Annotated in this window: 52 protein-coding genes and 1 riboswitch (2 of these 53 only partly in view); of the genes, 21 read left to right on the top strand and 31 right to left on the bottom strand. The window is 69.1% G+C overall.

Annotated features, from left to right (window positions below; translation table 11 throughout):
- From ACDP63_RS01160 to coaBC, 11 genes are all read right to left on the bottom strand, one after another.
- Window positions 1–312 carry the beginning of a cytochrome b/b6 domain-containing protein gene (locus tag ACDP63_RS01160; protein WP_024842626.1) on the bottom strand. Its footprint begins 345 nt before the window's first position, so 312 of the gene's 657 nt are visible here — the first part of the coding sequence; its start codon is at window positions 310–312; its stop codon lies beyond the left edge, outside the window.
- On the bottom strand, window positions 305–1,948 hold the full coding sequence (locus tag ACDP63_RS01155) for a tetrathionate reductase family octaheme c-type cytochrome (protein ID WP_409927633.1): 1,644 nt from the start codon (window positions 1,946–1,948) through the stop codon (window positions 305–307). Before ACDP63_RS01155 ends, ACDP63_RS01160 begins: the two co-directional genes overlap by 8 nt.
- 156 nt (window positions 1,949–2,104) lie before the next feature.
- Window positions 2,105–3,316 (bottom strand): cysteine desulfurase, encoded by a 1,212-nt coding sequence (locus ACDP63_RS01150; protein ID WP_028709806.1) that lies wholly within the window; start codon window positions 3,314–3,316, stop codon window positions 2,105–2,107.
- Entirely contained in the window at window positions 3,313–3,900 is a 588-nt protein-coding gene (locus ACDP63_RS01145) for a YIP1 family protein (protein WP_409927632.1), read from the bottom strand. The genes ACDP63_RS01150 and ACDP63_RS01145 overlap by 4 nt, the downstream gene beginning before the upstream one ends.
- Window positions 3,897–4,385, bottom strand: a complete 489-nt coding sequence (locus ACDP63_RS01140; RefSeq protein ID WP_024842622.1) for a hypothetical protein — start codon at window positions 4,383–4,385, stop codon at window positions 3,897–3,899. Before ACDP63_RS01140 ends, ACDP63_RS01145 begins: the two co-directional genes overlap by 4 nt.
- Entirely contained in the window at window positions 4,382–5,743 is a 1,362-nt protein-coding gene (locus ACDP63_RS01135) for a SufB/SufD family protein (protein ID WP_024842621.1), read from the bottom strand. The genes ACDP63_RS01140 and ACDP63_RS01135 overlap by 4 nt, the downstream gene beginning before the upstream one ends.
- On the bottom strand, window positions 5,743–6,498 hold the full coding sequence (gene sufC / locus ACDP63_RS01130; RefSeq protein ID WP_024842620.1) for a Fe-S cluster assembly ATPase SufC: 756 nt from the start codon (window positions 6,496–6,498) through the stop codon (window positions 5,743–5,745). Before sufC ends, ACDP63_RS01135 begins: the two co-directional genes overlap by 1 nt.
- A gap of 9 nt (window positions 6,499–6,507) precedes the next feature.
- Window positions 6,508–6,819: a heavy metal-binding domain-containing protein gene (locus ACDP63_RS01125; protein WP_024842619.1), complete on the bottom strand. Its 312-nt coding sequence runs from the start codon at window positions 6,817–6,819 to the stop codon at window positions 6,508–6,510.
- A complete protein-coding gene (gene sufB / locus ACDP63_RS01120; RefSeq protein WP_024842618.1) occupies window positions 6,816–8,342 on the bottom strand; it encodes a Fe-S cluster assembly protein SufB in 1,527 nt (508 codons plus the stop codon). The genes ACDP63_RS01125 and sufB overlap by 4 nt, the downstream gene beginning before the upstream one ends.
- A 1-nt stretch (window position 8,343) precedes the next feature.
- The gene (locus tag ACDP63_RS01115) at window positions 8,344–9,411 is read right to left on the bottom strand and encodes a cysteine desulfurase family protein (protein WP_024842617.1); all 1,068 of its coding nucleotides are present in this window, start codon (window positions 9,409–9,411) and stop codon (window positions 8,344–8,346) included.
- Complete coding sequence (gene coaBC / locus ACDP63_RS01110) at window positions 9,408–10,679, bottom strand: bifunctional phosphopantothenoylcysteine decarboxylase/phosphopantothenate--cysteine ligase CoaBC (RefSeq protein WP_024842616.1); 1,272 nt, start codon at window positions 10,677–10,679, stop codon at window positions 9,408–9,410. Before coaBC ends, ACDP63_RS01115 begins: the two co-directional genes overlap by 4 nt.
- 146 nt (window positions 10,680–10,825) lie before the next feature.
- Between coaBC and ACDP63_RS01105 the strand changes: the two genes are divergently transcribed.
- Entirely contained in the window at window positions 10,826–12,340 is a 1,515-nt protein-coding gene (locus ACDP63_RS01105) for a YifB family Mg chelatase-like AAA ATPase (RefSeq protein WP_024842615.1), read from the top strand.
- A gap of 112 nt (window positions 12,341–12,452) precedes the next feature.
- On the opposite strand, the gene gshB is transcribed toward ACDP63_RS01105, so the two are convergent.
- From gshB to ACDP63_RS01090, 3 genes are all read right to left on the bottom strand, one after another.
- A complete protein-coding gene (gshB, locus tag ACDP63_RS01100; protein ID WP_024842614.1) occupies window positions 12,453–13,403 on the bottom strand; it encodes a glutathione synthase in 951 nt (316 codons plus the stop codon).
- Window positions 13,404–13,542: 139 nt separating this feature from the next.
- Entirely contained in the window at window positions 13,543–14,295 is a 753-nt protein-coding gene (locus tag ACDP63_RS01095; RefSeq protein ID WP_024842613.1) for an RlmE family RNA methyltransferase, read from the bottom strand.
- Window positions 14,296–14,297: 2 nt separating this feature from the next.
- On the bottom strand, window positions 14,298–15,422 hold the full coding sequence (locus tag ACDP63_RS01090; protein ID WP_024842612.1) for a Ppx/GppA phosphatase family protein: 1,125 nt from the start codon (window positions 15,420–15,422) through the stop codon (window positions 14,298–14,300).
- A gap of 107 nt (window positions 15,423–15,529) precedes the next feature.
- On the opposite strand from ACDP63_RS01090, the gene ACDP63_RS01085 reads away from it, so the two are divergent.
- From ACDP63_RS01085 to ACDP63_RS01060, 6 genes are all read left to right on the top strand, one after another.
- A complete protein-coding gene (locus ACDP63_RS01085; RefSeq protein WP_155987163.1) occupies window positions 15,530–15,706 on the top strand; it encodes a hypothetical protein in 177 nt (58 codons plus the stop codon).
- Window positions 15,706–16,887: a vWA domain-containing protein gene (locus ACDP63_RS01080; protein ID WP_024842611.1), complete on the top strand. Its 1,182-nt coding sequence runs from the start codon at window positions 15,706–15,708 to the stop codon at window positions 16,885–16,887. The genes ACDP63_RS01085 and ACDP63_RS01080 overlap by 1 nt, the downstream gene beginning before the upstream one ends.
- Window positions 16,888–16,914: 27 nt before the next feature.
- On the top strand, window positions 16,915–17,601 hold the full coding sequence (locus tag ACDP63_RS01075; RefSeq protein WP_024842610.1) for a M48 family metallopeptidase: 687 nt from the start codon (window positions 16,915–16,917) through the stop codon (window positions 17,599–17,601).
- A 53-nt stretch (window positions 17,602–17,654) separates the two neighbouring features.
- A complete protein-coding gene (locus tag ACDP63_RS01070) occupies window positions 17,655–18,854 on the top strand; it encodes a hypothetical protein (protein ID WP_028709810.1) in 1,200 nt (399 codons plus the stop codon).
- Window positions 18,851–20,206 (top strand): cytochrome P450, encoded by a 1,356-nt coding sequence (locus tag ACDP63_RS01065; RefSeq protein WP_024842609.1) that lies wholly within the window; start codon window positions 18,851–18,853, stop codon window positions 20,204–20,206. The genes ACDP63_RS01070 and ACDP63_RS01065 overlap by 4 nt, the downstream gene beginning before the upstream one ends.
- Window positions 20,207–20,440: 234 nt before the next feature.
- Window positions 20,441–21,802 carry an aminotransferase gene (locus ACDP63_RS01060; protein ID WP_036747047.1) on the top strand — a complete coding sequence of 454 codons (1,362 nt, stop codon included), beginning with the start codon at window positions 20,441–20,443 and terminating at the stop codon, window positions 21,800–21,802.
- A gap of 15 nt (window positions 21,803–21,817) precedes the next feature.
- Here the strand turns inward: ACDP63_RS01060 and ACDP63_RS01055 are convergent, their stop codons facing one another.
- The gene (locus ACDP63_RS01055; RefSeq protein ID WP_024842607.1) at window positions 21,818–22,087 is read right to left on the bottom strand and encodes a DUF3572 domain-containing protein; all 270 of its coding nucleotides are present in this window, start codon (window positions 22,085–22,087) and stop codon (window positions 21,818–21,820) included.
- Window positions 22,088–22,201: 114 nt separating this feature from the next.
- Here ACDP63_RS01055 and ACDP63_RS01050 point away from each other — a divergent pair, with 114 nt between their 5' ends.
- The 3 genes from ACDP63_RS01050 to ACDP63_RS01040 all read left to right on the top strand — a co-directional run bounded on the left by ACDP63_RS01050 (window position 22,202) and on the right by ACDP63_RS01040 (window position 24,835).
- Window positions 22,202–23,590 carry a diguanylate cyclase gene (locus ACDP63_RS01050; protein WP_024842606.1) on the top strand — a complete coding sequence of 463 codons (1,389 nt, stop codon included), beginning with the start codon at window positions 22,202–22,204 and terminating at the stop codon, window positions 23,588–23,590.
- 103 nt (window positions 23,591–23,693) lie between these two features.
- Complete coding sequence (locus ACDP63_RS01045; RefSeq protein WP_024842605.1) at window positions 23,694–24,113, top strand: DUF983 domain-containing protein; 420 nt, start codon at window positions 23,694–23,696, stop codon at window positions 24,111–24,113.
- A gap of 5 nt (window positions 24,114–24,118) precedes the next feature.
- Complete coding sequence (locus ACDP63_RS01040) at window positions 24,119–24,835, top strand: DNA mismatch repair protein MutT (protein WP_036747043.1); 717 nt, start codon at window positions 24,119–24,121, stop codon at window positions 24,833–24,835.
- 31 nt (window positions 24,836–24,866) lie between these two features.
- Here the strand turns inward: ACDP63_RS01040 and ACDP63_RS01035 are convergent, their stop codons facing one another.
- The 7 genes from ACDP63_RS01035 to ACDP63_RS01005 all read right to left on the bottom strand — a co-directional run bounded on the left by ACDP63_RS01035 (window position 24,867) and on the right by ACDP63_RS01005 (window position 30,700).
- Window positions 24,867–25,637: an enoyl-CoA hydratase-related protein gene (locus ACDP63_RS01035; protein WP_024842603.1), complete on the bottom strand. Its 771-nt coding sequence runs from the start codon at window positions 25,635–25,637 to the stop codon at window positions 24,867–24,869.
- 69 nt (window positions 25,638–25,706) lie between these two features.
- Window positions 25,707–26,159 (bottom strand): cytochrome c-type biogenesis protein, encoded by a 453-nt coding sequence (locus ACDP63_RS01030; protein ID WP_024842602.1) that lies wholly within the window; start codon window positions 26,157–26,159, stop codon window positions 25,707–25,709.
- A gap of 3 nt (window positions 26,160–26,162) precedes the next feature.
- Window positions 26,163–28,124 (bottom strand): heme lyase CcmF/NrfE family subunit, encoded by a 1,962-nt coding sequence (locus ACDP63_RS01025; protein ID WP_024842601.1) that lies wholly within the window; start codon window positions 28,122–28,124, stop codon window positions 26,163–26,165.
- 89 nt (window positions 28,125–28,213) lie between these two features.
- The gene (locus ACDP63_RS01020; protein ID WP_024842600.1) at window positions 28,214–28,747 is read right to left on the bottom strand and encodes a holin family protein; all 534 of its coding nucleotides are present in this window, start codon (window positions 28,745–28,747) and stop codon (window positions 28,214–28,216) included.
- Window positions 28,738–29,349, bottom strand: a complete 612-nt coding sequence (locus ACDP63_RS01015) for a holin-associated N-acetylmuramidase (RefSeq protein ID WP_024842599.1) — start codon at window positions 29,347–29,349, stop codon at window positions 28,738–28,740. Before ACDP63_RS01015 ends, ACDP63_RS01020 begins: the two co-directional genes overlap by 10 nt.
- Before the next feature lie 76 nt (window positions 29,350–29,425).
- Window positions 29,426–29,869 (bottom strand): cytochrome c maturation protein CcmE, encoded by a 444-nt coding sequence (gene ccmE, locus ACDP63_RS01010; protein ID WP_024842598.1) that lies wholly within the window; start codon window positions 29,867–29,869, stop codon window positions 29,426–29,428.
- 18 nt (window positions 29,870–29,887) lie between these two features.
- Window positions 29,888–30,700, bottom strand: a complete 813-nt coding sequence (locus ACDP63_RS01005) for a glutamate racemase (RefSeq protein ID WP_024842597.1) — start codon at window positions 30,698–30,700, stop codon at window positions 29,888–29,890.
- Between the two features lie 484 nt (window positions 30,701–31,184).
- On the opposite strand from ACDP63_RS01005, the gene ACDP63_RS01000 reads away from it, so the two are divergent.
- Together ACDP63_RS01000 and purL are read left to right on the top strand one after the other, a co-directional pair.
- Window positions 31,185–32,105: a LysR family transcriptional regulator gene (locus ACDP63_RS01000; protein ID WP_024842596.1), complete on the top strand. Its 921-nt coding sequence runs from the start codon at window positions 31,185–31,187 to the stop codon at window positions 32,103–32,105.
- Between the two features lie 322 nt (window positions 32,106–32,427).
- Entirely contained in the window at window positions 32,428–34,599 is a 2,172-nt protein-coding gene (purL, locus tag ACDP63_RS00995) for a phosphoribosylformylglycinamidine synthase subunit PurL (RefSeq protein WP_024842595.1), read from the top strand.
- 111 nt (window positions 34,600–34,710) lie between these two features.
- Here purL and ACDP63_RS00990 read toward each other — a convergent pair whose 3' ends face one another.
- Entirely contained in the window at window positions 34,711–35,622 is a 912-nt protein-coding gene (locus ACDP63_RS00990) for a Gfo/Idh/MocA family protein (RefSeq protein ID WP_024842594.1), read from the bottom strand.
- Window positions 35,623–36,099: 477 nt separating this feature from the next.
- Window positions 36,100–37,488: an L-cystine transporter gene (locus ACDP63_RS00985; protein ID WP_024842593.1), complete on the bottom strand. Its 1,389-nt coding sequence runs from the start codon at window positions 37,486–37,488 to the stop codon at window positions 36,100–36,102.
- Between the two features lie 292 nt (window positions 37,489–37,780).
- Between ACDP63_RS00985 and ACDP63_RS00980 the strand changes: the two genes are divergently transcribed.
- The 5 genes from ACDP63_RS00980 (at window position 37,781) to ACDP63_RS00960 (ending at window position 41,949) form a co-directional block, all read left to right on the top strand.
- On the top strand, window positions 37,781–38,449 hold the full coding sequence (locus ACDP63_RS00980) for an ankyrin repeat domain-containing protein (protein ID WP_024842592.1): 669 nt from the start codon (window positions 37,781–37,783) through the stop codon (window positions 38,447–38,449).
- Between the two features lie 10 nt (window positions 38,450–38,459).
- Window positions 38,460–38,933 (top strand): nucleoside deaminase, encoded by a 474-nt coding sequence (locus ACDP63_RS00975; protein WP_024842591.1) that lies wholly within the window; start codon window positions 38,460–38,462, stop codon window positions 38,931–38,933.
- Window positions 38,930–40,138 (top strand): MFS transporter, encoded by a 1,209-nt coding sequence (locus ACDP63_RS00970; protein WP_036764595.1) that lies wholly within the window; start codon window positions 38,930–38,932, stop codon window positions 40,136–40,138. The genes ACDP63_RS00975 and ACDP63_RS00970 overlap by 4 nt, the downstream gene beginning before the upstream one ends.
- A 27-nt stretch (window positions 40,139–40,165) precedes the next feature.
- The gene (locus tag ACDP63_RS00965; RefSeq protein WP_024842590.1) at window positions 40,166–40,591 is read left to right on the top strand and encodes a GlcG/HbpS family heme-binding protein; all 426 of its coding nucleotides are present in this window, start codon (window positions 40,166–40,168) and stop codon (window positions 40,589–40,591) included.
- Window positions 40,592–40,710: 119 nt separating this feature from the next.
- A complete protein-coding gene (locus ACDP63_RS00960; protein ID WP_024842589.1) occupies window positions 40,711–41,949 on the top strand; it encodes an Hsp70 family protein in 1,239 nt (412 codons plus the stop codon).
- Here ACDP63_RS00960 and ACDP63_RS00955 read toward each other — a convergent pair.
- The 3 genes from ACDP63_RS00955 to ACDP63_RS00945 form a co-directional block, all read right to left on the bottom strand.
- On the bottom strand, window positions 41,946–44,084 hold the full coding sequence (locus ACDP63_RS00955) for a DEAD/DEAH box helicase (protein WP_123130280.1): 2,139 nt from the start codon (window positions 44,082–44,084) through the stop codon (window positions 41,946–41,948). The genes ACDP63_RS00960 and ACDP63_RS00955 overlap by 4 nt on opposite strands.
- A 145-nt stretch (window positions 44,085–44,229) precedes the next feature.
- On the bottom strand, window positions 44,230–44,790 hold the full coding sequence (locus tag ACDP63_RS00950) for a DinB family protein (RefSeq protein WP_218152298.1): 561 nt from the start codon (window positions 44,788–44,790) through the stop codon (window positions 44,230–44,232).
- Window positions 44,791–44,841: 51 nt separating this feature from the next.
- Window positions 44,842–45,738, bottom strand: a complete 897-nt coding sequence (locus tag ACDP63_RS00945) for a LysR family transcriptional regulator (RefSeq protein ID WP_051419428.1) — start codon at window positions 45,736–45,738, stop codon at window positions 44,842–44,844.
- 167 nt (window positions 45,739–45,905) lie between these two features.
- Between ACDP63_RS00945 and ACDP63_RS00940 the strand changes: the two genes are divergently transcribed.
- Window positions 45,906–47,225 (top strand): C4-dicarboxylate transporter DctA, encoded by a 1,320-nt coding sequence (locus ACDP63_RS00940; protein ID WP_028709814.1) that lies wholly within the window; start codon window positions 45,906–45,908, stop codon window positions 47,223–47,225.
- A gap of 106 nt (window positions 47,226–47,331) precedes the next feature.
- Here the strand turns inward: ACDP63_RS00940 and ACDP63_RS00935 are convergent, their stop codons facing one another.
- A complete protein-coding gene (locus ACDP63_RS00935; protein WP_024842584.1) occupies window positions 47,332–48,234 on the bottom strand; it encodes a LysR family transcriptional regulator in 903 nt (300 codons plus the stop codon).
- Between the two features lie 102 nt (window positions 48,235–48,336).
- Here ACDP63_RS00935 and ACDP63_RS00930 point away from each other — a divergent pair, with 102 nt between their 5' ends.
- Both ACDP63_RS00930 and ACDP63_RS00925 read left to right on the top strand, forming a co-directional pair.
- Window positions 48,337–49,356 (top strand): YeiH family protein, encoded by a 1,020-nt coding sequence (locus ACDP63_RS00930; RefSeq protein ID WP_024842583.1) that lies wholly within the window; start codon window positions 48,337–48,339, stop codon window positions 49,354–49,356.
- A 67-nt stretch (window positions 49,357–49,423) separates the two neighbouring features.
- The gene (locus tag ACDP63_RS00925) at window positions 49,424–50,254 is read left to right on the top strand and encodes a DUF6635 family protein (RefSeq protein ID WP_024842582.1); all 831 of its coding nucleotides are present in this window, start codon (window positions 49,424–49,426) and stop codon (window positions 50,252–50,254) included.
- On the opposite strand, the gene ACDP63_RS00920 is transcribed toward ACDP63_RS00925, so the two are convergent.
- The 3 genes from ACDP63_RS00920 to ACDP63_RS00910 all read right to left on the bottom strand — a co-directional run bounded on the left by ACDP63_RS00920 (window position 50,244) and on the right by ACDP63_RS00910 (window position 54,417).
- A complete protein-coding gene (locus tag ACDP63_RS00920; RefSeq protein WP_028709816.1) occupies window positions 50,244–51,332 on the bottom strand; it encodes an alpha-hydroxy acid oxidase in 1,089 nt (362 codons plus the stop codon). The two genes, ACDP63_RS00925 and ACDP63_RS00920, sit on opposite strands and share 11 nt — an antisense overlap.
- Window positions 51,329–52,012: a Fe2+-dependent dioxygenase gene (locus tag ACDP63_RS00915; protein ID WP_024842580.1), complete on the bottom strand. Its 684-nt coding sequence runs from the start codon at window positions 52,010–52,012 to the stop codon at window positions 51,329–51,331. Before ACDP63_RS00915 ends, ACDP63_RS00920 begins: the two co-directional genes overlap by 4 nt.
- 149 nt (window positions 52,013–52,161) lie before the next feature.
- A complete protein-coding gene (locus ACDP63_RS00910) occupies window positions 52,162–54,417 on the bottom strand; it encodes a TonB-dependent receptor (RefSeq protein WP_409927631.1) in 2,256 nt (751 codons plus the stop codon).
- A gap of 373 nt (window positions 54,418–54,790) precedes the next feature.
- A riboswitch (cobalamin riboswitch) is annotated at window positions 54,791–54,982 on the top strand.
- 91 nt (window positions 54,983–55,073) lie between these two features.
- Here ACDP63_RS00910 and nrdH point away from each other — a divergent pair.
- Window positions 55,074–55,117 carry the 5' portion of a glutaredoxin-like protein NrdH gene (gene nrdH / locus ACDP63_RS00905; RefSeq protein ID WP_024842578.1) on the top strand. Its footprint extends 178 nt past the window's final position, so only the first 44 of its 222 coding nucleotides appear in the window; its start codon is at window positions 55,074–55,076; its stop codon lies beyond the right edge, outside the window.

Below are 55,117 nucleotides of genomic sequence, written 5' to 3'. Positions count from 1 at the left end.
GCGATAGGGGTGCTCCTCGCCGCGGAACACGCCCCAGGCATAGAAGCGCGCGACCTGCCACAGCCCGGCCCGGCGCGGGGCGAACTGCCGCCACGCCCCGGTGGTCAGCAGCCAGAAGGCGGTGAAGACCCAGAGCAGCATCAGCGCCACCGCGACGACGGAATGGATCGTCACCGCCAGGCCGAAGGTCAGGATCCCGTGCAGCCCCATGATCCGCAGCCCGGTGAACAGCAGGACCAGGATCGAGGCCGCCTGGCTCCAGTGCCACAGCCGGTTGAAGCGGGTATAGACCAGAACCTTGCGCTCAGCCATGATGCGCCCCCTTTCCCTTCCTGCCCAGCAGGCGCATGAGGCCATGCCCGGCCACCCCCGCCACCACCATCGCCAGCAGGGCCAGCCCGATGATCCCGCCCGGCGGCAGCTTGGTGCCGGGTATATAGACGCCGGCAATTCCGGCCATGCGCCCTTCCGGCCGGTGGCAGGCGCCGCATTTCAGCGCATCCTCGGCCGGCGCGACCATATGGGTGATCGGCCAATACATGCGCGTGTCGACGAAATCGAACTTCCCTGAATAATCGGTGCCCATGTAACGCGCCGCCGCCTGCAGGGCCTTGGCCCAGTCGAAATTCGTCCAGAAGGCGGTATCGGTCTGCGGGCCATAGACCTGGCTGTGCAGAAGCACGTTGCGCTCGGTATCGAAGGCCTGGCGGCCGGCCATCCGCTTGAAGGGCCAGATCCGCGCATCCGGATCGCCGGCCGAACCTTCCAGCCGGTTGATCTCGACCGGCAGCGACGGATCGAAGACCGTCTCGGCGGTGGTGTATTCCACGGTGCCGTTGAACCAGCCATAGAAGGGCACCACGTTCTCGGCCCACTCGAAATTGCCCTTGGTGGACAGGTAGGTGTGCAGGTGCTGGCCGTCGGACTGGGTGAACGCCTCCTCGGCGAAGGGCTTGCCGTCCTTGAGCTTGCCGGCGGTGGACCAGTCCGACAGCGTCTTGGTCGCCACGCCGCCGCGGGCAAAGGACGGGATGTGGCAGGTCTGGCAGGCAACGCGGTCGGTATGGTCGTCGAGCTTCATCCCCGTGGGAGTCACCGGATGCGGCCGGTTGCCGTGGCAGCTTTCGCAGGTCGCGGCATCGCGCGGCTGGCCCAGCAGATGCGTGTCAACGATGTCCTTGGCCTCGACGGCATAGCGCGAGCCGGCGACGCGGTGGTCCTCGGTGACATGGCAGGTCTGGCAGGTGAAATTGCCGCCCTGGGGCGACATATGCACATCGGTCGCCAGGTCCGGCCGGATCAGTGCCGAGGACAGGTCGCCATGCTTCACGTTGTCGCCGCCGCCGCCGTAGAAATGGCAGTTGCCGCAATTGTCGCGTCCGGGCGCGCCCACCGATTGCGCCACCCGCGCCAGATCGACCGGCCTGGCATCGGCGCCGGTGATGGTCTTGGCCCCGGCGGGCACCGGCTCCAGCGGCGGGAGGCCCGCCATGTTGTCGAGCTTGGCATATTGGCCCGAGCGGTCGTGGCAGGCCAGGCAATCGACCCGCGCCGGGTCCGAGGGCGGCGGCTGGCGCACGTCGGTCCAGCCATAGCCGGCGTGGCAGGATGTGCAGCGCGCCTCGTTCGAGCCGACATTGCCACAAAACGAATTGATGACGCTGGATTTTCCCAGCTTCTGCCCGGTTTCGGCATGGGTATAATCCCATGTCCAGTGCAGCGTATGCATGACCTGGTTGCCGGCCTCGGTATGGCAGGACAGGCAGGCCTGGGTGACTTCCGGCCCCGATGAGAAGGGCCCCTTCAGCGCCGGAAATTTCGAATGGTCGGCGGTGCTGCCGCTGCCCGGAATGGCAGGCGCCTCCTGCGCCTGCGCCGGCGCGGCCATCGCGGCCGCGACCCAAAAGGCCCATGCGAGCAAACGCATGGCCCGGTATGTCGGTGGCATTTGCCCTCTTCCTCCCAAGGAACGGCCGGTTCGCTACGGCCGAAGAGAGCGCGCTTCCTGGATGCAGATTAGCAATGCCGGCCAGGCGCCGCCAGAATCGGGCGCCGCCGCAAATTGACGCATGTCTTCGCAGAAGCGAATATTACGCCGAAGGGGTCAGGCGAACAGTTCCCGGCAGAAGGACAGCCCGTCGATCAGCGCATCGACCTCGGCGCGGGTGTTGTACATGGCGAAGCTGGCGCGCGCAGTGGCGCTGAGGCCAAAGAAGTCCAGCAGGGGCATGGCGCAATGGGTTCCCGCCCGCACGGCGATGCCGCGCTTGTCGAGGATGGTCGAGATGTCATGGGCATGCGCACCCTGCATGGTCATGGAAAAGATCGCGCCCTTGTCCGCCGCGTCGCCCTGCACCGACAGCCAGTTCAGGCTGCGCAGCCGGTCGCGGGCATAGTCGCGCAGGTCGCGCTCATGCGCGGCGATGTTCTCCATGCCCAGGTCCATCAGGTATTCCAGCGCGGCGCCCAGGCCGATCTGGTTGGCGATGCCGGGAGTGCCGGCTTCGAAGCGCAGCGGCGGGTCGGCATAATCGACGCTGTCGCGGGTGACGGTGCGGATCATGTCGCCGCCGCCCATGAAGGGCCGCATCTCGGCCTGCCGTTCGGCCCGGATCCAGATCGCGCCCGAGCCCGAGGGGCCATAGAGCTTGTGCCCGGTGATGCAGTAGAAATCGACGCCGAGCGCCGACAGGTCCACCGGCATATGCACGGCGGCCTGGCTGCCATCGGCCAGCACCGGCACCGAGGTGCCGCGGGCGATGGCGCCGACATCGACCACGGTGCCGGTCACGTTCGACATATGGGTGACGGCGATCAGCTTCGTTTTCGGTCCCACCGCCGCCAGCACCTTTTCGGGCGGCAAGGAGCCGTCGGGCTCGGGCTCGACCCATTTCAGCCGGACGCCCTGGCGCTCGCGCAGGAAATGCCAAGGCACGATATTGGCGTGATGCTCCAGCACCGACAGCACGATCTCGTCACCGGCCTCAAGCCGCGGCGCAGCCCAGCCATAGGAGACGAGGTTGATCCCCTCGGTCGCGCCCGAGGTGAAAATGACCTCATCCTCGCGCGGGGCGTTCAGGAAACGCGCGATGATGGCGCGCACGCGCTCGTAATTCTCGGTCGCGAGGTTGGACAGGAAATGCAAGCCGCGATGGACATTGGCATATTCCGCCTCATAGGCGCGGGTGATGGCGTCGATCACCACGCGCGGTTTCTGCGCCGAGGCGCCATTGTCCAGATAGACCAGCGGCCGGCCGTTCACCTGCCGGGACAGGATTGGGAAATCGGCGCGGACCTTTTCGACGTCGAAGCTCATGGTGTCACCTCGGGGACGATGCCGAATGCCGCCGCGATCAGCGACAGCACGAAGCCAAGCAGGAAAATGCTGCCGATCAGGCCCAGAACCACCTTGCCGGTATTGGTGAACCCGTGCAACGCCTTGGTCATGGTCACGGCAAGATAGAGGAAAAGGCCAAAGGCCAGCATGGAGAGCAGCGTGGCCGAGGCCGGAAACAGCGCCATCATCACCACCTGGACCGCCTGCAAGCCGACCAGCATCAAGTCGACCCAGCCGACGATCAGCAGCGCATCGGGGAAGGTGCCGTGGCCGCCGAACAGCCGGCCGATCTGCGCCACGAACAGCGCCGACAGCACCATGGCGCCGAACTGGATACCGGCCAGCGTCATCGGCTCGGACAACATGCGCGAGACGGGATTGTCCACCTCGACCGGGAACAGCAGCAGCGACAGCCCGGCGAGCAGCGTGGACAGCGTCACCGCCAGCAGCAGCACCATCCAGCGCGCCGCCATCGGCAGGTCCAGCCCGCGCAGCACCCCGACGGCCGCATCGGGATCGCGCAGGGTCAGGACCATCAGATCGCCAAGATCGCCCAGTTTCATCTGTTCCCCGCCAATGCCCGCAATCCCGCGCCCCATATCACGAGAAAGCCAAGCCCCGCCACCGCCCGCGTCACGCCAAGCGCCGGGCCGGGACCGACCAGGCCGGCGGTCAGCCCCGCCAGCAGCATCGCCGGAGCCACCGCCAGCAGGGCCCAGAACAGCGCCAGCCGCGAATCCTGCGGCGCGACCGACCAGGGCGTCAGCCGCGACAGGGCCGAGACCAGCGCCGCCAGCCCATAGGCCAGCAGCGGCATCATGAACATCACCGCCAGCAGCGCCCCGCCCATGCGCGCGGCCAGGGGCACCTCGGGCATGAACTGCGCATCCCGCGCATGGCCCGGAGCCTGCGCGACCAGAAAGACCAGCATCGCCGCCATCAGCACGACGATCAGCGCCCGGTCGGGCATGCCGCGCAGGGACTGCACCACCCTGCCCGGCGCCCACCAGCTTTCCAGGATGCGCGGGACGATGCCGGTCCGGCTCATGCCCTGCCCGGAACGGCCTTGCCCGGCTTGCCCGCGCGCGCCGTCAGCCAGTCTTCCAGCCGGCCCAGGATGTCGTCGCGCAGCCGCTGATCCTCGATCTCGTCCAGCGCATCGGCCAGGAAGGACAGCACCAAGAGCACGATGGCGCGTTCCTTGGGCACCCCGCGCGAGCGCAGGTAGAACAGCGCCGTCTCGTCCAGCGCCCCGGTGGTCGAGCCATGCGAGCATTTCACGTCGTCGGCATAGATCTCCAGCTCGGGCTTGGCGAGGAACTGGCTGCCCTCGTCCAGCAAAAGCCCCTGGCTGATCTGGTAGCCGTCGGTCTTTTGCGCGCCGGGCTTGACCAGGATCTTGCCCTGGAAGATGCCCTCGGCCCCGTTCTTCAGCACCTTCTTGAACACCTGGCGGCTTTCGCAGCGCTCGGCGGCATGGGTGACAAAGACGGTGTCGTCGTGGTGGAAGCGGCCGATGTCGCCGTCGCCCAGCACCGCCGCGGCGATATGGGCCACGGCATCGTCGCCGGCGATCTCGATCACCGCCTCGTTGCGCATCATCGTGCCGTTGACCGACAGCGTGAAGGACTTGAACAGCGCCTCGGCGGCGACGCGGGCGAAGATATGGCCCAGCCCCAGCTTGGGATCGTTGGCGCGCTTGGCGCTGATATGGTGGAAGCGGGCGCCGCGGCCCAGCTCGGCCTCGATCACCACATTCGAACGCGCGCCGATCGAGCCGGATTCCAGCAGCGTCAGCTCGGCCCCTTCCTCCAGCTTCACGACGTGATGCAGATGGACATCGGCATCGGCCGCCGAGCGGCGATAGGTGATATGCACCGGCCGCTCGACCTTGCCGGTGACGCGGATCAGCACGCCCTCGGCCGCGGCCAGCGTGTTCAGCGCGGCGAAGGGCCGCTTGACCGGCACCTGCCCGGCGGCTTCCAGCCGGCCGTAAAGCCCGGCCGCCCAGTGATCCGCCCCGGCATCGGCGGCGGCGAGGCTTTCGATCTCGACCCCCTCGGCCTCCAGCGCATCCGAGGCGGCGGCGTCGAAGCGCCCGTCCACGAAGACCAGGTTCAGCCGGTCGATGCCGGTGAACAGGGTGCTTTCATCCGCCGCCGGTTCGACAGGCTGCGGCCGGGCGGCGTTGAAGGGCGCCGGATCGGTATAGCGCCAGTATTCGTCGCGCGCGCCGGGCAGGCCCATGGCCCCCAGCCGCTGCGCCGCATCCTCGCGCGCGGCGCGGGTAAAGCCGCCGCGCGGCAGGTCCAGCGCATCCAGGCGCGCCGCAAGCGCGGCATCGCCGGGACGGGCCTTGCCCTCGACCGCAGGAACCTGCGCGGCAAGAACAGCCGTATCCGCCATCATCCGACCTCCGCCAGCAGATCGCCGTAGCCGTTCTGCTCGACCTCCAGCGCCAGCTCGGGGCCGCCGGTGCGCACGATGCGGCCGTCGGCCATGATATGCACCACGTCCGGTTTGATATGGTCCAGAAGCCGCTGGTAATGCGTGATGACCAGGAAGGCGCGGTCGGGCGAGCGCAGCGCGTTCACCCCCTCGGCCACCAGCCGCATCGCATCCACGTCGAGGCCGGAATCGGTCTCATCCAGGATGCACATGCGCGGCTCGAGCATGGCCATCTGCAGGATCTCGTTGCGCTTCTTCTCGCCGCCCGAGAAACCCACGTTGACCGGACGCTTCAGCATCTCGGCATCGATCTTCAGCGTCGCGGCCTTCTGGCGGATCAGCTTGAGGAAATCGGCCGAGGAAAGCTCCTCCTCGCCGCGCGCCTTGCGCTGCGCGTTCACCGCGGTGCGCAGGAAGGTCATGTTGCCGACGCCGGGGATCTCGACCGGATACTGGAAGGCCAGGAACAGGCCGGCGGCCGCGCGTTCCTCGGGCTCCATCTCCAGCAGGCCCTCGCCGTCCAGCGTCGCCTCGCCCTCGGTCACCTCATAGCCGTCGCGGCCCGAGAGCACATAGGACAGCGTCGATTTGCCCGAACCGTTCGGCCCCATGATGGCGTGGACCTCGCCAGCCGGGACGGTCAGATCGACGCCTTTGAGGATCTGCTTGTCCTCGTCCTCAAGCTTGACGTGCAGATTCTTGATTTCCAGCATGGTTCGTTCCTATTCGACGCTTACGGCGGTGCCCGAGGCGGACACCATCAGCATGTTGTTGATGACTTCATAGTCCAGATCGACGCCGACCACGGCATTGCCGCCCATCTGGCGGGCGCGGTCCTGCATCTCGGACAGGGCGGTTTCGCGGGCCGAGGCCAGCGCGGATTCATAGGCGCCCGAGCGGCCGCCCACGATGTCGCGAATCCCGGCGAAGATGTCGCGAAAGATGTTGGCGCCGATGATGGTCTCGCCCGTCACCACGCCGTGATAGGCGGTGATGCGGCGACCCTCGATGCCGGGGGTGGTGGTGACGATCATCCGACCGAGCCCTCCAGGCTGATGGCGACCAGCGACTGCGCCTCCATGGCGAACTCCATCGGCAGCGCCTGCAAGACCTCGCGGCAGAAGCCGTTCACCACCAGGGCAACCGCCTCCTCCTCGTCCATGCCGCGCTGGCGGCAATAGAACAGCTGGTCGTCGTCCACCTTGCTGGTGGTCGCCTCATGCTCGACGCGGGACGAGGTGTTCTTGACCTCGATATAGGGCACGGTATGGGCGCCGCATTTGTCGCCGATCAGCAGGCTGTCGCATTGCGTGTAGTTGCGGCTGTTCTTGGCGCGCGGATGCATCGACACCAGGCCGCGATAGGTATTCTGCGCCTGCCCGGCGGAAATTCCTTTGGAAACAATGCGTGAGCGGGTGTTCTTGCCAAGATGGATCATCTTGGTCCCGGTATCCGCCTGCTGGTGGTTGTTGGCGATGGCGATGGAATAGAACTCGCCCTGGCTTTCGTCGCCGCGCAGGATGCAGGACGGGTATTTCCAGGTGATGGCCGAGCCGGTCTCGACCTGGGTCCACATCACCTTGGCCCGCGCCTCGCGGCAATCGGCGCGCTTGGTGACGAAATTGTAGATGCCGCCCTTGCCTTCCTCGTCGCCGGGGAACCAGTTCTGCACGGTCGAATACTTGACCTCGGCATCCTCCAGCACGACGATCTCGACCACCGCCGCATGCAGCTGCGCCACGTCGCGCTTGGGCGCGGTGCAGCCCTCCAGGTAGCTGACGTAGGAACCCTTGTCGGCGATGATCAGCGTGCGCTCGAACTGGCCGGTATTCTCGGCATTGATGCGGAAATAGGTGGACAGTTCCATCGGGCAGCGCACCCCCGGCGGCACATAGACGAAGCTGCCGTCCGAGAAGACCGCCGAGTTCAGCGTGGCGAAGAAATTGTCCGATTGCGGCACCACCGAGCCCAGGTATTTCCGCACCAGCTCGGGATGCTCGCGGATCGCCTCGCTGATCGAGCAGAAGATGACGCCGGCCTTGGCCAGCTCGTCCTTGAAGGTGGTGCCGACGCTGACGCTGTCGAAGACCGCATCGACCGCGACCTTGCGGCCTTCGGCCGGCGCGCCCTCGGCGCCCTCGACGCCGGCCAGGATCATCTGCTCCTTCAGCGGGATGCCCAGCTTTTCATAGGTGGCCAGCAGCTTGGGATCGACCTCGTCCAGCGACTTGGGCTTTTCGGCCATGCTTTTCGGGCGGGCGTAGTAATACTGGTCCTGATAGTCGATCACGGGATAGTTCAGCATCGCCCATTTCGGCTCGGTCATGGTCTGCCAGCGGCGGAAGGCCTGCAGCCGCCACTCGGTCATCCATTCCGGTTCCTCGTTCTTCTTCGAGATCAGCCGGACGATGTCCTCGTTTATGCCCTTGGGGGCATATTCCATCTCGATCTCGGTATCCCAGCCGTATTTGTACGACCCCATGCTCTGGACGGTCTCGACGGTCTCGCGGTCTACGCCCTCGCGGATTTCGATTGCCTCGCCGATCTCTACAGTCATCTCAAACCTTTCCTGCGGTCGCCCGCCCATCATTCCTTTGCCGCCAGCGGCCATGCGCCGCAAGCCAGGCATCCGCAAAACGCATCACGTCCCGAGGCTCCGTCGCCGGGCCGATCGAGACGCGGATCGCATCGCCCGCCCATTCCTCCGCGATACCCATGGCCGTCAGAACCGAACTTGGCCGGACCTTGCCCGAAGAACAGGCCGAGCCTGCCGAGACGGCAAATCCGGCCAGGTCCATCTGCATCACCTGCGTCTCTCCGCGCCATCCCGGCGTCAGGATCGACAATGTATTGGGCAGGCGGCGGGCCTCGCGCCCCGGAAATGTAACCATTTCTGTCTGGGATTCCAGTGTAGCCATCAGGGAATCGCGCAGTTGCGACACTTTTTCCCCGATTCCTTGATCCAGATCATTCTGCGCCGCTTTTGCGGCGGCCGCAAAGCCCATGATGCCGATCAGATTCTCGGTCCCGGCGCGGCGGCCCTGTTCCTGCCCGCCGCCCTTGATGCGCGCCTCGACCTCGGTGCCGCGCCGAACCACCAGCGCGCCGATGCCGCGCGGACCGCCCAGCTTGTGGGCGCTGACGAAGCCGGCCTCGATTCCCAGCCAGTTGAAGGCGAAGGGGATCTTGCCGAAGGCCTGGGTCAGGTCGCTGACCGCCAGGCCCTGCGGCAGATCCTGGATCACGCCGGTCTCGGCATTGGCCAGTTGCAGCGTTGCGCGGCCCGGATCGGGAACCGAGACCCGCCCCGCCGGATCCGTTTGCAGCGCGGCCTCGCACCAGGCCAGCACGGCGGCATGCTCGACCGGCGAACAGGCCAGGCCCCGCCCCTGGAGCGCCAGCGCCGCCGCCTCGGTCGCGCCCGAGGTGAAGATCACGTCTGCCCCCTCGGCGCCAAGCGCCACGGCAATCTCCTCGCGCGCGCGCTCCAGCGCGGATTTCGCCGCCCGCCCCTCGGCATGGACCGAGGAGGGGTTGCCGACGATCTCGGTCGCCGCCAGCATCGCCTCGCGCGCCTCGGGGCGCAGCGGCGCGGTCGCGTTCCAGTCCAGATAGACCCGGCTCATGCGCGATCCTCCACCCGGCCCTCGCCGCCGTTCAGCGCCTCGGCGATGCGGCCGGCCAGCCGTCGCGCCACCTCGTCCTTGGTCAGCCGCGGCCAGCTTTCCGCCCCTTCCTCGGAAATCAGCGTGACCGCATTCTCGGTCCCGCCCATGATCCCGGTTTCGGGGTTCACGTCATTGGCGACGATCCAGTCGCAGCCCTTGCGCTTGCGCTTGCGGGCGGCATTGTCCAGCACGTCGTCGGTTTCGGCGGCAAAGCCCACCACCAGCGCCGGCCGGCCATGCTCCAGCCGGCTGATCCAGGCCAGAATATCCGGGTTCTCGGCGAATTGCAGTTGCGGCAGCTTGCCCGAGCCGTCCTTCTTGATCTTGCCCGGCCGGGCATTGGCGACATGCCAATCGGCGACGGCCGCGGCCATGACCGCGGCATCGGCCGGCAGGGCGGCCTCGACCGCCTCGCGCATCTCGCGCGCGGTCTGGACGGCGATCACCTCGACGCCCTGGGGCGGCGGCACCTCGGCCGGGCCGGTGACGAAGCTGACCCGCGCGCCCAGGTCGCGCAAGGCCGCGGCGATGGCCGCGCCCTGCGCCCCGCTGGAGCGGTTGGCGATATAGCGCACCGGATCGATGGGCTCATGCGTGGGGCCCGAGGTCACGACCACATGCCGCCCCGCCAGCACGCGGGCAGGCAGCGAGACCACCGCCTCGGGCGGCAGGCGCAGCGGCCGGTCGCGCCCCAGCGCCGCACGGATCGCCTCCAGGATCGCCTCGGGCTCGGCCATGCGGCCAGGGCCGTATTCGCCGCAGGCCATGTCGCCCTCGTCCGGGCCGATGAAACGGATGCCGTCGTTTTCCAGCGTCTCCAGGCTGCGTTGCGTCGCCGGGTGCTGCCACATGCGCACGTTCATCGCCGGCGCCGCCAGCACCGGCTTGTCGGTGGCCAAGAGCAGGGTCGAGGCCAGGTCGTCCGCCATCCCCGCCGCCATCCGCGCCAGCAGATTCGCCGTGGCCGGGGCGACCACCACCAGGTCGGCGGCGCGCGACAGCTGGATATGGCCCATCTCCGATTCGCGGGTCAGGTCGAACAGCTCGGTATGGCAGGGCGCCTCGGCCAGCGCCGAAAGGGTCAGCGGCGTCACGAACTCGGCCCCCGCCTGGGTCAGCACCGGCACGACCGCGCCGCCCTCGCGCCGGATCATGCGGACCAGCTCGGGTATCTTGAACGCGGCGATACCCCCGCCGACGATCAGCAATATGCGGCTGCCTTGCATGGTCGCTTCCCCTGTACCCCGTTTGTGCCCCGTGTCGTCCGCCCTGCACATAGGCGCAAGCGCGGCCCGGAACAAGCAAGCCAATCCCGTTAACCATTCTTTAAGCCCTGAAGGTTAAGCCTGCGGCCGTGCAGGGGAGAGTGCCGATGGCGGCGATTGCCTATACCGTGGCCTTCGACGGGGTCGAGGCGCGGCTGGTCGAGGTGCAATGCTCGGTCTCGCCGGGCCTGCCGGGATTCGGCATCGTCGGCCTGCCCGACAAATCGGTCAGCGAGGCGCGCGAGCGGGTGAAAGCCGCCTTCGGCGCGCTCTCCATCGCCATGCCCTCGCGGCGGGTGACGGTGAACCTGTCGCCCGCCGACCTGCCCAAGGAAGGGTCGCATTTCGATCTGCCCATCGCGCTTGCGGTGCTGGCGGCGCTGGAGATCGTCCCGGCCGAGTCGCTGGAACGGATGGTGGCGCTGGGGGAACTGGCGCTGGACGGCCGGCTTTCCCCGGTCGCGGGCGCCCTGCCCGCCGCCATGGCCGCGGCCGAGGACGGCCGGGCGCTGCTGGTGCCGCGCGCCTGCGGGGCCGAGGCGGCCTGGGTCGGCACCGTGCCGGTCCTGGCGCCGCAGAGCCTGCGCGAGGTGGTCGATCACCTGACCGACCGCGCGCCCCTGCCCCGCGCCGCGCCGGGCGAGTTGGCGGAACCCGTGTTCGGGGCCGACCTTGCCGAGGTCAAGGGCCAGGAACGCGCCCGCCGGGCGCTGGAGATTGCCGCCGCCGGCCGCCACCACCTGCTGATGATCGGCCCGCCCGGCGCCAGCAAGTCGATGCTGGCCACCCGCCTGCCCGGCATCCTGCCGCCGCTGAGCCCGCAGGAGGCGCTGGAGACCTCGGTGATCCATTCCGTCGCCGGGCTGCTGGCCGAGGGCGGCATCTCGCGCACCGCCCCTTTTCGCCAGCCGCATCACACCGCCTCGATGGCAGCGATGGTGGGCGGCGGGCGCAATGCCCGGCCCGGACAGGCGAGCCTTGCGCATAACGGCGTGCTGTTCCTGGACGAGCTGCCCGAGTTCGAGCGCCGGGTCATCGACGCCCTGCGCGAGCCGATCGAGACCGGCGAGATCCACGTCTCGCGCGCCAATGCCCATATCCGCTATCCGGCGCGTTTCCTGCTGGTCGCGGCCGCCAATCCCTGCCGCTGCGGCGAGATCGCGGATGCCGCGCGCGCCTGTTCCAAGGCGCCGCGCTGCGGGGCGGATTACCTGGGCCGCATCTCGGGGCCGATGATGGACCGCTTCGACCTGCGCATCGAGGTGCCGCAGGTCGCCATCGAGGATCTGGGCCTGCCTGCCACCGGCGAAAGCTCGGCCAGCGTGGCCGCGCGTGTCGCCGCCGCCCGCGCGCTGCAAACGGCCCGCTTTGCCGATCACCCGGCGGCGCGGGTGAACGCCGACGCCTCGGGCCGGCTGCTGGAGGAGATCGCGCCGCTCGACGGCGAATGCCGGTCGCTGCTGGCGCTGGCAGCCGAGCGGCTGGGGCTGACCCCGCGCGGCTATCACCGCATCCTGCGCAGCGCCCGCACCATCGCCGACCTGGACGCCTCGCCCGCGATCCGCCAGCCGCACCTGGCCGAGGCGCTGTCCTATCGCCTGCCCTTCGGTCGCCCGGATTGAGGGCCTGGCGAAGGCAGCGCGACCCCGTCGGGGTTCCTGCCACTCGCCCCTGCGCCGGTTTTCGCGGCGGCGGGGGCGAATCAGCCGCGATGCCCGGTCAGGCGGGCGGGGGTCAGCCCCGCTCGGCCAGCCGCCGCTCGATGGCCTCCCAGATCAGCGCCGCGGCGTTGATGCCGTCGAAACGCTCAAGCTCCTGGATGCCGGTGGGCGAGGTCACGTTGATCTCGGTCAGCCAGCCGTCGATCACGTCGATGCCGGTGAAGATCAGACCCTTTTCGCGCAGCACCGGGCCGATCCGGGCGCAGATCTCGTATTCGCGCTCGGTCAGGCCGATCTTTTCCGGGCGGCCGCCGACATGCATATTCGACCGCGCCTCGCCCTGGGCCGGGACGCGGTTGATCGCGCCGACCGGCTCGCCATCGACCAGGATGATGCGCTTGTCGCCCCGGACCACGGCGGGCAGGTATTTCTGCGCGATGATCGGCTCGCGGCTGTTGGCCAGGAAGGTCTCGACCAGCGAGGACAGGTTCGGATCGTCCGGCCGCATGTGGAAGATGCCGACCCCGCCATTGCCATAGAGCGGCTTGAGGATGAAATCGCCGTGCCGCTCGCGGAAGGCGCGGATCTGCGCCAGCTCGCGGGTGATCAGCGTCGGCGGCGTCAGCTCGGGGAAGTCCAACACCAGAAGCTTCTCGGGGCTGTTGCGCACCCAGAAGGGATCGTTGACGACATAGGTCGAGGGATGCACCCGGTCCAGCAGATGCGTGGTGGTGATATAGCCCATGTCGAAGGGCGGATCCTGGCGCAGCCAGACCACGTCGAACCCGGACAGATCGACATCGGCCCAATCGCCGAAGCTGACATGGTTGCCCTGTTCGCGCCGCAGGCTGATCGGCCGGCCGCGGGCCATCACCCGCCCCTCGCAATAGCTCAGCCGGTCGGCTGTGTACTGGAACAGCCGGTGGCCGCGGGCCTCGGCCTCCAGCCCCAGCCGGAAGGTGCTGTCCCCGTCGATCGAGACATGCTCGACCGGGTCCATCTGAAGGGCCACGTAAAGACTCATGCTATCATTCCCAGCCAGTTTCGCCCGAAGTTCTGGCAAGCACGGGCGGGGTTTGCAAGCGGCAGCGGCCCGGCCCCTTCGCAACCGGGCCGGCACCCAGGCGCTTGCGTCCGGCGCGGGGCCGGCCTGGGGCGCGACTTCAGCCCTGGTCGGCCTCATCCGCCTCCCTGCCGCGGAAACCCTGCGCCACCACGAATTTCTCGGAGGAATCCGAGCGGCTGGCCGGCGGTTTCACATTCGCCACCTTGCGGAAATTGCGCTTGAGCATGGCCTGCATCTCGTTCTCGGCGCCGCCGGCCAGCACCTTGGCGACGAAGGTGCCGCCCGGCTCCAGCACGTCGAAGGCCAGCTGCGCCGCCGCCTCGACCAGCGCCACGATGCGCAAATGATCGGTGCCCTTGTGCCCCGACGAGGCCGCGGCCATGTCCGACATCACCACGTCGGCGCGCCCGCCCAGCCAGGCCTTGACCTGTTCGTCGGCGCCATCCGACAGGAAATCGAGCTGGTGGATCTCGGCCCCCGGAATCGGATCGACCTCTTGCAGGTCCACGCCCAGCACCCGACCGACCTTCTTGCCGGGCTTGTCGCCAAGCGCATTGACGCGCGCGACCGCCACCTGGCACCAGCCGCCCGGCGCGCAGCCCAGATCGACCACCCGCGCGCCCGGCACCAGAAAGCGATACTTGTCGTCCAGCTCCAGGATCTTGTAGGCGGCGCGGCCGCGATAGCCCTCGCGCTTGGCGCGCGCGACATAGGGGTCGTTCAGTTGCCGCTCCAGCCACAGCGTGCTGGACAGCTTGCGCCCCTTGGCCGACTTTACCCGCACCCGCAGGTCGCGCTGGCCGCGGCCCGAGCTTTTCCGTTCCGATCCCGGCTTCTTGCCTTCGCCCATCTTCAAGCCACCCCGTTCATTCCGTCCGGGGCCAGCACCCCGTCCCTGACCATCTGCACATAAAGCAACCCCTCGCGCAGGCCGCGATCCGCGACCGACAGCCGCGTCGTCGGCCAGACCCGCATCAGCGTCTGCAGGATCGCCGCGCCCGACATGATCAGCGCATGGCGCTCGCGTCCGATGCGGGGATCGGCGCGCCGCCCCTCGGGCCCCAGCGCCAGGTAATCACGGATCACCCGGTCGATCTGGGCCGTGGTCATGGTCAGCCCGTCCACCTTGGTCCGATCATAGCGGCGCAGGCCCAGATGGCTGGCCGCCACCGTGGTCACGGTGCCCGAGGTGCCGATGATCTGGAATCCTTCCCGCATGGTCTGGGCCAGGGAATAGGGTGTGAAATCCGCCAGCATCTCCTCGAAATGCCAGGACATCAGCGCGAATCGGCCCTGATCGTCCTCGACATCCTCGAACTGGTCGCGCAGCGTGGCGACGCCCAGCGGCACGCTGATCCAGTCCACCACCCGCGCCCCGCCCGGCTGCGGGTCGGCAAAACCGTTGCCCAGCCGCATAATCGCGCGCGACCGCTCCTTGGGCTCGACATCCTCGAGGTCGATCCAGACCAGCTCGGTCGAGCCGCCGCCGATATCGACGACCAGCAATTGCTCGGTGCGCTGGCTGACCAGCGGCGCGCAGGAGATCACCGCCAGCCGCGCCTCTTCCTCGGCGTCGATGATCTCGACCGGCAGCCCGGTCTCGCGCCGGATCATGCGCAGGAAATCGCGGCTGTTCCTGGCCCGCCGGCAGGCCTCGGTCGCGACCAGGCGCATGCGCGTGACCTTGTGCGCCTCGAGCTTGCGCCGGCACACCTGCAAGGCATGCACCGTCCGCGCCATCGAGGGACGCGACAGCCTGCCTGATGCCTCGAGGCCGTGGCCCAGCTGGACCGGCTTCGAGAAACTGTCGACCACCTGGAACTGGCTGCCCGCGGGACGGGCAATCAGCATCCGGCAGCTGTTGGTGCCAAGATCCAAGGCCGCATAGAGCGGCCCGTCCTCGGCCGGGCGGGTGGCGAAAGGCTCGACCGTTTTTCTCGGGAACGCGTCCGCACCCGCAGGACGCCTGGGCGCCATGGTCACGCCCTCCGATAACAAGTTGGTCCGAAAGTAACCCGCGCCCGCCACGCCTTCAAGGGGGGCGATCAAAGGCGCGCCTCTCGACAGGGGCGCGGGGGCGGGCTATGCCCTGCCCCATGATCGTGATCGCCGCATTCCTGATTGGCGCAGCGATCGGCTGGATGCGCGCCGCGAAAGCCGGCGGCAGCCGCGCCGACAAGCTGCAATATGCCGCCGCCCATGCCCTGGCGCTGACCGTGCTGGGGGTGTTCCTGACCATATTGCTCAGCCGGATGGGCTGATGTTCCGGCCCTTCCTCGACAGTCTGCGCCGCCATGGGGTGCCGGCCAGCCTGCGGGAATACCTGGACCTGCTGGCGGGGCTGCAGGCCGGGCTGTCGGACTGGACGCCCGAGGGCTTCTATCACCTCGCCCGCGCCACCCTGGTCAAGAACGAGGCGCATATCGACCGGTTCGACCGCGCCTTCGCCGAAGCCTTCTCGGGCCTTGACGAGATCCCCATCGAGGCGCTGGTGAACGAGGTCTCGATCCCGCGCGACTGGCTGGAAAAGCTGGCCGAGAAGCTGCTGACGCCCGAGGAGCGCGCCGCGGTCGAGGGCGCCGGCAGTTTCGAGGAGCTGATGAAGCGCCTGCGCGAGCGGCTGGCCGAGCAACAGGGCCGCCACCAAGGCGGCAACAAATGGATCGGCACCGCCGGCACCTCGCCCTTCGGCGCCTATGGCTACAACCCCGAAGGGGTGCGGATCGGGCAAGCCGAAAGCCGCCACCGCCGCGCCGTCAAGGTCTGGGACAAGCGCGAGTTCCGCGACTTCGACGATTCGGTCGAGCTTGGCACCCGCAACATCAAGGTGGCGCTGAAGCGGCTGCGGCAATGGGCCCGCCACGGCGCGCTGGAGGAGCTGGACCTGCCCGGCACCATCCGCGCCAGCGCCGAGCACGGCTATATCGACGTGCAGACCCGGCCCGAGCGGCACAATGCCGTCAAGGTGCTGCTGTTCCTGGACGCGGGCGGCAGCATGGACGACCATTCCCGGCTGGTGGACGAGCTGTTCTCGGCCGCCCGCGCCGAGTTCAAGCACTTGGAGCATTTCTATTTCCACAATTGCGTCTACGAGGCGCTGTGGAAGGACAATCGCCGCCGCTGGACCGAGACGACGCCGACCTGGGAGGTCATCAACCGCTTCGGCCGCGACTACAAACTGATCTTCGTCGGCGACGCCTCGATGTCGCCCTATGAGATCGCCGTGCCCGGCGGCGCCAACGAGCACTGGAACCCCGAATCGGGCGAGACCTGGCTCAAGCGCCTGCGCGAGACCTGGCCGGATCACGTCTGGCTGAACCCGGTGCCGCGCGCGCATTGGGGCCATACCCGCTCGATCGCCATGATCCGCGAGATCTTCGAGGACCGCATGCAGCCCCTGACGCTGGAGGGGCTGACCCAGGCCATGCGCCTCCTTGGCTAGGCGCCGCGCCATGCCCATATTGCGCATATGCTGAAGCTCACGCCGATCCTGCTGATCCTGCTTTATACCGCCGCGATGTGGTTCTTTTCCGCATGGCGGCTCAAGGCCGAGCTGAACGCCAAGTCCACGCCGCTGCGCCATCCCCGGCTGCTGCCGATGCTGGAGCGGCTGGGCCGGGCCATGGACCTGCCCGAAGTGCGGGCGCATGTCTACGAGGTCGGCCATGTGAACGGGCTGGCCGCGCCCGACGGCCGCATCTTCCTGACCCGCGGCTTCCTCGACCGGCTGGACCGCGGCGAAGTGACCGAGGCCGAGCTGGCATCGGTCATCGCGCATGAGCTGGGCCATGTCGCCCATGGCCATACCCGGCGCCGCATGGTGGATTTCGCCGGGCAGAACGTGGTGCGCATGGTGCTGGCAGGGGTGCTGGGCCGTTTCCTGCCCGGCATCGGCGTCTGGATCGCCAATATCGCCGCCAGCGCCATTGCCGCCCGCCTGTCGCGCCAAGACGAATTCGAGGCCGACGCCTTCGCCAGCGCGCTGATGGTCAAGGCCGGGCTGGGCACCGAGCCGCAGAAAAGCCTGTTTCGCAAGCTCGACCGGCTGGCGGGCGCGGGCCGGGCGGGCGCGCCGGCCTGGCTGATGTCGCATCCGCCGGCCGAGGCCCGCATCGCCGCTATCGAGAGGCTCGAGGCGCGCTGGGGATTAGCCTAACTTGTCTGCGCGCGCGGATCGCGTATGCTGCGCGGGCAAACAGCTGATTTTCCATGACCCGCCCTTTTCGCCGCCGCATCCTTTACATCCCGGGCTATGACCCGATCCCGCCCCGCCGCTATCGCGAGCTTTACCGGCGCGAGGGGGCGGAACAGGCGCGCATCTCGGGCTATCATCTGGGCTTCGGCCCGCGCCGCGACCGCACGGGCTTCGGCTGGGGCGTCGCCGGCGATTTCGCCGGCCGGCAGGCCGAGGCCGAGTTCGAGGTGCTGGTCTGGGCCGACATCGTGCAGGGTTCGATGGGCCAAGGCATTCTCGCGACCTATGGCCAGCTTGTCCGCACCGCCTGGGCCTATGTCGGCTCGGGCGCGCTGATGCGGCTGATGCGGCTGCGCCGCGGGCCGGTGATCGCGGCGCTTTACCCGGTGGTCGTGCTGCTGGCGCAGCTGCTGGCCTCGGCGCTGGCCGGGGCGCTCATCGGCTGGGCGCTGGGGCGGATCACCGGCCTGGGCTGGTGGCTGGGCGGGCCGGTCATGCTGGCGCTGACCTGGGCCGGGCTGCATGCGTGGCGGCGCCTCGACGGCAGGATCTTCGCCTGGTACCTGATGCACGACTACGCCTTTACCGCCCAGGACCGCGGCGCCTATCCCCCGGCGCTCGAGGCGCGGCTGGCGCGTTTCGCCGAACGCATCGCCGAGGTGCTGGCCGGCGACTGGGACGAGGTGCTGGTGGTCGGCCACAGCTCCGGCGCCTATCTGGGCATCTCGGTGCTGGCCGACCTGATCCGCTCGGGCCGGGTGCCGGCGCAGGGGCCGCGGCTTTCCTACCTGTCGCTGGGCCATGTCGTGCCGATGGCGTCGTTCCTGCCGCGCGCGAACCGGCTGCGCGCCGACCTGCGCTTTCTGGCGGCTCGGGACGAGCTTGACTGGATCGACGTCACCGCGCCGGGCGATGCCTGCTGCTTCGGCCTGTGCGATCCGGTCGCGGTCTCGGGGGTCGAGCCGCCCGGCCGCCGCCATCCGCTGGTGCTGTCGGCGGCCTTCACCCAAACGCTTTCCCCGCAAAAGCGGCGCGCACTGCGCGGGCGCTGGTTCCGGCTGCATTTCCAGTATCTCTGCGCCTTCGACCGGCCGGGCGATTACGACTATTTCGCCATTACCGCCGGGCCGCTGACGCTGGGCCGGCGTTTCGCCGGGCGCGCGCATTCGCCGGGCCGCATTGCCCGGCCCGTCAATCGCCGGGTAGCGACATGATCCCACCCAAGCCACCGGCGCGGCCGGGAAAACCCTCGGTCTGGCGCTTCCTTCGCGATTTCCGCCGCGACATCCTGTCGGCGCAGTCCGACCGGCTCTACCGCGCCTGGATGGCCGAGTTCCGCAGCCCCTTCATCCACAGCTTCACCTGCAACGACCCGGTGCTGGTCGAGCTGATCCTGCGAAAGCGCCCGATGGATTTCCCAAAATCGCCGCGCATGGCGGCGGGTTTGCAGCCATTGCTCGGGAATTCCAGTTTCATCTCGAACGGCGAGACCTGGCTGCACCAGCGCCGCATCATCGATCCCGCCTTCGAGGGCGGCCGCCTGCGCGAGGCCTTCCCGGCGATGTGGGACGCGGCCCAGGCCGGCGTCGCGCGCCTGGCGCCGCTGGCCGACGGGACCGAGATCGACATCGAGCCGCTGACCAGCCACATCGCCGCCGACGTCATCTTCCGCACCCTGTTCTCGATCCCCATCGAGGACGCGACCGCCGCCCAGGTCTTCCAGGCCTTCCGCGACCATCAGGATGCCCAGCCGATGGTGAACCTGGGCGGGCTGATGGCCCTGCCCCGCTGGGCCCGGCTGCACACCCGCCGGGTGCGCGAGACGGCGCGCCGCATCCGCGGTCTGATCCGCCAGCTCGTCGCGGCCCGCGCCGCCGAGATCGCCGCCGGCAGCGCGCCGCAAGATCTCGCCACCAAGATCATGACCACGCCCGACCCGCAGACCGGCCGCAGCTTCACCGAGGCCGAGATGATCGACGAGGTCGCGACCTTCTTCCTGGCCGGGCACGAGACCGGCGCCTCGGCCTTGGCCTGGACGCTCTACCTGCTCGCCGAAAGCCCGGAATGGCAGGACCGGCTGGCGCGGGAGGCGCGGCAGAACCTCGCCCCGGATTTCGCCGCCATGCGCAATCTGCCGCTGGCCCGCGCCGTCTTCCGCGAGGCGCTGCGGCTCTACCCGCCCGTCGCCATGACCGTGCGGCAATGCCGCCGCCCCGAGACCCTGCGCGACCGCAAGGCGCCCAGGGGCGCGCAACTGGTGCTGTCGCCCTGGCACCTGCAGCGGCACGAGCGGCTCTGGGACAATCCCGACCATTTCGACCCGTCGCGCTGGGAAACCGAGAACGGCAAGGCCCGCCAGCGCGACGCCTTCATCCCCTTCTCGGCCGGACCGCGCGCCTGCCCCGGCGCCGGCTTCGCCATGGTCGAGGGGCCGCTGATCCTCGCCACCCTCCTGCGCGCCTATCGTCTGGAACCCGGCCGCGACCGCCCGGTGCCGATCATGCGGCTGACGCTGCGCGGCAAAGACGGCATCCGCCTGTGTCTTTTCCCAAGGCAAACGGGCTGACTCGCACCCGCCGTATCCAAAAAGCGCCGATGCCAGGGCATTTCTTCGTTCTCCCAATACCCATGCAACGCCGGCAACCGGCACGAATTTCGGCCAGCCCGTGCCGGCATTTCCACCGTCCGCCCCGGCAATTCGCCCGGCCGCGCCGCGGCGCCCCGGCACTTGGCGCAGCCCCCATTGAACCGTCCCCGGTGCCCGGCTAGCCTGCCTCCAAAGCAGATGGAGGCTGACGTCATGAACCAACCGCAAAGCTGGGAAGCCCGCGCCGAGACCTATTCGCTCTACGGCTTCACCGACATGCCTTCGGTCCATCAGCGAGGCACCGTCGTCGTGACCCATGGCGAGGGCCCCTATATCGTCGATGTGCATGGCCGCCGCTATCTGGACGCCAATTCCGGGCTGTGGAACATGGTCGCCGGCTTCGACCACAGGGGCCTGATCGAGGCTGCCAAGGCGCAATACGACCGCTTTCCCGGCTATCACGCCTTTTTCGGCCGCATGTCCGACCAGACCGTGATGCTGTCGGAAAAGCTGATCGAGGTCTCGCCCTTCGAATCGGGCCGGGTCTTCTATACCAATTCCGGCTCCGAGGCGAACGACACCATGGTCAAGATGCTGTGGTTCCTGCATGCCGCCGAGGGCAAGCCGCAAAAGCGCAAGATCCTGACGCGCTGGAACGCCTATCACGGCGTGACCGCGGTTTCCGCCTCGATGACCGGCAAGCCCTACAACTCGGTCTTCGGCCTGCCGCTGCCCGGCTTCATCCACCTGACCTGCCCGCATTACTGGCGCTATGGCGAGGAGGGCGAGACCGAGGAACAATTCGTCGCCCGCCTGGCCCGCGAATTGGAGGACACCATCACCCGCGAGGGCGCCGACACCATCGCCGGCTTCTTCGCCGAGCCGGTGATGGGCGCGGGGGGCGTGATCCCGCCGGCCCAGGGCTATTTCCAGGCCATCCTGCCGATCTTGCGCAAGCACGACATTCCGATGATCTCGGACGAGGTGATCTGCGGCTTCGGGCGCACCGGCAGCACCTGGGGCTGCCTGACCTATGACTTCATGCCCGATGCCATCATCTCGTCCAAGAACCTGACGGCGGGCTTCTTCCCCATGGGCGCGGTGATCCTCGGCCCCGACCTCGCGAAACGGGTCGAGGCCGCCGTCGAGGCGATCGAGGAGTTTCCGCACGGCTTCACCGCCTCGGGCCATCCGGTCGGCTGCGCCATCGCGCTGAAGGCCATCGACGTGGTGATGAACGAGGGGCTGGCCGAGAACGTGCGCCGCCTCGCCCCCCGCTTCGAGGCGGGGCTGCAGCGCATCGCCGACCGCCCGAACATCGGAGAATACCGCGGCATCGGCTTCATGTGGGCGCTGGAGGCGGTCAAGGACAAGCCGACCAAGACCCCCTTCGACGGCAATCTCTCGGTCAGCGAGCGCATCGCCAATACCTGCACCGACCTGGGGCTGATCTGCCGGCCGCTGGGCCAGTCCATCGTGCTCTGCCCGCCCTTCATCCTGACCGAGGCGCAGATGGACGAGATGTTCGAGAAGCTGGAAAAGGCGCTCGACAAGGTCTTCGCCGAGGTCGCCTGAGGCGGCGGGCGGCCCCTACCAGGGGTCGCCCCCGCCCAGCACGGCGCGCGCCAGCTGCACCCGCTGCGGCGCGATCTGCGCGGCCTGCGCGAAATCCAGCACGCGCTGGTCGTGCTCCAGCAGGAAATCCAGCACGAAGACGGCGAATTCCGGCCGCGCCGCCATGGCGCGCAGCCCCGCCACGTCGCTGCCCGATTGCGCCAGCAGCGCCCCTACCAGTTCCGCATCCCCGGCAATATGGACAAAGCCCGCATCGGCAATGTCGCGCGCCTCGTTTCGTGTCATGCCATTCTCGCTTTCGTGAAGCCCGCCGCGAATTTCCTCGCAGCCGGAAAGGATTTGTTAACCATTCCCGCGCAAGATGCGGCTCTGGGCTCGGGGTGTAAAGCAGGCGTAACCATGGCGGGGCGTATTCTTGTCGTTGACGGCGTGCCGACGAATCGCATCACCATGAAGGTGCGATTGGCTTCGGCCTGCTACGAGGTCTCGACCGCCAGCTCGGCGGCCGAGGCGTTGCGCATCGCCCGGCTGATCCATCCGCAGATCGTGCTGGTCGGCGCCGGCCTGCCCGACATGGACGGGGCCGCGCTGTGCGGCGCGCTGCGCACCCAGCCCTGGGCCGCCGACCTGCCGGTGCTGGTCCAGGCCAGCGGCGCGGATCGGGTGGCCGCGCTGCGGGCGGGCGCGGCGGCGCTGATCGACGCGGGCAGCGACGAGTTGACGCTGCTGGCGCGCATCCGCGGGCTGATGCGGCATGAATATGGCGCGCTGGATCATCCCGCCCCCGGCATGGCCGAGGCGGCGGCCGGCTTTGCCGCGGACAACCGTCCGCGCGCGGTCTTCGTCGCCGACCGGCCCGCCACGGCGCTGGGCTGGCGGCACGCCCTGCGCGACCGGGTGGATTTCGCCATCGCGGTCCGCGAACCCGAGCATGCGCTGGCCGAGGCCGCATCGAGCCGGGTCGCCGATCTTTACCTGATCGCCGCCGACATCCAGCAGCCGGGCGACGGGCTGCGGCTGCTGTCGGAACTGCGCTCGCGCCCGCGTTCGCGCGAGGCGGCGGTCGTGGTGACGCTGCGCCCTGAACGGGCCGAGATGATGCCGGTGGCGCTGGACTTGGGCGCGGGCGATGTGCTGCCCTGGGATCTGGCCCGCCCCGATGCCGCGCCCGAAACGGCGATGCGCCTGTCGGCCCAGCTGGCCCGCAAGCACGAGGCCGACCGCCGCCGGCACGAGACCCAGCGCAACATGCGCTGGGCGATGACCGATCCGCTGACCGGGCTGCACAACCGCCGCTTCGCCCTGCCCCGCCTTGCCGAGCTTGCCACAGAGGCGCAGGAGCGCCAGGGCGACCTGGCAGTCATGCTGCTGGACCTGGACCGCTTCAAGCAGGTGAATGACATCCACGGCCATCCGGCCGGGGATGCCGTGTTGGCCGAGATCGCCGCCCGCCTGGCCGCCACCCTGCCCGAGGGCGCGCTGCTGGCCCGTTTCGGCGGCGAGGAGTTCCTGGCCGTGCTGCCCGATTGCCCGGCCCGCGCCGCCCGCCGCGTCGCCGAGGATCTGCGCCGCGCGGTAATGGCCGCGCCGGTCGCCCTGCCGCAGGGCTGCCAGGATGCCGAATTGGGCGTCACCATCTCGGTCGGCGTGGCCACCGGCCATGGCGCACCGCATCTGCTGCCACTCGACCCCCAGGCGCTGCTGGCCAGCGCCGACCGCGCGCTGCTCAACGCCAAGTCCTCGGGCCGGAATCGTATCGTCATGGCGGCCTCGGGGCTTGCAGCCTGATTGTCGCTGCGTCACTTTGCCACGGCGGCCTCGGACTCAAGGCGCGCTTTTCATTGTGGAGTGCATCCCCTAGATAAAGGCGGAACAGGAAAGGAACGCGCCCATGCCCCATGCCTATTCCGACACCGCCCTGCCCGAACGTCCCGTCAAGCCGGCCATGCTGCGCGGCGCGCTTGGCCGCTGCCCCTCCTGCGGGCAGGGGCGGCTGTTTCGGGGCTATCTGTCGGTCAGCCCCACCTGCCCGCATTGCCACGAGGAACTGCACCATCAGCGTGCCGACGACGGCCCGGCCTATCTGACCATCCTGCTGGTCTCGCATCTGGGCGCGCCGCTCTTGCTGGCGATCTACATGATGTATCGCCCCTCGGCCATGGCCATGCTGATCGGCTTCGGCCTGGGCGCGGTGGTGCTGTCGCTGCTGCTGCTGCCCCGGATCAAGGGCGGGATGATCGGCTTCCAATGGGCGCGCCGCATGCATGGCTTCGGCGCCGAGCCCGCCGCGATCGAGGCCGCCGCGTCGTGAGCAGTCTGGCCGGGACCGCCCCCGCAAGCCGCGATGCCGCCGAGCAGCCGATCCGCGATGCCGCCACCGTCATCGTGCTGGACCGCAACGCCCAGGGCGGGCCTTCGGTGCTGATGGGGCAACGGGGGGCTTCTGCGGTGTTCATGCCCTCGAAATACGTCTTTCCGGGCGGCGCGGTGGATGCCGGCGACGCCCAGGTGCGCCTGGCCGGCGACCTGCCGGCCCGAACCTCGGCCCTGCTGGCCGCCGAACCGCGCGCCGAATCGCAGGTCACGCCCCTGGCGCTGGCCGCCGCCGCCCTGCGCGAACTGGCCGAGGAAACCGGCCTTTTGACCGGCCCCCCCGGCCCCGCGCCCGAGGGCTGGGATCATTACGCCGGGGCCGGGCTGGCGCCCGACGCTTCGGCGCTGATCTACCTGTTCCGCGCCATCACCCCACCCGGCCGGACCCGGCGCTTCGACGCGCGCTTCCTGTTGCTGGACGCCGAGCGGTTGCATGGGGATCGCCACGATTTCAGCGCCGCCTGCGACGAGCTTTCGCATCTGCATTGGGTGCCATTGACCGAGGCGCGGGCGCTGGACCTGCCCTTCATCACCGAGGTGGTGCTGGCCGAGGTCGCAAGCCTGCTGGCCACGGCCGGCGACGGGCCGCTGGCCCCGCCGCCGACGGTGCCCTTCTTCGACAACATGCTGTCGGTGCCGCGCTTCATGCGCATCGGCTAGGTCGGTTCCGCCCCCGATTCAGCGCCCCGGATCAGCGCCCCTTGAACCGCGGCGCGCGCTTTTGCAGGAAGGCCGCGACCCCTTCGGCGAAATCCTCGGTCCGGGCCATTTCGCCTTGCAGCCGCGCCTCCAGCCGCAACTGCCCGGCCATGTCGTTGCCGCCCGAGGCGCGCAACGCCTGCCGGATCGCCAGGAAGGCCGCCGTCGGTCCCTGGGCCAGGGTTTGCGCGCGCGCCGCCACAGCCGTTTCGAAATCCGCGTCCGGCACCGCCTCCCAGATCAGTCCCCATTCCGCCGCCTGGGTCGCGGGAATGCGGTCGGCGAACAGCATCATCCCCATGGCGCGCGGCACCCCGACCGAGCGCGGCACGATGAATGTCCCGCCCGCATCGGGGATCAGGCCGATCCGGCTGAACGCCTGCACGAAGCTGGCGCTTTCCGCCGCGATGACCACGTCGGCGGCCAGCGCCAGGTTGGCCCCCGCCCCCGCCGCGATGCCGTTCACCGCGGCGATCACCGGCACCGGCGCATCCGAGATGGCGGCCAGCATCGGCTCGTATTCCTCGCGCAGGATGGTCTCCACGTCGAACCCGCCGGTGGCATCGGCCAGATCCTGGCCCGAGCAGAAGCCGCGCCCGTTCCCGGTCAGCACCACGCAGCGCGTGCCCGGCGGCAGGCCGGTCAGCGCCGCGACGATCTCGGCCCGCATGGCGCGGTTGAGCGCGTTGACCACGTCGGGCCGGTTCAGCGCCAGCCTTGCAATGCCGTCCTGATGCGTGAATTCGATGGTCTGAAAGCTCATCCCTGCCCCTCTCCCCGGTTTCGGCCATCCTGCCGGGGTGCGGCGGGGCGGAAAAGCCCCGACCCTGCGTCAGTCGCGCAGGATCTGCTCCAGCCGGGCCTTTTCCTCGTCGCTGAGCTTTTCCGGCCCTTCCTCGGCCAGGTTGCGCGAGCGGATGAAGCGCCAGCCCACCAGCAGCGCCAGCAGCGCCATCACCGGCCCGGCCAGGTAGAGCAGCCAGTTCGCCCCGCGCGCTGGCGGCTCGAACAGGACATATTCGCCGAAACGGTCGGCGATGGCCTGCACCGCCTGGGCATCGCTGTCGCCGGCGACCAGGCGCTCGCGCAGGTAAAGCCGCAGGTCGCGGCTGATGGCGGCATTCGATTCGTCGATGGTCTCGCCCTGGCAGATCGGGCAGCGCAGGGTCTTGGAGATCTCGCGCGCCCGCGCCTCCAGCGCCGGGTCGGACAGCACCTCGTCGGGCTGGACGGCCAGGGCGGGCAGCGCAAGCAGCAGCGACAGGCACAGGATCAGGGCGCGCATGGGCTACTCCGCCGGCTGGGGCGCGACGCGGGCATGGCGGGCGCCGGCGGCGACGCGATAGCGCCGGTCCGACAGGCTGATGAAGCCGCCAAGCGCCATCAGCGCCGAGCCGAGCCAGATCCAGCTGGCGAAAGGCTTGATATAGACCCGCACCGCCCAGCCGCCGCCCTGCTGCTGATCGCCGATGACCAGGTAAAGGTCGCGGAACAGCCCGTTTTGGATCGCCGCCTCGGTCGTGGGCATGGATTGCACCGGGTAGACCCGCTTCTCGGGATGCAGCAGCGCGACCTGCCGCCCGTCGCGATCGACCGTCATCGCGGCGATGATCGAATTGTAGTTGGGGCCCGGACGCTCCTCGACGCTTTCCAGGGTGATGTCATAGCCGGCGACGGTGAAGGTCTCGCCGATGCGGGCCACGCGGATGTCCTCGACCTGCCAGGCCATCAGCAGGCTGATGCCGATGAAGGTGACGCCCAGCCCGGCATGGGCCACGGCCTTGCCCCAATCGGCCCGCGGCAGCCGGCGCAGGCGCGCAAGGCCGGAATTGCCGGTGCGCAGCCACAGATCCACCGCCGCACCCGCAACCAGCCAGGCGCCTAGGCCTGCGCCGATCACCGCCAGCGCCGAATGGCCGGTCGAGACGGCAAAGACCAGCGCCATCACCGCCCCGGCAAAGACCAGCGCCCCGCGCAGCGGGTAAAGCGCGCGCTTCAGCCGGCCGCGCTTCCACGGCAGGATCGCGCCCACGGGCAGGATGATCGCCAGCGCCACCATGAAGGGCGTGAAGGCCTGCTCGAAGAAGGGCGCGCCCACCGACAGCCGGCGGTCCCACAGCATCTCGGCCACCAGCGGCCAGACCGTGCCGACAAAGACCACCAGGGCCGAAACCGCCAGCAGGATGTTGTTCAGAACCAGCGCCCCCTCGCGCGAGACCGGGGCGAAGGCGCCCCGCGCCTGCATCGAGGCGGCGCGGACGGTGTAAAGCAGCAGGGCGCCGCCGACGAAAAAGGCCAGGATCGCCAGGATGAACAAGCCGCGCTGCGGATCGCTGGCAAAGCTGTGGACCGAGGTGATGACGCCCGAGCGCACGATGAAGGTGCCGATCAGCGAAAAGCCGAAGGCCATGATCGCCAGCAGGATGGTCCAGCTTTTCAGCACCTCGCGCTTTTCCACCACGATGGCGGAATGCAGAAGCGCGGCGGCGATCAGCCAGGGCATGAAGCTGGCGTTCTCCACCGGATCCCAGAACCAGAAGCCACCCCAGCCCAGCTCGTAATAGGCCCACCAGGAACCCAGCGCGATGCCGATGGTCAGGAAGACCCAGGCCGCCAGCGTCCAGGGCCGGACCCAGCGCGCCCAGGCGGCATCGACCCGCCCCTCGATCAGCGCGGCCACGGCAAAGCTGAAGGCCATGCTGAGCCCGACATAGCCGAGGTAAAGGAAGGGCGGATGGAAGGCGAGGCCGGGATCCTGCAACAGCGGGTTCAGGTCGCGCCCGTCAAAGGGCGGGCTCGCCATGCGCAGGAAGGGGTTCGAGGTGAACAGGATGAAGGCCAGGAAGGCCGCGCCGATCGACGCCTGCACCGCCAGCACCCGCGCCCGCAGCTTGGGCGGCAGGTTGGCGTCGAAGACCGCGGCCATGGCGCCGAACAGCGCCACGATCAGCACCCACAGCAGCATCGAGCCCTCGTGGTTGCCCCAGACGCCGCTGATCTTGTAGATCATCGGCTTGGCGGTATGCGAGTTCTGATAGACCAGCGCGACCGAGAAATCCGAGGTCACGAAGGCCATGGTCAGCGCCGCGAAGGAAATGCCGACCAGCCCGAACTGCGCCAGGGCGGCTGGGCGGGCGGAATCGATCCAGCCGCTCCAGCCCTTGCTGGCGCCGACCATCGGCACGACCATCTGGAACAGCGCCACGGCAAAGGCCAGGATCAGCGCGAAATGGCCAAGTTCAGCGATCATGGGCTTCCTCCGGGATGGCTGCGCCGCAGGATAACCGCGGTGCGGGCGGCAAACCAGCCCCCCGCACCTGCCAGATTGTCACAGCATCGCTAGCGCGCCGCGCCGGCCGCGGCCCAGTCCCGCAGGGCGGCATTGTCCTCGAAGGGCCCGGATGCGGCGATCTGCGCCGGGAATACGGCGGGCGCGGCATCGGCCGCCGCCTTACGCGCTGCGACGGGCAGCACGGGCCGGCTGCGAAAGTAATGCGCCTCGCGCGCGCCGAAATAGAAGCTGATGATGGCGCCAAGAAGCCACCAGAGCGGTTCGGGCACCAGGTTCAGGTTCTCCATCCGCAGGCCGAATCCTTCCGGGTCGGCCATGGCATAGGTGAACAGCCCCACCGTCCCCAGCGTCATCATCGGCCGCGGCAGCCGGTTCAGCCCGTTCATCATCGCGTCGAACCAGCCGCGCGGCTGGGCGGCGAACTCGCCGGAAAGCTGGGCGATGGCGCGGGCATAGGCCTCTTCGTCCAGTTCCATGCGCCGCGTCGCGTTCTCGCGGAACACCTCGGCCACGCCGGTCGCGGCATTGGCCATGGTGGTGACGGCGCCGCTGGCGCCCAGGAAGCGGTCCATCAGCCCCATTTCGCCACCCTCGCCCGATGCTCGGCCGCCGTCAGGTGGTATTTGGCCGAGATGAACTCCTCGGCCCGCAGGATCCAGCCGCCCTTGCCCCCCGATTTGGTGCGGGCATATTTGCGGCTGGCCGGGCGCGCATCGCCCAATGCATAGTAATAGTTCCGCCGCGCGATCCCGTAGGCGTCAGCGAAATAGCCCGGCGCCGCCGCATCGGCCTGCTGCGCGGCCTGGATGGTGCGCGGTCCCACCACGCCGTCGTCCGTGGCCGCAAAGCCCATGCGCGTGACCAGCCGTTGCAGGATCTTCACCGCATTGGCGCCGGCATTGACATACATGTCGAAGGCCGAGGCCTGCACCGAGGCCGGCAGTTCCGCCAGGCGCGGGCGGCGGAAATAGTGCTCGACGAAGATGCGCTCGGCATCGGCGCGGGTCAGCGCCTTGACGTCCGCCACGTCCACCCGCCCGTCGCCGGTCTTGTCGATCCCCAGCCGCTGCAGGGTCGCCAGCGTGACGCCGAATTTCGTCGCCCCGCCCGGATCGTCGGGGTCGTTGACGTAGCCCCCCTCACGCGCGACGATCTCGGCCGCGATCTGCGTTACTGTCTTCATGTCCAGCCCCCAATCCTGAAGCGGACCAAGGCTGGAGAAATCCGGTTAACCAGGGGTTAACCGGGCGCGCGTTGCGTCAGGAGTTCGGCTCTTGGTAGACGCCCTGCTCCTTCAGCGAATCCATGACCTCGCGCGGCATGTAGTTCTCGTCATGCTTGGCCAGGATTTCCGAGGCGACGAAGGTCTCGCCCTCCATGCGCCCGGTGCCGATCATGCCCTGGCCCTCCGAGAACAGGTCGGGCAGCACGCCGGTAAAGCGCACCGGGACGGTGGCGCCGCCGTCGGTCACGCGAAAGGTCACCGTCTCGCTGGCGCCGCGCACCAGGCTGCCGTCCTCGACCAGGCCGCCCAGGCGGAAGACCTCGCCGGCCTCGGGCGGGTTCTCGGCCATCTGGCTGGGCGAGCGGTAGAGGTTGATGCCGTCGCGAAACCCGTAGCCGATCAGCCCGACGGCCAGCACAAGGGCCACGGCGGCGGCGACAAGGATCTGGATACGGCGCCTTTTCTTCAATGATTTCATATTTCAGGCTCTCCTTCTTCAGGCGCTTTCAAACCTGATCGGATGGCGGAGGAATTGCGTGGCCTTGCCCGAGACCCGCTCGGGATCGCCGGTGGTCAGGAAGCGCGAGCGGCTGCCCGCGCCCAGCATTTCGGGATGGCGCTCAAGATAGTCCTCCAGGCTTTCGGCGACCAGGTCGGGCTGGGAATAGACCTTGACCCCCGGCCCCAGCGCCTTCTGGAAAGCGGCCTGGACCAGCGGGTAATGCGTGCAGCCCAGGATCGCCGCCTCGGGATGCGGCATGCGGCGCTTGAGCGCCTCGACATGGCTGGTCACCAGCGCCTCGGCCAGGATCTCGTCGCCCATCTCGATGGCATCGACGACCCCGCCGCAGGGCTGGGCCTCGACATCGACGCCGATGGCGCGAAAGGCCAGCTCGCGTTGGAAGGCGCGGCTTGCCACGGTGGCGGGCGTGGCGAACAGCGCCACATGCTTCACCGCCACCTCGCGCGGGGGCGAATTGTCGCCCCAGCCGCGCTCGGTCAGCGCCTCGATCATCGGCACAAAGACCCCCAACACGCGCTTGTCCGCGGGCAGCCAGGTCTCCTGCATGCGCTTGAGCGCGGCGGCCGAGGCGGTGTTGCAGGCCAGGATCACCAGGTCGCAGCCCTCGGCCCACAGCCGCTCGACCCCGGCGCAGGTCAGGCCGAAGATGTCCTCGGCATCGCGCACGCCATAGGGGGTATGGGCATTGTCGCCCAGATAGACCAGCGGCAGGTCGGGCATCCGGGCGGCGATGGCGGCCAGAACCGTCAGCCCGCCCAGACCCGAATCGAATACGCCCACCGCCATGACTAGCCTCCTGTTCGCGATTGGCCTTTTCTAGGATGCGCCGCGCCGGAATGCCATGATTTATGTCACCCGGCCGCCGGGACCGGAACACGGCTGCGCGACGCGCCCAGGCTCGCGCCAGCACGGTTTTCGCGGTCGAGCCCCCGCCGGCGGCGCACGAGGGCGGCGACGGCCGGGCGCCATGCGGCAGAAGGTCGCGCGGCGCAGGCCCCGCGCCCGGCCGGGCCGGTCGGCCGCCCCCCCGCATGACCGACCGGCCGCGTTCAAAAGCGCGTGACGTTTCGCCGGTCCGAATCGGCACCATGGACGGGATTTGCACAGGCTTGGCCTGCCCCTGCTCGGCAGGTGGTCATCCGCTGCGCATTGTGGGTAAGCAACACTGCCGGAGAAAGGGTTTTCTTGGCGTTTTGCAGGCTTGTTCCGCTAACCTTCTGTGATAAGGGTTGCACGGATTGCATGGCTGATGCCGCAAGAAAGCACTGTTATGGACTGGGATAAGTTAAGAATATTTCACGCCGTCGCCGACGCGGGCAGCCTGACCCACGCGGGCGATGTCTTGCACCTGTCCCAGTCCGCCGTCAGCCGCCAGATCCGCGCGCTGGAAGACTCGCTGGGCACCACCCTTTTCCACCGCCATGCCCGCGGGCTGATCCTGACCGAGCAGGGGGAGCTGCTGTTCGAGGCGACCTCGTCCATGGTGCGCAAGCTCGACACCACCGCCGCCCGCATCCGCGACAGCGAGGAAAGCGTCTTCGGCGAGCTCAAGGTCACGACCACCACCGGCTTCGGCACCATGTGGCTGGTGCCGCGGCTGGCCAAGCTTTACGAACGCTACCCCGACCTCAAGATCGACCTGATGCTGGAAGAGCGCGTGCTGGATCTGCCCATGCGCGAGGCCGACGTCGCCATCCGCATGAAGGAACCCAACCAGCAGGATCTGATCCGCCGCCGGCTGCTCAACATCCGCATGAGGCTTTATGCCACGCCGGAATACCTGGCCAAGGCCGGCGTGCCCGAGACGCTGGAGGATCTGGGGCCGCACCGGCTGATCTGCCAGAACCCGCAGACGCCGCAGGTCAGTTCCGGCGCGGTGCTGTCGCAGATGCTGCTGGCGCGCAACATCAGCTCGACCCTGATGGTGAACAACTATTTCGGCGTGCTGCAAGGCGTGCTGAACCATGTCGGCATCGGTGTCCTGCCCGATTACCTGTCGTCGGATTTCCCCAACCTGACCCGTGTGTTGCCGGACATCCAGTCGGGCGAGGTGCCGGTCTTCCTGGCTTTCCCCGAGGAATTGCGCGCCTCGCGCCGCGTCGCCGCCTTCCGCGATTTCGTGCTGGAGGAGATCCAGTCCCTGCGCCGCCAGCAAACCGAGGAACAGGCCACCGACCCGTCCGCGGGATGAGCGCCGAACGGGCAGATGCCGCGCGGCTTTGCCCGAGGCATTCGCAGAATGCATATCGGGCATGTGCTGCAATGCGGAATTGATCCTTGAACCGCTCGCCGACTGCACATATTTCCGATCTCGAAGGCGATGGTTTGAGGAAACTCTCATCACCTTCAACCTCCCTGTTGGACTTGAGCCGGGCTTCATGCCCGGCTTTTTTTTGCGCCGCCACTTTTTTGCCCCAGGCATCGCGGTTTTTCCCGGCCCTGCGCGCGGGGGCCTTTCCTAACCCTTCGCCGCCGCTTAAAAGGCCGCAAAACCGGGGGAAAGGCGCCAGGACATGAACGAACCGCAGATCACCGAGGAACTGATCGCCGCGCACGGGCTCAAGCCCGACGAATACCAGCGCATCCTCGAGATCATCGGGCGCGAACCCACCTTCACCGAGTTGGGCATCTTCTCGGCGATGTGGAACGAGCATTGCTCCTACAAGTCGTCCAAGAAATGGCTGCGCACCCTGCCGACCAACGGCCCGCAGGTGATCTGCGGTCCGGGCGAAAACGCCGGCGTCGTGGATATCGGCGACGGCCAGGCCGTGGTCTTCAAGATGGAGAGCCACAACCATCCCAGCTATATCGAGCCGCATCAGGGCGCCGCGACCGGCGTCGGCGGCATCCTGCGCGACGTCTTCACCATGGGCGCCCGCCCCATCGCCGCCATGGACGCGCTGTCCTTCGGCCGGCCCGAGCATCCCAAGACCGCGCATCTGGTCAAGGGCGTGGTCGAGGGGATCGGCGCCTATGGCAATGCCTTCGGCGTGCCGAACGTCGGCGGCGAGCTGCGCTTCCACCGCAGCTATGACGGCAACTGCCTGGTGAATGCCTTTGCCGCGGGCCTCGCGGACAGCGACAAGATCTTCTATTCCGCCGCCTCGGGCGTCGGCATGCCGGTGGTCTACCTTGGCGCCAAGACCGGCCGCGACGGCGTCGGCGGCGCCACCATGGCCTCGGCCGAGTTCGACGACACCATCGAGGAAAAGCGCCCGACCGTGCAGGTCGGCGACCCCTTTACCGAGAAATGCCTGCTGGAAGCCTGCCTGGAGCTGATGCAGACCGACAGCGTCATTTCCATTCAGGACATGGGCGCGGCGGGCCTGACCTGCTCGGCGGTCGAGATGGGCGACAAGGGCGGGCTCGGGATCAAGCTGGTGCTCGATGCCGTGCCGCAGCGCGAAACCAACATGACCGCCTATGAGATGATGCTGTCGGAGTCGCAGGAACGCATGCTCATGGTGCTGAAGCCCGAGAAGGAGGCCGAGGCGCGGGCGATCTTCGAGAAATGGGATCTGGATTTCGCCATCGTCGGCGAGACCATCGCCGAGGACCGTTTCCTGATCATGCACGGCAACGAGGTCAAGGCGGACCTGCCGCTGTCGAAACTCTCCTCCAGCGCGCCGGAATATGACCGTCCCTGGGTGGAAACGCCCGTCGCGGCCGAGATGCCTGCCCTGCCCGCCATCGCTCCGATCGCGGCGCTGAAGGTGCTGATCGGCAGCCCGAACTATGCCCACAAGGGCTGGGTGTGGGAGCAATACGACACCCAGGTCGGCGCCGACACCATCCGCCGCCCCGGCCTGGGCGCCGGCGTGGTACGCGTGCATGGCACGAAGAAGGCGCTGGCCTTCACCAGCGACGTGACGCCGCGCTATGTCCGGGCGAACCCCTATGAGGGCGGCAAGCAGGCGGTGGCCGAGGCCTATCGCAACCTGACCGCCTGCGGCGCCCTGCCGCTGGCCACCACCGACAACCTGAACTTCGGCAACCCGGAAAAGCCCGAGATCATGGGCCAGTTCGTCGGCGCCATCAAGGGCATCGGCGAGGCCTGCGCGGCGCTCGACTTCCCCATCGTCTCGGGCAACGTCTCGCTTTACAACGAAACCGACGGCAAGGGGATCCTGCCCACCCCCACCATCGGCGGCGTCGGGCTGATCGCCGATCTGGGCGATCTGATCGCCGGCCTTCCGGCCGAGGGCGACCTGGCGCTGGTCATCGGCGAGACGCGCGGCCACCTGGGCCAGTCGGCGCTGGCCGCCGAGGCCTTCGGCATCGAGGCGGGCGACGCGCCGCATGTGGACCTGGCCGCCGAGCGCCGCAATGGCGAATTCCTGCGCGCCCATGGCGCGCTGGTCCGGGCCGCGACCGACCTGTCCGACGGCGGGCTGGCGCTGGCGGCCTTCGAACTGGCCGAGGCGGCGGGCCTGGGCGTGACGCTGGACAGCGCCGGGATCGCGCAGCTTTTCGGCGAGGATCAGGCCCGCTACCTGGTCGCCTGCACCGCCGAGAACGCGGCCAAGCTGGCCGAGGCGGCCGCGGCGGCCGGTGTGCCGCTGGCGACGGTCGGCGGCTTCGGCGGCGAGACGGTGATCCTTGGCGGCGACGCCGCACCCCTGGCCGAGCTGTCGCAGCTTTATCGCACCGCCTTCGAGAAAAGCCTGGACCTGGAACTCGCCTGACCCGGAAAGCGGCCCTTGGCCGCTGCCTCCGGCGGGGGTATTTGGAAAACGGAAAGAACGGCAGCGGCCCAGGTCGCGGGACCGGCCGCGTCGCCATCCCGGTGCCGGAGCTTAGAAGACGAAGGGCGCGACGGTCCGGCGGCTTCCTCTTGTGAAGGCATCGGCAACGAGGATCATGGGCGAGAGGTCCACCTCGGAGGCGCCCTTGCGCAGGAGCCCGGCCATGCGCGCGTAAAGCGCCGGGTATTCGCCCGTGATGCTGGCCTTGCCCGTCGCCGGTCGGCCGTCGATCTCCAGCAGGTTGCCGCCCCTGCGCAGCGCCAGCCGGCCGGCATCGGTGGCGAACTCCATATCCCAGGTTTCGGGGCCCTGCTGGCGGAGGTCGAAATCGGCCGTGATGCGATGCGACAGGCTCAGCCGTGCGGCGATGGGGGCTTGGCGGTTCTCCGGGAAGTCCAGTTCCGCCGCGATGACATGCACCGGCACGGGCAGGATCTCGGTCAGGATCGAAAGCGCGTTGATGCCTGGGTCGAAGACGCCCATGCCGCCGGCCTCGAAGATCCAGTCTTGGCCGGGATGCCAGAGCCGCACATCCTCGCGCCAGGTGATCCGGCCCTCGCGGATGCGGCGGCCGGCCAGCCACGCCCTGGCCGCCGCCACCGCATGGGCCATGCGCGAATGCCAGGTCGCAAAAAGCGTCACCCCCCGCGCCTGCGCCAGGTCGCGCAGGACATGCACCTCGGCCAGGGTCGCGCCGGGGGGCTTTTCCAGCATCAGGTGGCGGCCGGCGCGCAGCACCGCCTGCGCGATCTCGAAGCGGGGCACGGGCGGCAGGCACAGGCTGACCGCACCGATGTCGGGACGGGCCTCCAGCATGTCCTCGATGCGCGGAAAGGCTTCGATACCCTCGACCCGGCCATGGCGACTGACCGTCGCGGCCAGCTCCCAATCCGGGCTCGAGGCCAGCGCCGGAACATGCTGGTCCAGCGCGATCTTTCCGATGCCGGCAAGCGCGATCTTCATCGGTAACTGTCCTTTCCTCACCTCGACCGCCATGGCGGCGAGCTTGCGATACGTCATCGCGGCCGGGCGGAAGCCGTTCCCGCTGGCCGAGAGCGCCGGCACCGCCAGCGGCAGGCCGAGCATGGGGCCTCGATCCCCGGCACCTCGCCCGGCCGGGCGCGCATGCCGTCCCGTGCCGATCAGGTCGAGCCGGGCGAGTATCACGCGCGACTTCCTGCCCTGGTGCGAATTGCCGCTGCACCGGGCGGCTGGAGAGATGGATTTCGTCCTGGCCCGCATCCTGCCGATGTCGGACGAGACCTACGGGCCAGCCACCACGCTGGACGCCCCGCCCGGCGACGCCAACCGAACTGGCCGGGCAGGAATGGAACTTGCAGGGCCGCATTCGGCTGAACCGGCGACAGCGCGCGCCGTCGCATGGGTATTTTGGAAACGGAGAAAGCCGGCGCCGCGTCTGCGGGCGGCGCCGGGGCGTTGTCATGCGCTTTGCAGGCCGCGCTCGTCCCGGCTTTGCAGGACGGCCTTGTCGGTCTGGCCGAGGATCTGCGAGGTGACGGTGCCCGCCGTCATCGAGCCCGAGACGTTGAGCGCCGTGCGCCCCATGTCGATCAGCGGCTCGACCGAGATCAGCAGCGCCACAAGCGTCACCGGCAGGCCCATGGCCGGCAGCACGATCAGCGCCGCCATGGTCGCGCCCCCGCCCACACCCGCGACCCCGGCCGAGGACAGGGTGACGATGGCCAGCAGCGTCATGATCCAGGCCGGGTCCAGCGGGTCGATGCCGACCGTCGGCGCCACCATCACCGCCAGCATCGCCGGATAAAGCCCGGCGCAGCCGTTCTGGCCGATGGTCGCCCCGAAGGAGGCCGAAAAGGAGGCGATGGTCTGCGGCACGCCGAGGCGGCGGGTCTGGATCTCGACATTGAGCGGGATGGTCGCGGCGCTGGAACGGCTGGAAAAGGCGAAGGTCAGCGCCGGGACGATCTTGCGGTAGAAGGTCAGCGGGTTCACGCCGGTCAGGCTGAGCAGCACGGCATGCACGACGAACATGATCGCCAGGCCCAGATAGGAGGCGACGACGAACTTGCCCAGGTTCAGGATGTCGGCCGCGTTCGAGGTCGCCGCCATCTTGGTCATCAGCGCCATGACGCCATAGGGGGTCAGCGCCATGATCAGCCGCACCAATTGGCTGATCCAGGCTTGCAGGATGTCGATCAGGTTCAGCAGGCTGCGGCCCTTTTCCGGGTCGCGGCGCAGCAGGCGGATGGCGGCGACGCCCAGGAAGGCGGCAAAGACCACCACCGCGATGATCGAGGTCGGGTTGGCCCCGGTCAGGTCGGCGAAGGGGTTCCTGGGGATGAAGGACAACAGCAGCTGCGGCACCGTCAGGTCGGCGACGCGGGGCGCGTAGCTGGTCTCCAGCATGGTCAGCCTTGCGGTCTCGGCCGCGCCCTGGGCCAGCCCTTCGGCGGTCAGGCCGAAGGCCAGCGACATGACCACGCCCACCAAGGCCGCGATGGTCGTGGTGCCAAGCAGCGTGCCCAGCGTCAGCACCGAGATGCGGCCAAGCGCCGAGGCGTCGTGCAGCCGCGCCACCGCGCTGAGGATCGCCGCGAAGACCAGCGGCATCACCACCATCTGCAACAGCTGCACATAGCCGTTGCCGGCCACGTTGATCCAGTCGATGGTGGTTTGCAGCGCCGGCGTGCCGGTGCCATGGACGAGTTGCAGCCCGATCCCGAACAGCGTGCCCAGGACCAGGGCGATGAAGACCCGCACCGACAGCGACAGCTGACCGCCTTGCAGGCGGACCAGTGCGACGATCAGCGCGGCAAAGATCACGAGGTTGATGAGGACGGATGCCATCGCGCGTCTCCGGCAATTTCAGATTGACCTATCAAGCCATAATGCACGTCCGGCGTATAGCCCAGGGGTCGCCCGGCTTTGCGGGCCTTCGCCGATAAAGGCCGTACAGAGGCGTGCTGCAAACCTCTTGACCGCGGTTTCGGTGGCTATATTCCATGTAATATTGAAACAGTGTTTGGATATCAGAGATTATTTTCGCTGCGTCGCCGCGATACCTTGGCGAAACCGATCCCTGCGGCCGCCGCTTGATCAGCCGCCGGCGCCGGGTCCAATCGCAACAGCAAGGCAGGCCATGCACAAGCTTCTGGCGATCCTGTTCGCCTTCGCCCTGGGCGCCGCCAGCCCCTTGCCCGTCCAGGCACAGACCATGCAAGAGACCGCCCTGTTCGCCGCCGCGACCGATGGCGATGCCGCGGCCATCCGCGACCTTCTGGCCCGCGGCGTGGCCGTGGACCCGCGCGACGCAAAGGGGCGCACGCCGCTGCTGGTGGCGACCCATGCCAACCGGGTCGAGGCCGCGAGGGCGCTGATCGAGGCCGGCGCCGACGTGAACGCCAGGGATGCCATCGGGGACAGCCCCTATCTCTATGCCGGGGCGCGCGGGCATCTGGAGATCCTGGAGCTGACGCTGGCCCATGGCGCCGATCTCTCCAGCACCAACCGCTTCGGCGGCACGGCGCTGATACCGGCGGCCGAGCGTGGCCATGTCGAGACCGTCCGCCGGCTGATCCAGGCCGGGGTCGAGATCGATCATGTCAACCGGCTGGGCTGGACCGCATTGCTGGAGGCGATCGTCCTGGGCGATGGCGGCCCGCGCCAGCAGCAGGTGGTCGACCTGCTGGTCGCGGCCGGCGCCGATGTGAACCTGGCCGATGCCGAGGGCGTCTCGCCGCTGGCCCATGCCCGCCGCAGGGGTTTCGACGCGATCGCGGCGCGGTTGGCCGAAGCCGGCGCAAAGTGAAGGAAGAACGATGACCGACAAGGCGACACGCTATCTGGAACAGGCGGTGATGCTGGCGCATCGCAACGTGCAGGCCGGCGGGCGTCCCTTTGGCGCGGTTGTGGTGCGGGGCGGCGAGGTGCTGGCGACCGGCGTCAACGAGACCGTCGCCACCCATGACCCGACCGCCCATGCCGAGATGATGGCGCTGCGTGCCGCCGCGCAGCGGCTGGGCTCGGCCGATCTTTCGGGCTGCGTGGTCCATGCCAGCGGCCAGCCCTGCCCGATGTGCCTGGCCGCCATGCGGCTGGCCGGCGTGGCCGAGGTGCATTTCGCCTATTCGAACCAGGACGGCGCACCCTACGGCCTGTCCACGGCCGCGCTTTACGAGGAACTGGCGAAACCGCTGGCGCAGCAATCCATGACCATCCGCCACCGGCCCCTGCGCCCCCAGGGCATGGGCGATCTCTATGCCGACTGGAAGGCACGGCAGGACCGGGCGTGACGAACCGTCAGCCGCTGATGCTGGCCGTGGTGGCCATGGTCGGGCTGGCGCTGCGGCCCTTCCTGACCGGGGTCGGCCCGCTGGCAGCGCCGATCTCGGCCGAGACCGGCCTGACCATGCAGGGCCTCTCGGCCCTCACGCTGCTGCCGATCCTCTTGATGGGCGCAGGCGCCTTTCTTGGCCCGACGATCCAGGCGCGGCTGGGGGCGAAACGCGCCGCCGTGCTGGCGCTGCTGGTGCTGGGCCTGGGCTCGGGCCTGCGGCTGGGGGCGCATTCGGCGCTGGACATGCTGGGCTCGGCCATGCTGCTGGGCGTGGGCGCGGCGGTGGTGCAGGCGGTGTTTCCCACCATCATCAAGCGCGAGTTCCCGCGCGGCATCAACCTGGCCATGGGGCTTTACGCCGCGATGATGATGGGCGGCGGTGCCTTCGGCGCGCAGGCCGCGCCGCTGATCGCCGCCTGGTCGGGCAGCTGGCGGCTGGCGCTTGGCTGGCTGGCGCTGCCCGCCGTGCTGACCGCGCTGCTGGTGGCGCTGGCCCTGCCGCCCGAGGCACGCGCGCCGCGGACCGCCCGGCAGGGACTGTGGCACTGGCTGCGTCGGCCGCGGGTCTGGCTGCTGATGGCCTGTTTCGGGCTGATCAACGGCGGCTATTCCTCGTCCGTCGCCTGGCTTGCGCCCGCCTTCCAGGACCTGGGCTGGTCGGTCGGGGCCAGCGGCGGGCTGCTGGCGGTGCTGGCGGTGGGCCAGGCGGTCTCGGCGCTGGTCACACCGGTCCTGGCCAGTCACGGCAGCGACCGGCGGCCCTGGCTGGGGATCTGCCTGGCCATGCAGGCGCTTGGCTTTGCCATGCTGGTCCTGCGCCCCGAGGCCGCACCCTATCCCATCGCCTTTCTGCTGGGCGCCGGGCTTGGCGGCTGCTTTTCGCTGATGATGATCGTGGCGCTGGACCATCTGCCCGATCCGGCGCAGGCCGGGGCGCTGGCGGCGCTGATGCAGGGCGGAGGCTTCCTGCTGGCCGCGATCCCGCCCTGGATCCTGGCGCTGCTGCACGACCTGACCGGCAGCTTCGCCCCCGGCTGGGCGCTGCATCTGGCCGCCGTGCTGGCGGTCTCGGCCCTGGCGCTGCGCCTGTCGCCGGCCAGCTATCGGCGCGCTCTGCACCGGCCCGGCCCGCTGCGCACGGATGCCGCGCCGGCCGAGTGAACGATTTTCGACAAGGAGGAGGAACCCATGCTGACCATCACCCGACTGGACCAGGCCGATGCACGCCTGTTGATCGCCGGAGCCGAGGCCCATGCCCGCGAGATCGGCGTGCCCATGTGCATCGCCGTCACCGACGAAAGCGGCCAGCTTCTGGCCTTTTCGCGCATGGACGGCGGCAAGGTGACATCTGCCACCATCGCCATCGACAAGGCCTTCACCGCCGCCGCGGCGCGCAAGGCCACGCATGAATACGGCGCCGCCAGCCAGCCGGGCGCCCCGGCCTGGGGCATTTCCTCGGCCATCGGCGGGCGGCTGATGGTGGTGGGCGGGGGACTGCCGGTCGATCACGACGGCCAGACCGTCGGCGGCATCGGCGTCTCGTCCGGCACGCCGGCGCAGGACCAGGCGGTGGCGCAGGCCGGCATCGACCATTGGCGGGCGCATCGCACCTGACCCCCAGCCCGGACCGCCCCCCGGAACGCGCCCATCCCGCGGCCGGACGCGCTTGCGCCCGGCCGCGCAAAAGGCTAGCAGCGCGGGCCTTGCGGACAGGGGCACGGGGACGGACAGGGATGCGCAACGACCGGCTCGCCATCGACTTCGGGACATCGAACTCGGCCGCCGCGATCCTGGACCAGGGGCAGCCGCGGCGCATCGCCATCGAGCCGGGGGCCGAAACCCTGCCGACCGCCGTTTTCTTCCCCGCCCAGGGCGGCGCCATGCGCATCGGCGCGGCGGCGGCCGAGGCGCTGATCCAAGGCGCCGAGGGCCGCTATATGCGGGCGCTGAAAAGCGTGCTGGGAACGGCGCTGTTCCACGAATCGCGGCTCATCGCCGGCAAGCGCCGCACGCTTTCCGAAATCATCACGGCCTTTCTCGCCACCCTGCGCGAGCGGGCCGAGGCGGCCGCCGGGCGGCCCTTTCGCCGCGCGCTGTCCGGCCGGCCGGTGCATTTCCACTCGAACGACCCCGTCCGCGACGCGCAGGCCCTGGCCGACCTGCAGGGCTGCTACCTGGCGGCCGGCTTCGGCGAGGTCGCCTTCCTGCCCGAGCCCGAGGCGGCGGCGCTGGCCAGCCACGGCCTGGGCCGCGCGGGCGAGATCGGGCTGATCGTCGATATCGGCGGCGGCACCTCGGATTTCTCGGCCTTCCGCAGCCGGGGCGACGGCTTGCAAATCCTCGCCAATCACGGCATCCGACTGGGCGGCACGGATTTCGACCAGCAGGTTTCGCTAAGCCATGCCATGCCGGCGCTGGGTCATGGCGGGCAGCTGCGGCGCGCGATGGGACCGGGGCTCTTGCCGGTGCCGAATGCGATCTATGTCGACCTGGCGACCTGGGCCAGGATCCCCTTCCTCTATGTCCCCGAGACGCGGCGCATGGCCGCCGGGATGGCCCGCATGGCGGTGGACCGCGCCGCCATGGACCGCCTCGTCGCGGTCCTGGACGAGGAACTGGGCCATGAGTTGGCCTTCGCGGTCGAACGCGGCAAGATCGCCGCCAATGCCGGCGACGGCGCGCGCATCGCCATGGGATTCGTCGAGCCGGGCCTGGCGCCGGAAATCTCGCCCGCCTCGCTGGAGGCGGCGCTGTCGGATTGCCGCAGGGATCTTGCGCAAGCCGCGGCCGAGACGCTGCGGCTGGCGGGGATCGCGCCCGGACAGGTGGGCAGCGTGATTCTGGTCGGCGGTTCCAGCCTGATGGGCTTCGTCGCCGCCGAGGCGCTGCGGCTTTGCCCCGGCGCGCAGCTGCGGCGCGCGGGGGCCTTCACCGCCGTGGTGGACGGGCTGGCACTGGCGACGGCGCGCTAGCGCTTGCCGGGTTTCGGCCCGGCACGGAACGGCTTGTCACCGCCCTTGCCCTGCCAGCCGCCAGCCGCCTTGTGCGACTTGAAGCCCGCGGCACGCTTCGGCCGCGCCTCGGCACCGTCGCCCCGCGCCGGGCGGTCGTCGCGCGCCGCGCCGCCATGCGTCTTGAAGCCCGCCGATTTCAGCCCTGCACGCGGGGCGGTTTTCGGCGCTGCCTTGTGCGCCTGCTTCTTCTCGGCGCTCCAGCGGGCCTTGCGCGGGGTTTCCGGCGCCTCGGCTTCCGGCGCGGGCTCGCGGCCGTGGGCGGGGGCGGGGGCGGGGGCGGGGGCAGGACGGGCGGCGCGCGGCTTCACGTCGGCGGGATCCAGCAAGGCCGGGCGCCGGGCGGGCTTGGGCCTGTCCTCGGCGCGCGGCTCCAGTGCCTCGGGCCGTGCAGAGCGCGACGCCTGGCCGCGATGCGGTTTCTTCTCGCGCGCGGGGGGCATCGCACCTGCCGTTTCACCGTTTTCCAAATACTCCCGCCGACCGGGCCGCTTGTCGCGCCCGGCGGCAGGCTCGAAAACCGGCTCGCCCTCGATCCGGCGCATGGTCAGGCCGGGCTCCAGTTCGATCCGCTCGCCGAAATTCGGCGCGACGGCGGCGGCGATCTGCACGAAGGTCTGCTCGGTCTTGACCCGGATCGCGCCGATGGCGTCGCGGGTGATGTTGCCCGCCTCGCAGATCTTGGGCAGCAGCCAGCGCGCCTCGGCCCGGCCGGAATGGCCGACCGAGAGCAGGAACCAGACCGCCGGGCCGAACTCGCCCCGTTCGCGCGGCGCAGAAGGCGCAGGGCCCACGCTTTCCGACAGTTCCTCGGGCGCCGGGCGCCCCTCGCGCCACAGCCGCACGAAGGCCGAGGCGACCCGTTCCGCGCCGAAGCGGTCGAGCAGCGCGGCAGCCAGCCCCGCCTCCTCGCCCGGCGCCTCGGCCAACGCCGGATGGTCCAGCATGCGCGCGTCGTCGCGGGCCTGCACCTCGTCGGCCGAGGGCGCCTTGCCCCAGTCCGCGACCAGCTTGGCGCGCTGCAAGAGCCGCTGCGCCCGCTTGTATTCCGCCGAGGGCACGATCAGCACCGAGGTGCCCTTGGCGCCCGCCCGGCCGGTGCGGCCGGACCGGTGCAGCAGCGTGTCGGGATTGGTCGGCAGGTCGGCATGGATCACCAGTTCCAACCCCGGCAGGTCGATGCCGCGCGCCGCCACATCGGTGGCGATGCAGACCCGCGCCCTTCCGTCGCGCAGCGCCTGCAGGGCATGGCTGCGTTCCTGCTGGGACAGTTCGCCCGACAGCGCCACGACCTTGAAGCCGCGATTGCCCATGCGCGCCAGCAGGTGGTTCACATTGGCGCGGGTCTTGCAGAAGATGATCGCCCGGCTGGCCTCGTAATAGCGCAGGGTGTTGAAGATCGCGTGCTCGCGGTCGCGGGTGGTCACCGACAGGGCGCGATATTCGATGTCGCCGTGCTGGCGCGCCTCGCCCATCGCCTGGATGCGCAGCGCGTCGCGCTGGAAGTCGCGGGCCAGCGCCTCGATGGCCGGCGGCACCGTGGCCGAGAAGAGCAGCGTGCGCCGTTCGGCCGGCGCCGAGCCCAGGATGAATTCCAGATCCTCGCGAAAGCCCAGATCCAGCATCTCGTCCGCCTCGTCCAGCACGCAGGCGCGCAGGCCGCTCAGGTCCAGCGAGCCGCGCTCGATATGGTCGCGCAGCCGGCCGGGGGTGCCGACGACGATATGCGCCCCGCGCTCCAGCGCCCGGCGCTCGGTGCGATAGTCCATGCCGCCGACGCAGGTGGCGATGCGCACGCCCGCCTGCTCGTAAAGCCAGCCCAGCTCGCGCGCCACCTGCAAGGCCAGCTCGCGCGTCGGCGCGATGGCCAGCGCCAGCGGCTGGCCCGCCTCGGGCAGCGCATCGCCGTCGAGGATGTCGCCGGCCATGGCCAGGCCGAAGGCCACGGTCTTGCCGGATCCGGTCTGCGCCGAGACCAGCACGTCGCGGCCCCGCGCCTCGGGGGCCAGGGCGGCCTGTTGCACCGAGGTCAGGCTGGCATAGCCCTTGGCCGCCAGCGCCGCGGCCAGAGGCGCGGCAATATCATGTTCGTTCATCGTCTTCGCCAGAAAGGGGATGCGGGGGCGCATCCGGTGAAAGGCACCATCCCCTTTGCGGCCGGGCCCTCCCATGGCCCGCCGGCCCGGAATGCGGAGCCAAGCCGCCCGCCTATCCTGTCGCGGCCCGCAAGTCAAAGCGAAACTAGGGCCGCATCAGCTGATCCTCGGTCCAGCCGAGCCGCGCCATGTCCTCGGCCCGCGCCGCCGCATCGTCGCCGACGATGAATTCGTCCAGCTGCGGCGGGACCATGCCGGCCTGCGACAGCAGGCCATGCACCTGCCCGCGGTGATGGGTCTGGTGCTGGAACAGATGCGAAAGCAGGTCGTCGCGGCGGTCGTGCTGCACGCGCAAGCCCCGGTCCACCGCCACGATTTCCGCCAGGGCGTCCGGCGTCAGCGCCGCGACCAGCGCCAGCAGGCGGTCGTCCATCCGCGTCTGCCATTCGGACAGCCGCGCGAGGTCAGGGCAATCCCGCGCCTCGGCCAGCGCGGCCTCATTGAGCGGCCGGCCCTCCAGCGCGTCGATATAGAAGCGGTCGACCAGCAGGATATGGTTCAGCGTGGCGCGGATCGAGCCGAAGAAGGACGGGCGCGGCGCCTCATAGGCGCCGGGCGGCAGGGCAGCGCAGGCGCGATGCAGCCGGGCATTGGCCAGGCGGTTCATCTGCGCCAGCTTGCGCAGCATGCGCGGCATCTGGACCATCGGGCACCTCCTGCCGCGATGATGCCGCGCGGCGCCCGCCGGGTCGAGCCTCTAGCGCCGCGGCCCGGCGGGATCATGGCCCAGGCTGCGGCGGATCTCGGCCAGGAACAGTTGCAGCGCCGGCACCGGGTCGCGGTGGTGATAGACGATATAGACCTCGGAGACCGGCGGGTTGGGCCGGATCGGCAGGAAGGTCAGCGGTCCCGCCGTCAGCCTGGCGATGCCCGCCGGCACGATGCTGACCCCGAAGCCCGCCACGATCAGGCTGGGGATCGACTGGGCATCCACCACCTGCTGCGAGACCCGCGGCCGATAGCCCGAGGCGATGATACAGGCCATGACATAGGCCGCGAAATCGGAACTGTCGGGGCGCAGCACCACATGCTGGTCCTCGCGCAGATCGTCGATCGAGACGCAGGTGCGCCCGGCCAGCCTGTGGTCGCTGCGCACCAGCGCCACCATCTCCTCGCGCCAGCCGTATTCATGGGCCAGCTCCTCGTCGCGCGGCACCGAGCGGTTGAAGCTGACATCGGTGCGCCGGCTCAGCACCTCGGTGATCTGCGTGGCCGGGGTCTGTTCGTGGACGCGCAGGGTGATTCGCGGATGCAGCCGGGCGAAATGCGCCAGAAGCTCGGCAAGGCCGCCGCGCAGGATCGAGCCGGTGGCGCCGATTTCCAGCAATCCGTCCTGGCCCTGCTGGATTTCGCGGATCTCGTGCAGGCTGCGTTCGTACTGGTCCAGCATGTTGCGCGCCCTGGGCAGGAACAGCGCGCCCGCCCGCGTCAGCGCCACCTTGCGGCTGGTGCGGCTGATCAGTTCGGCACCCACTTCGCGTTCAAGTGTCTGGATTTGCGTGCTCAGCGGCGGCTGCGACATGTTCAGCCGCCGGGCGGCGCGGGTGAAGTTCAACTCCTCGGCCAGAACGACGAAGCAGCGAAGCTGGCGCATTCTCATATCGTCACCATATTGATCAACGGCAAATCAATATTAGACACGGATGTGCCATTGGCCAACAATCTTCGGAATGAGGGGTGGCCGCGACCATGTGCCGATGCGCAAGGAGACGCATCGCCGCATCGCGGCCCCCCTTCCGTCACAGGGAGGAACGGAAACACATGCCGAATTGGTCCAGGTCCTTGTTTGGACAGGTCTGCGTGGCGCTGGTGCTGGGGATCGTCGCCGGCTTCTTCGCGCCCGAGTTCGCCGCCAAGATGAAGCCGCTGGGAGACGGGTTCATCAAGCTTATCAAGATGCTGATCCCCGTCATCGTGTTCTGCGTCGTCGTGCATGGCATCGCCGGCGCGGGCGACCTGAAAAAGGTCGGCAAGGTCGGCGTGCGCGCCATCATCTATTTCGAGATCATCACCACCATCGCGCTGGCCCTGGGCATCGCGGTCGCCTATCTGTTCGGGCCGGGCCACGGCATGAACATCGACGTGAGCCAGCTCGACGCCTCGGCGCTGTCGGCCTATGTGGACCGCGCGCATGAAGTCACCAGCGGCGGCACCGTCGACTTCCTGATGAAGCTGATCCCGACCACGATGATCAGCGGCTTCGCCCAGGGCGACATCCTGCAGGTGCTGCTGGTCGCCATCCTGTTCGGCTGCGCCCTGTCGCTGGTGGGCGAGCGCGGCAAGCCGCTGTTGCACATGATCGAGCTGACGGGCGACGTCACCTTCAAGATCATGTATTTCATCGTCCGGCTGGCGCCGCTGGGCGTGTTCGGCGCCATCGCCTTCACCGTCGGGCAATACGGCATCGGCTCGCTGGCGCAGCTGGGCTACCTGGTCGGGCTGTTCTACGTCACCATCGCCGTCTTCGTCTTTGTGGTCCTGGGCTTCGTGCTGCGGCTGGCGGGCTTCAACATCTTCAAGCTGCTGCGCTACCTGCGCACCGAGGTCGGCATCGTCGCCGGCACGGCCAGCAGCGATGCCGTGCTGCCCCAGACCATGCGCAAGCTGGAACACCTGGGTATCAAGGACTCGACCGTGGGGCTGGTGGTGCCGACAGGCTATTCCTTCAACCTCGACGCCTTCTCGATCTACCTGACGCTGGCGGCGGTCTTCATCGCCCAGGCGACCAACACGCCGCTGTCCACCACCGACCTGCTGGCCATCCTGGGCGTGGCGCTGGTGACGTCCAAGGGCGCGCATGGGGTGCCGGGCTCGGCCATCGTGATCCTGGCCGCGACGCTGGCCGCGATCCCGGCCATCCCCGCCATCGGGCTGGTGCTGGTGCTGTCGGTCGACTGGTTCATGGGCATCGCCCGCGCCCTGGGGAACTACCTGGGCAATTGCGTCGCCACCGTGGTCGTCGCCTCCTGGGTGGGGGATATCGACCGCGACCGCGCCCGCCGCATCCTCGAGGGCGAGGACATGCCGACCCTGGACGTGCTGGACGAGGATGCGCCGATGTCGCAGCCCCAGCACGGCTAAACGAAGTCGCCTCGCGGGGCTGGCCGGGACCAGCGCGACGGATCCGGTCAGCCCCGCCGAGAAGACGGCCTGCGCCTTCCCTCCCGATGGCGCAGGCCATTTCGCGTCAGGGAAGGCCGGCGGCAAAGCCCTCGTCCGTCAGGATCCCGATCAGCGCCTGCTGGGCCCGGGTGCGATAACGCCGCGGATTGGTCAGCAGCGAGAACGGCCGCTCGGCCCCCGGCAGCGGCAGGGTGCGAATCCAGCCGGCGGCGGCCGGGCGCGCCACCGCCCGCTGCGACAGCGCCGCAAGGCACTGGCTGGAGGCCACCGCGTTCAGCACCGCCTCGTTCGAGGGCAATTCCAGCGCCAGGGGCAGCGCGGCCACGCACAGCCCCTGCCCGGCCAGCCAGGTCTCGAACTCGGACCGGGTGCCCGAACCCGGCTCGCGCAGGATCCAGCTCTGCGTGGCAAGCTCGGCCGGGGGCACCGCCTCGCGCCCGACCCAGGGGTGATCGGTCGCCATGACCAAAACCAGCCGGTCGCGCGCCACCACCTGCCGGTGCAGATCGCCATGCGCCACCGCGCCCTCGACCAACCCCAGGTCGGCGCCGCCCTCCTGCACCGCATCGGCGACCTGGGTGGTGTTGCTGACCGTCAGCCGCAGCTCGATGCCCGGATGCATCTCGTGCAACGCCACCAGCCGCGGCGGCAGCCAATAGCTCGCGACGGTCTGGCTGGCATGGACCCGCAGCCGCCCGCGCGGCTCGCGCGCCAGATCCTCCAGCACCATCTCGGCCGTCTCGGCGCGGTCCAGCACGGCGCGCGCCTCGGCCATGAAGGCCTCGCCGGTCTCGGTTAGCAGGATGCGCCGCCCCACCCGATCGAAGAAGCGCACGCCATGCCGCGCCTCCAGCGCCGAGACGGCGGCGCTGACCGCCGATTGCGTCAGGTTCAGCGCCTCGGCCGCGCGGGTGACGTGCTGGCGCTCGGCCACGGCCAGGAAGATGCGGAGCTGTTCCAGCGTCATGCGCCATTGATAAGCAAAATCGAACGATATGGCAAATATAATGCGATGGATTGAACAGCGATCCGCGACCATGTTCCGCTGCATCAGCAAGGAAGCGCGATCATGTCCTCGACCGACCAGAACCAGCCAACATCCCCCGCCGTCGCCGCCTGGCTGGGCGCCACGCTGCCGGGGCTGGGACTGACCTTCGGCATCGCGGTCCTGGCGACGGCGGCGCATCGGTTCTCGGGCATCCCGGCGCTCAGCCCGCTGGTGGTGGCCATGGTGCTGGGCATGGCGCTGCGCAACCTCGTGGGCACGCCCGGGGCGGCACGGCCGGGCATCGGCTTTTCGCTGCGCCGCGTGCTGCGCTTTGCCATCGTGCTGCTGGGCTTCCAGCTGACGCTGGAGCAATTGCGCGCCGTGGGCCTGCCGGGGGTGGCGGTGATCGCGGTGGTGCTGGCCGCGACCTTCGCCTTCACCAGATGGGCCGGGCGGGCGCTGGGGGTCGAGGCGCGGCTGGCGGAACTGATCGCGGCCGGCACCTCGGTCTGCGGCGCCTCGGCGGTGATCGCGACGAACACGGTCACGCGCGGGACGGACGAGGACGTGGCCTATGCCATCGCCTGCGTGACGGTCTTCGGCTCGCTCTCGATGATCGCCATGCCGCTGCTGGGCGAGATGCTGGCGATGGGGCCTGCGCATTACGGCATCTGGGTCGGCGCGACCGTGCATGAGGTGGCGCAGGTCGTCGGCGCCGGCTTCCAGCACGGCGCCGAGGCCGGGCAGGCCGCGACCGTGGCCAAGCTGAGCCGGGTGATGCTGCTGGCGCCGCTGATCCTGGTGCTGGGCACGCTGGCGCGCCGCGGCGGCAAGGCCGCGCATGGCGCGGCGCCGACGCCCTGGTTCGTGCTGGGCTTCATCGCCGTGGTGCTGCTGAACAGCGCCCTGCCCCTGCCCGAGCCGCTGCATGCCGAGGTGGTGGCGCTGACCGCCTTCCTGCTGACCATGGCGCTGGCGGCGATGGGGCTGGAGACCGACATCCGCAAGCTGCGCGCCAAGGGCATCCGGCCGCTGGCGCTCGGGGCGCTGGCCTGGCTGTTCATCTCGACCCTGGGGCTGGGGCTGGTGGCGCTGCTGTGACCCCGCGGCATTGAGCCGCCCCGCCGCCATGCCTAGATTGGGCGCGATCCGCCAAAGGACCGCGCCCATGGCCCTAAAGCCCGCCGACCCCCGTCCGATGACCCGGCGCGAGACCGAGGTCCGCCGCTTCGTCCGCGCCCGCTATGGCCCGCGCGGCACGCTGGCGCTGCATCGCCACGCCCTTGGCCTCGACCTGCTGCGCGCGCCGGTGAACGTCATGCTGTCGCCGCTGTTCCTGCTGGTGCGGCTGGCCGCGCCGCTTCTGCGCCGCATCGGGCTACGGCGCGCGGGCGACTGGCTGTCGCGCCGGCAGATCTTCCTGAAATCCGACGTGGCGCAGCGGATCGAGGCGGACCTGGCCCGTTTCATCGAGGATCTGGCCGAAAAGGGGCTGGCGCCCGGGGCCGCGCCGCAAAGCGTCGCCCGCGCCGCCTCGGACTATGCCGAGACCCGCAATGCGATATCCGAGATCACCACCTCGGTCCTGGTGCTGGCCTCGGGGCTCTTGCTGTTCCACCGCGCCACGCCGGGCGTGATCTCGCTGGCCGGGCCGGTCGCACATCTGCGAGCGCAGGTGCAGGCGATCGAGGATTTTGCGCTGGGAAGCTGGGCCGGCCGCATGTGGTACGGCGCCTTCCCGCGCGAGCTGTCCAGCGTGGACCTGGTGCTGACCGGGGCGGTGCTGGCCATGCTCGCCTCGGTCCTGACGACCTTTGCCGGGCTCGTCGCCGATCCGGTCCAGCTTTGGACCGGCATCCACAAGCGCCGGGTGCTGCGGCTGCTGCGCCGGCTGGAGAAGGCCGAGGACGCGCCGGGGCTGGCGCGCGAACATGTTCTGGCCCGGCTGGGCGACCTGTCCGACGCGGCGCTGAGCCTGTGGCGCAGCTTCAGGGGCTAGGCCAAAGCACGGTTTCGTCGATCCCGGCCAGGTCGCGCCGCCCGGTCAGCGCCATCGCGACCTCAAGCTCGGCGCGCAGGATGGTCAGCATATGCGCGACCCCCGCCGCACCGCCCACCGCCAGCGCATGCAGCTGCGGCCGCCCGACCAGCACCGCCGCCGCGCCCATCGCCAGGGCCTTCAGCGCATCGGTGCCGCGCCGGATGCCGCCGTCGCACAGCACCGGGATGCGCCCGGCGACCTGGCGGGCCACCACCGGCAGCGCCTCGGCCGTCGCCGGCAGCGTGTCGAGCGCCCGCCCGCCGTGGTTCGAGACGATCACGCCGTCCACCCCGGCCGCGACCGCACGCCCGGCATCATGCGCCGACATAATGCCTTTCAGCAGCAGCGGCAGCCGGGTCTGCGCTTTCAGCCAGACGATGTCCTCCCAGCGCGGCGCCTGATCCAGCAGGCCCAGGAAGGTCGCCGCCCGCCCCGGCTCGCTGCGGATCTGCGGCGGGCGCATGCCGTCCAGGTTGACCGCCCGCAGCCCCTCGGGCAGGGCGAAGCCGGCGCGGGCTTCGGTGTTGCGGATGCCGTTCACCGGCGCATCCACGGTCACGACCAGCGCGCGACAGCCCGCCGCCTCGGCCCGGCGGACCAGCGCCAGCGTGTCGGCCCGGTCGGGCTGCATGTAGAGCTGGAACCACAAGGGCCCCTGCGCGCGGGCCGCGATCTCCTCCAGCGGCAGGCCGGACTGGGTCGAGACCACCATCAGGCTGCCGGTCGCCGCGGCGCCAAGGGCGGTCGCATGTTCCCCCTCGGCATGGGCGAGCCCGTGAAAGGCCACCGGCGCCAGCAGGAAGGGATGCGGCAGGTCCAGGCCGAAAAGCCGCAGGCCGGTATGCGCCCCCCGCATGTCGCAAAGCAGGCGCGATTGCAGCCTGATCCCCCGCCAGGCGGCAAGGTTGGCCTGTGCCGTCAGCCCGTCCGCGCCGGCGCCATCGACATAGGCCCGCGCCGGGACGGGCAGGATGGCGGCGGCCAGGCGCTGGTAATCCTCCAGCGCCACCACGTCGGGGGGAATGGCCTGGGTCAAATCTCGGACCAGTGGCGGATCATGTTGTGATAATGCGCGGTGATGCCCGTGACCGCCGGATCGTCGTCAGGCAGCATCGCGCGGATGCGCATGATCGACTGGTCGAGGTCATAGAGCATGTGCCGCCGCCAGTCGTCCTTGACCATCGACTGCGCCCAGAAGAACGAGGCCCAGCGCGAGCCGCGCGTCACCGGCGTCACCGAATGCAGCGAGGTCGCGGGATAGACCACGGCATGACCCGCCGGCAGCTTGACGCGATGCTCGCCATAGGTGTCGTGCACGACCAGCTCGCCGCCGTCGTAATCCTCGGGCGGGGTCAGGAAGACGGTGGTCGAGACATCGGTGCGGATGCGCTGGCCGCTGCCGGGCACGACCCGGATCGAGCCGTCGACATGGGCGCCGAAGGTCATGCCCTCGTCATAGCGGTTGAACATCGGCGGCAGCACGTGCAGGGGCAGCGCGGCCGAGGAATAGACCGGGCTGCGCCCCAGCGCCCGCATGACGATGCCGCTGAGTTCGCGTGCCACCGGGCTGTCCACCGGCACCTGGAGGTTCAGCTTGACCTTGGCCGCCTGATCGCCGGCGGTGCTGCGGCCGTCGACCCAGTCGGTACCCTCCAGCACCTGCCGGATATAGGCGACCTCCTCGGGCGTCAGCAGATCCGGAATGGTGACGAGCATGGGATTCTCCTGCGGTGGAATGCGGCGGGCGCAGGATAGGGCCGGGGCCGCAGAAAGTTAAGCGTTTTTGTCGGATTTTGGGAATGCCCGCAGCGCGAGCGAGAGGGAACGGCCCGAAAGCCGTCCCCGAAGCGGTGGCGACGCGATCCTCAGAACGCGTGCTTCAGCGTCAGCACGAAATTCCGCCCCGGCTCGATATTGGCGAATTGCCCGCTATGCGAGTCGGTATAGATCTGGCGGTCGAAGACGTTGTTGATGTTGAGCTGCAACGCCGTGGCCTCGTTCAGCCGATAGGCCGCCATCAGGTCGGTGCGCCAGCTTGACGGCAGGCCGGCATCGGCATCGCCGTTCTGCGAATAGCTGGCCATGCGCTTGCCGGTATAGGTCACGCCGCCGCCCAGCGTCAGTTCCGGGCTGTAGTCATAGGTCGTCCACAGCGAGAAACTGTTGCGCGGGATCTTCACGACCTGCTTGCCGGTGGCGGGGTTCGGATAGGGATCGCCGCCGCCGCGCGGCGTACTCCAGCCGCCGTCCTTCAGCTTGACGTCCTGATAGACATAGCCGCCCCAGATGCCCCAGCGCTCGGTGAGCTGGCCGGCAAAGCCCAGCTCGATGCCCTTGGCGATGGTATTGCCGATATTTTCGGTCTCGCCCAGGGCGTTGGTGACGCGGGCATTGTCCTTTTCGGTCCTGAACAGCGCCGCGCTCAGCTCAAGCTGATCGTTCAGCACCAGCCATTTCGTGCCGATCTCGTAATTCACGCTGCGCTCGGGATCGAGGCTGTCCAGATCGTCCGAGGCATTGCTGCCGCCGGTGCCCGCGCCTTCGCCCGCCGGGTTCGAGGAGGTGCTGGCCGAGGCATAGATCGAGCCATTGGGCACCGGCTTGTAAACCACGCCCAGCATCCCGTTCAGGAAATCGGAATCGTTGTCGTTGCTCGCGCGTGGATCATCCTCGGTCGCATGGGTGACGCTGTCGACGCTGTAATCGTCCCAGCGTAGCCCCACCGTCACCTCCCATTGCGGGGTGAAGGTGATGGTGTCCAGCGCGTAGACGCCGCGCGACTTGGTGGTGCTGTAGCCGGTCTCGCCGCCGCGCTCGATGCTGCCGCCCCAGAACGCGCCGGGATTCGGATTCTCATAGGGCGAGGTCGGCATCGGGTCGGGATTGTTCACCGCCAGCCGGCGGGTGGCGGCGCGGGAATTGGCGATGTCCACCCCGACCGCGAAGCGATGCTCGACGCCCCAGGCCCGTGCCTCGCCCGAAAGCTGGGCGTTGAACGACACGGTCTCGTTCACCCGGTCCGAAGCCTTGGAACTGCGCGACACCAGCCCGTCGCTGCCCGAGGTCGGCGAGGTCACGACATAGGTGTTGGTGTCGCGCGCCTTGCGCAGGGCCGTGGTCAGCCGCAGGCTGTCCGAGAAGGCATGTTCGAACTTCACATAGCCCGAGGCGGATTCGAGATCGCGGAAATCGCGCGCGTGCAGGCCGTAGAAGGTATCGGGCTCGACATCGGCCGGCAGGAACGGGTCGACGCTGGTGCCCGAACCACGCCGCCATGCCGCCGGCGTGCTCGCATTGGACATCGGCACGCCGTAATCGGGCGTATCCTCGTCCTTGTAGTAATACAGCCCGGCGGTGATCTTGCTGTCGTCGGTCAGGCGATAGCTGATGCTGGGCGCCACGCCGAAGCGCCGGGACTCGACGCCGTCGCGCCCGCCCAGATCGTCGACGTGCTGCCCCATCAGGTTCAGGCGCAGGCCGATCGCGCCGAATTCACGGTTCGAATCCAGCGTGCCGCGGACATAGTTGCCGGTGCCATAGGACAGCGCCACCTCGTCAAAGGCGCCCGACTGCGGGGTCTTGCTGTTCAGGCTGATGGTGCCGCCGGTCGAACCGGCGCCGGAATAGACGCCGCCCGGACCCTTGCTGATCTCGATCGATTCCAGGTTGAAGGCCTCGTATTGCGTGCGCGAGGCGTTGCGCATGCCGTCGACCAGCATGTCCTGGCTGGCCTCGAAGCCGCGGATATAGGGGCGCACGCCCTGCGGCACGCCGCCCTCGCCCGCGCCCAGGGTGACGCCCGGCGTGGTGCGCAGCACGTCCGCGACCGAGGTCTGGCCGCGCTCCTCGATCTGGCGCGCGGTGACGACGGTCACGGTCTTGGGCGTGTCGAGCAGCGGCGCGGTGGCCTTGTCCGAGGCGCTCTCGGTGACCTTGTAGCTGGTCTCGGCCTCGTTGCCCTGCTGGCGGCGGATGACCACCGTGTCCAGGGTAACGGTATCCTGCGCCTGGGCGGGGCCGGCCACGCCGGCCGAGATGGCCAGCACGGGCAGCAAGCCCAGGGTCGGCAGCAATTGCGCGGCTGACCCCGAGGCAGGCGGTTTGGGATGGGTTTTGTTCATGGGTTGATCCCGGCACGAAAGATGAGTCGCAACCGCCTCAAGGCGGAAACGACAGGAAGGTGCTGGCTCATCAATGGCTTGCGCGTTCGCGCAGCGGAAAGCGGGGTGAAACCGCGGTCCGGCTGCGCTTGATCAACGCAAGAGGACAAATTGTCATACCTTGTCAAACGACGCAGCGTCATTTCCCGGCTCCGCAACCTCGCCTGTTGCCATAATCCAACAGTCTGCCGGGTGCTGCGCCCGCGCCATGGCCCGTCATCACCGCCGCCGGCAGCATATCCAGCCCCTGCCCGCGATCCCGGCGGCCCACCAGATGTTCCAAGAACAGTGCCATCGCCCACTAAATCTGGATTGACCCGGCCTGTGACCCGTGGCTAACTGCGGGGGTCATGGTTGCCCTGGGGCCGACTCGGGGATGAAAAGGGAAGCCGGTGAAAAGCCGGCACTGCCCCCGCAGCTGTAAGCGGCGAGCGACGCTGGAATGCCACTGGAGCCCAGGCTCCGGGAAGGCCGGCCGAGCCGAGACCCGCAAGTCAGAAGACCTGCCATGGCGCGAAAGAACGAAACCGTGCGGCGGGCGCGGGGCTGGAACAGGGTCCGGTGGCATGTCCATCGGCCCGGCCCCCTCTTGCCGACAGAACAGAAGGAGCCGGGCCATGCCCATCACCGTTTACTCCAAGCCCGCCTGCGTGCAATGCAC

The organism is Paracoccus sp. P2, from assembly GCF_046335115.1.
GTDB lineage: Bacteria > Pseudomonadota > Alphaproteobacteria > Rhodobacterales > Rhodobacteraceae > Paracoccus > Paracoccus pantotrophus.
This window is presented reverse-complemented; position numbering and strand designations above follow the sequence as displayed.

What these genes read in the sequence shown, in the direction of transcription:
- ACDP63_RS01155 (WP_409927633.1), bottom strand. Translation starts at nt 1,948, where the DNA reads ATGCCACCGACATACCGGGCCATGCGTTTGCTCGCATGGGCCTTTTGG.
- ACDP63_RS01150 (WP_028709806.1), bottom strand. Translation starts at nt 3,316, where the DNA reads ATGAGCTTCGACGTCGAAAAGGTCCGCGCCGATTTCCCAATCCTGTCC.
- ACDP63_RS01145 (WP_409927632.1), bottom strand. Translation starts at nt 3,900, where the DNA reads ATGAAACTGGGCGATCTTGGCGATCTGATGGTCCTGACCCTGCGCGAT.
- ACDP63_RS01140 (WP_024842622.1), bottom strand. Translation starts at nt 4,385, where the DNA reads ATGAGCCGGACCGGCATCGTCCCGCGCATCCTGGAAAGCTGGTGGGCG.
- ACDP63_RS01135 (WP_024842621.1), bottom strand. Translation starts at nt 5,743, where the DNA reads ATGGCGGATACGGCTGTTCTTGCCGCGCAGGTTCCTGCGGTCGAGGGC.
- sufC (WP_024842620.1), bottom strand. Translation starts at nt 6,498, where the DNA reads ATGCTGGAAATCAAGAATCTGCACGTCAAGCTTGAGGACGAGGACAAG.
- ACDP63_RS01125 (WP_024842619.1), bottom strand. Translation starts at nt 6,819, where the DNA reads ATGATCGTCACCACCACCCCCGGCATCGAGGGTCGCCGCATCACCGCC.
- sufB (WP_024842618.1), bottom strand. Translation starts at nt 8,342, where the DNA reads ATGACTGTAGAGATCGGCGAGGCAATCGAAATCCGCGAGGGCGTAGAC.
- ACDP63_RS01115 (WP_024842617.1), bottom strand. Translation starts at nt 9,411, where the DNA reads ATGAGCCGGGTCTATCTGGACTGGAACGCGACCGCGCCGCTGCGCCCC.
- coaBC (WP_024842616.1), bottom strand. Translation starts at nt 10,679, where the DNA reads ATGCAAGGCAGCCGCATATTGCTGATCGTCGGCGGGGGTATCGCCGCG.
- ACDP63_RS01105 (WP_024842615.1), top strand. Translation starts at nt 10,826, where the DNA reads ATGGCGGCGATTGCCTATACCGTGGCCTTCGACGGGGTCGAGGCGCGG.
- gshB (WP_024842614.1), bottom strand. Translation starts at nt 13,403, where the DNA reads ATGAGTCTTTACGTGGCCCTTCAGATGGACCCGGTCGAGCATGTCTCG.
- ACDP63_RS01095 (WP_024842613.1), bottom strand. Translation starts at nt 14,295, where the DNA reads ATGGGCGAAGGCAAGAAGCCGGGATCGGAACGGAAAAGCTCGGGCCGC.
- ACDP63_RS01090 (WP_024842612.1), bottom strand. Translation starts at nt 15,422, where the DNA reads ATGGCGCCCAGGCGTCCTGCGGGTGCGGACGCGTTCCCGAGAAAAACG.
- ACDP63_RS01085 (WP_155987163.1), top strand. Translation starts at nt 15,530, where the DNA reads ATGCCCTGCCCCATGATCGTGATCGCCGCATTCCTGATTGGCGCAGCG.
- ACDP63_RS01080 (WP_024842611.1), top strand. Translation starts at nt 15,706, where the DNA reads ATGTTCCGGCCCTTCCTCGACAGTCTGCGCCGCCATGGGGTGCCGGCC.
- ACDP63_RS01075 (WP_024842610.1), top strand. Translation starts at nt 16,915, where the DNA reads ATGCTGAAGCTCACGCCGATCCTGCTGATCCTGCTTTATACCGCCGCG.
- ACDP63_RS01070 (WP_028709810.1), top strand. Translation starts at nt 17,655, where the DNA reads ATGACCCGCCCTTTTCGCCGCCGCATCCTTTACATCCCGGGCTATGAC.
- ACDP63_RS01065 (WP_024842609.1), top strand. Translation starts at nt 18,851, where the DNA reads ATGATCCCACCCAAGCCACCGGCGCGGCCGGGAAAACCCTCGGTCTGG.
- ACDP63_RS01060 (WP_036747047.1), top strand. Translation starts at nt 20,441, where the DNA reads ATGAACCAACCGCAAAGCTGGGAAGCCCGCGCCGAGACCTATTCGCTC.
- ACDP63_RS01055 (WP_024842607.1), bottom strand. Translation starts at nt 22,087, where the DNA reads ATGACACGAAACGAGGCGCGCGACATTGCCGATGCGGGCTTTGTCCAT.
- ACDP63_RS01050 (WP_024842606.1), top strand. Translation starts at nt 22,202, where the DNA reads ATGGCGGGGCGTATTCTTGTCGTTGACGGCGTGCCGACGAATCGCATC.
- ACDP63_RS01045 (WP_024842605.1), top strand. Translation starts at nt 23,694, where the DNA reads ATGCCCCATGCCTATTCCGACACCGCCCTGCCCGAACGTCCCGTCAAG.
- ACDP63_RS01035 (WP_024842603.1), bottom strand. Translation starts at nt 25,637, where the DNA reads ATGAGCTTTCAGACCATCGAATTCACGCATCAGGACGGCATTGCAAGG.
- ACDP63_RS01030 (WP_024842602.1), bottom strand. Translation starts at nt 26,159, where the DNA reads ATGCGCGCCCTGATCCTGTGCCTGTCGCTGCTGCTTGCGCTGCCCGCC.
- ACDP63_RS01025 (WP_024842601.1), bottom strand. Translation starts at nt 28,124, where the DNA reads ATGATCGCTGAACTTGGCCATTTCGCGCTGATCCTGGCCTTTGCCGTG.
- ACDP63_RS01020 (WP_024842600.1), bottom strand. Translation starts at nt 28,747, where the DNA reads ATGGGGCTGATGGACCGCTTCCTGGGCGCCAGCGGCGCCGTCACCACC.
- ACDP63_RS01015 (WP_024842599.1), bottom strand. Translation starts at nt 29,349, where the DNA reads ATGAAGACAGTAACGCAGATCGCGGCCGAGATCGTCGCGCGTGAGGGG.
- ccmE (WP_024842598.1), bottom strand. Translation starts at nt 29,869, where the DNA reads ATGAAATCATTGAAGAAAAGGCGCCGTATCCAGATCCTTGTCGCCGCC.
- ACDP63_RS01005 (WP_024842597.1), bottom strand. Translation starts at nt 30,700, where the DNA reads ATGGCGGTGGGCGTATTCGATTCGGGTCTGGGCGGGCTGACGGTTCTG.
- ACDP63_RS01000 (WP_024842596.1), top strand. Translation starts at nt 31,185, where the DNA reads ATGGACTGGGATAAGTTAAGAATATTTCACGCCGTCGCCGACGCGGGC.
- purL (WP_024842595.1), top strand. Translation starts at nt 32,428, where the DNA reads ATGAACGAACCGCAGATCACCGAGGAACTGATCGCCGCGCACGGGCTC.
- ACDP63_RS00990 (WP_024842594.1), bottom strand. Translation starts at nt 35,622, where the DNA reads ATGAAGATCGCGCTTGCCGGCATCGGAAAGATCGCGCTGGACCAGCAT.
- ACDP63_RS00985 (WP_024842593.1), bottom strand. Translation starts at nt 37,488, where the DNA reads ATGGCATCCGTCCTCATCAACCTCGTGATCTTTGCCGCGCTGATCGTC.
- ACDP63_RS00980 (WP_024842592.1), top strand. Translation starts at nt 37,781, where the DNA reads ATGCACAAGCTTCTGGCGATCCTGTTCGCCTTCGCCCTGGGCGCCGCC.
- ACDP63_RS00975 (WP_024842591.1), top strand. Translation starts at nt 38,460, where the DNA reads ATGACCGACAAGGCGACACGCTATCTGGAACAGGCGGTGATGCTGGCG.
- ACDP63_RS00965 (WP_024842590.1), top strand. Translation starts at nt 40,166, where the DNA reads ATGCTGACCATCACCCGACTGGACCAGGCCGATGCACGCCTGTTGATC.
- ACDP63_RS00960 (WP_024842589.1), top strand. Translation starts at nt 40,711, where the DNA reads ATGCGCAACGACCGGCTCGCCATCGACTTCGGGACATCGAACTCGGCC.
- ACDP63_RS00955 (WP_123130280.1), bottom strand. Translation starts at nt 44,084, where the DNA reads ATGAACGAACATGATATTGCCGCGCCTCTGGCCGCGGCGCTGGCGGCC.
- ACDP63_RS00950 (WP_218152298.1), bottom strand. Translation starts at nt 44,790, where the DNA reads ATGGTCCAGATGCCGCGCATGCTGCGCAAGCTGGCGCAGATGAACCGC.
- ACDP63_RS00945 (WP_051419428.1), bottom strand. Translation starts at nt 45,738, where the DNA reads ATGCGCCAGCTTCGCTGCTTCGTCGTTCTGGCCGAGGAGTTGAACTTC.
- ACDP63_RS00940 (WP_028709814.1), top strand. Translation starts at nt 45,906, where the DNA reads ATGCCGAATTGGTCCAGGTCCTTGTTTGGACAGGTCTGCGTGGCGCTG.
- ACDP63_RS00935 (WP_024842584.1), bottom strand. Translation starts at nt 48,234, where the DNA reads ATGACGCTGGAACAGCTCCGCATCTTCCTGGCCGTGGCCGAGCGCCAG.
- ACDP63_RS00930 (WP_024842583.1), top strand. Translation starts at nt 48,337, where the DNA reads ATGTCCTCGACCGACCAGAACCAGCCAACATCCCCCGCCGTCGCCGCC.
- ACDP63_RS00925 (WP_024842582.1), top strand. Translation starts at nt 49,424, where the DNA reads ATGGCCCTAAAGCCCGCCGACCCCCGTCCGATGACCCGGCGCGAGACC.
- ACDP63_RS00915 (WP_024842580.1), bottom strand. Translation starts at nt 52,012, where the DNA reads ATGCTCGTCACCATTCCGGATCTGCTGACGCCCGAGGAGGTCGCCTAT.
- ACDP63_RS00910 (WP_409927631.1), bottom strand. Translation starts at nt 54,417, where the DNA reads ATGAACAAAACCCATCCCAAACCGCCTGCCTCGGGGTCAGCCGCGCAA.